Consider the following 56839-nt stretch of genomic DNA (forward strand, 5'->3'; position numbering starts at 1 on the left):
CGTCATGCTGGCACACTTCTCAGTGAGGTTCTGGCGTTGAAATGCTCCGGACTGAGGCCACCACTGCCCGGAACCTAATAAAACGTTAACCATTTTATTATCCTGACTGGTGTTAAACATAGTGCAAAAACTACCGCTTAGCCGGAGTAGGCTAAGCTGGATGCTGCAGCGCTGCACGCTGGTGAGGGATGGATGGCCAACAGTCATAATGCCAAGAGCAGACCATCGCACAATCGATATTGGCGGTGTAACGAGCAGCCTTTTAAATCAGCCATGTGTGGTTGAAGTACGCAAGGAAAATGATTCATTTAATATGATATATAATTTTATTAACTGCTGTTCTATTTGCAACCCTGCAACTCAATTTTTTAAGCTAATGATTATGACTCACCAGTTGCCTAAACGAGGCTAGAAATACCCCCTTGCCCGTAATGTTATTTTTTGTTACATTAACCACATAAGTGGCAAATACAATGAGTATTATGCTGGCGTTATTTGTACAACGATTAGATTGTGGAACTAAATTGAAATATGTATTTGTACTAACATTGAGTATGGTATTGTCAGGCTGTACCGCAAATGATTGGGTGGATGCTGCAAGTGGGATAATGCAAGCTAAAGACACACAAGAAAAAGACGCAAGAAATCAGCGTATAAAATCAGCTAATAAGGCTGCAGGTTACTGATGCATCAATAATTTATACATTCCTCTTCCTATCTTTACAGACAGAAGAGGAATCATATTCCAGTCAAATATCCTTACGCGGAATATAATCACCTAAGAAATCAAAATAATCAAAAAGATATTTCTTGCTTGTCAAATTTCTTATCCAAAATATTATAAGAAGATAATGGGGTAAGTACAATCACCATTACGCAGATGCATTCTGGCTTGATTCTTTACAGACCAGTCAAAAGCGGGCATCTGTTGTTTAAGTTTTTCTTCCAGATGACGTTCGTCGTCGGAGTACAACATTCGCGATCGAACCAGACCACGTCAACATCGCCAGATAAGGAACGATGCCAATCAACATGCAGATGATCCCATACGGCATCCCTGACAATACCCGCGCCAATCCAGCAATCACGAAGTTGCAAATCGCGGACCGCGTAAAGCACCCGCATTCGTGAAGGATCAACCGACAATATTCTCTGCAATGAATTTAGATAGTCCACCATGATTCCCGCTATCAAACAGCACCGCCCCGCATATTAACCGGAGCGGCTTATCTACATCGTTAGTGTGCGCTCAAAACCGCAAGCTGTCGCAGCCAACAATTAAAAACTGTACGTCACCTTCAAACTCCCCGTCGGCGACGTTTTACGATGCACAATCGGGCTATCGCCCGCATCCCCCGTCAGCTGCGTCACACCCGCTGAGGCAAGGACGCTCCAGCGCGAGGTGAGCTTGTGGGTCCAGTCAAGATTCATCGACCAGGCATAAATCCCGGCCCCGGCGTCATGTCGGGCAAATCCCGATGCGCTCGACTGGGCGGCACTGACCCCGTAGTAGGTCTGCATGTACTTGTCGGATCCCCAGCTGCCGGTCAGCGCCAGCGCCACCTCATTTTTGGGTGAGGTATAGAACGGGCTGGAAATGCCGAAATGGACCGCTTCACCGTTGTCTCTTTCAGAAACCGGTACCTCAGCCTGCAGCTGCAGGTGAAGCCAGTCGGTCACCCTGTACTCCAGCCCGGGCACAACGATTGCCGAGCCTTTTATCTCGCCCATTCCCCGCAGCTCGTCGCTGCCGGAGCTGATCGAATCGCTGCTCACGTCTTTATCTTTACGACCAACCCGATAGCTCAGCGCCGCGCTGTAATTCAGGTTGCCGATGTTATTGCCGTAACCGATCCCTCGCGTGGTGCCGATAAAGAAGCCGTTTGCCATGGCGTAATCCACCACCTGAGCCGCACTGACGCGGGTTTTATCGGAACCTGAGTAGCGCGGCGCGACGTCCACGCCGCCCCCCAGGGTTAAGACGTTACCCTGGCTCTGTTCTGCCGCCAGTGCAGGTGTGACCAGTAACGCCAGAACGACGCCCGGCACGAGGTTTTTCAGGCTGCGGCCCGGAAGTAAATGGGGGAACGTATGACGCAGTTCGATGTTTCTCATTAAAGAAGCCCTTTTGGATTCAAATGATGACGATGCATGCGGTTAACCGCCTGAACGCCCATTTTGAATACCGACCCTAAGGTTCTTATGAGCCCAACATGAAGAAACACTGAAGCGCGAGCCGGTGCTGTAAACCGCGCAGGTTTCCTGATACCGTTTTTTTCTTAAGATGTTCTTCATTCACGGTTGATACAGTTACCAGTGTGAAAATTCTACTAATCGAAGACGACCTGGATCTCGGCAACGGCGTACGTATCGCCCTCTCCGATCAAGGATTTGACGTCATATGGGTACGCCGCAAAGAGGATGCGCTGCATCAGCTGGACGTCTGCGTGCCTGAACTTATTTTGCTCGACCTGGGGCTGCCCGACGGTGACGGCATGAGCCTGATGACGCGTTTGCGTCAGCAGCTCAAGGGGATCCCGGTCATCATCCTGACGGCGCGCGGCACGCTGCAGGACCGGCTGTGCGGGCTGGATGCCGGCGCGGACGACTATCTCGTCAAACCCTTTGTTCTCGCCGAACTGCTGGCGCGAGTACGAGCCCTTGCGCGACGCAGCTACGGTTTTGAGAATGAGGCGATAGAAATTCGAGGCTTATCGCTTCATGTTCCGACGCGTCGCGTGAAGGTAAGCGCGCGCCACATAGACCTGACCGCCAGTGAATATGCGCTGCTGGAAACATTGATGCTGCGCGCTGACCGCGTGATAACGCGACGGTTTCTGGAAGAGCGGATATTCGGCAACAAAGAGAACCTCAGCAATGCGCTCGACGTGCATATGGGAAATTTGCGGCGAAAAATCGGCGATGGCTATGTACGAACGGTGCGGGGCGTCGGGTATGTCATTGATACCGTCTCAGTCCAGAAGGTGACCGGTTAATGCGAAACGTCTGGTATCACCTGAGACGACCGACGCTGGTACGGCGAATTATCATCGCCCAGATCGTGCTGCTTACCCTGCTGTGGAGTCTTTTTTTAACCTTCATTCTGTGGGATGACCTGCGCAGCCCTCCCATCCTCACGGGCAATAAGACGTATGAAACCCTTTTTACCCTGGTTGAGAGGATGGACGGACGCCCGCAGGATCGCACCGCCGTGCTGGAAGCCTTCAGCAAGGCGCTGCGTGAGGGCTATGGCGGCGGTGACGATCCCGCGCTGTCGATTAACCTCATCGTTCGCGAGAATAATGCCGTGATATTTTCGTCACAAGGAGCGCCCGCGGGGGTGAAAAACACCCGGCCGGGCGAAATGGAGCACGTACAGAGTGAAGGTCGCGTCTGGACCAGCCGCACCCTCAAATCCCCTCATTCCGACGTGGAGGTTACCCTTTTCACCCCAGCCAGCGGCTGGAACTTCTTTATCTATCTTAACTCGCGCGGGTACTACATCCTGCCGCTGCTGGTTTGCTTCCCTTTTCTGCTGTTTCCCGCGTGGCTCTCAATCCGCATTGCGATGCGTCCGTGGAATAAGGTGGTCAATGAAATTTCGTTACGCACGCCGGACGATCTTTCCCCGTTAAAAGCCGTACCGAAGCACCGGGAGCTTCGCCAGATGGTGGACGCGATCAACGACTTCCTTGCCAGAGTTCGCGAAAGCGCGGAAAGGGAACGGGTTTTCATTGCGGATGCGGCGCACGAGCTGCGTACGCCCCTTGCGGCGATGCGCATCAACGTGGAAGCGCTGCAGTCCTGGGTCTTTAGCGAGAGCCAGCAGGAGCTGCTTGCAGGGGTGATTCGCAGCAACAGCCGGGCAGCGCGTCTCGTCAACCAGCTGCTGCTGATGATGCACAGCGAAGCGCGCATTGATACGGACATGGAAACCGTTCCGCTGACCACGCTCATTCAGGAACGAATGGCCGAACTGGAACCGCTGGCGTCCGCGCGCAGAATTGAGCTGGAATTCTTCGCCGAGGATGACATCTGGATCCCCGGCGTCAGGGAACGCCTGGTATCGCTTATTGACAACCTCATTGAGAACGCCGTGAAGTACAGTCCCGAGGGCGGGCGGATTCAGGTCGATGTCAGCATAGCGGATGGCTTCGCGCGGCTTCGCGTTTCAGATGCAGGGCCCGGTATTCCGGTTGAACTGCGCGAGCGCGTGTTTGACCGGTTTTTCCGCGACCCCAATCAGGTGCAAAGCGGGAGCGGGCTGGGGCTTGCCATCGTCAAAGCGGTGGCGCAGCAACACAACAGCAGCGTAAACCTGAGTACTTCCGCTGAAGGTGGCCTGATGGTGACGGTTGACTTCCCGAACCGCACGTTTTGCTAAATCAGAACAGGGAGTTCGATCGCAAATGCCGCAGATTGCTTCAAAATAATTACCGTATTTGTTATATTGTTGTTTATTGCTTATTCACCTCTGCGGTGCCAAAAAGAACAAGATTCACCGCAACCCAGGACAGAGAAATGTTAGATTACCGCTTCCCGACAGCTTTGCAGATGGTTCTCAGCGTAGCGATGGCGGAGCAATTGGGTGAACGTTCCACGAGTGCGATTCTGGCCTACGGCCTGGAAGCGAACCCGAGCTTCATCAGAAAATTGATGGTTCCGCTCACGCGTGACGGCATTATCGTCTCAACGCTTGGCCGTAACGGCTCAATTCACCTTGGTCGCCCGCCGGAAGAGATCACCCTGCGCGACATCTACCTTTCGGTCATCGAAGATAAAAAGCTGTGGGCGTCGCGCCCTGACGTGCCGGCCCGCTGCGTGGTCAGCGCCAACGCCTGCTGGTACTTCAAATCGATTTCCGAAGAGGCAGAAGAGGCTTCGTTAGCGGTACTGGCCCGCCATACCGTGGCAAGCGCCCTGGAAGCGGTGAAAAACGCCGACAGCAGCGGATGGGATCCCCTCCCGGACCTTATTGCCCAGTATCAAAAAACGTCGTAACGTTTTATCTGATGCGAAAAAAAACCGCCTTCACAATAAAGGCGGTTTTTTATTATCTGCAGCTTTCCTACGCGGGCAGAACGTCCCTTTCCTCTTTTTTCCCGCGCGTCACGAACTTACGCAGCGTCACGTAAAACACCGGCGTCAGGAACAGACCAAACAGCGTCACGCCCAGCATCCCGGAGAACACCGTGATCCCGGTGACGCCGCGCACTTCTGCGCCTGCCCCGTGGCCGAGGATCAGCGGAATAGTCCCGGCAATAAAGGCGATGGAGGTCATCACAATCGGACGTAAACGCAGGCGGCAGGCCTCCAGCGCGGCTTCCATAATGCCTTTGCCCTGAATTTCCAGCTCGCGGGCAAACTCCACGATAAGAATCGCGTTTTTACACGCCAGCCCCATCAGTACCACCAGCCCCACCTGCACGAAGACGTTGTTATCGCCCCCGGTCAGCCAGACGCCAAACAGTGCGGACAGCATGGTCATCGGCACGATGAGGATCACCGCCAGCGGCAGCGTCCAGCTTTCATACAGTGCCGCCAGGACCAGGAACGCCAGCAGCACCGCGACCGGGAAGACGATCAGCGCCGTGTTGCCCTGGGTGGCCTGCTGGAAGCTCAGATCCGTCCATTCAATGTTCATCCCGTTAGGCAGGATCTGCTTAGACATCGCGTCCAGCTGCGTCATCGCCTGTGCGGACGAAAGCACGCGCGGATCGGCATCGCCAATCAGGTCCGCCGCCGGGTAGCCGTTGTAACGGATCACCGGATCCGGCCCGTAGGTGGTCGTGATTTTCACCATACTGCCAATCGGCACCATTTCGCCCTGGCTGTTGCGGGTGCGCAGATTCGCAATATCTTCCACGCTGTCGCGGAACGGCCCGTCGGCCTGCGCCATCACGCGCCAGGTACGTCCGAACTGGTTGAAGTCATTGACGTACGACGAGCCCAGATAGGTTTGCAGCGTCCCGAAAAGATCGGTCAGCGACACGCCCTGCGCTTTCGCCTTATCGCGGTCGACCTGCACGTCCAGCTGCGGCACGTTAGCCTGGTAGGTTGAGATCGGGAAGTGCATTCCCGGCGTCTGCATAATCGCACCGGACATGGTGTTCACCGCGTTTTGCAGCGCGCCATACCCCAGACCGCCGCGATCCTGAATATACAGAGAATAGCCCGACCCCTGCCCCAGCCCTAAAATCGGCGGCGGCAGAATGGAGAAGCCAAAGCCTTCCTGAATTTGCGCGATTTTCGCGTTGATCTCAGCGTTTATTTCCGCCGCAGTATGCTTACGCTGGTCGAACGGTTTCAGGCCGAAGAAGACCGTCCCGGTGTTCGGCGTGTTGGTGAACTGCAGCGCATTCAGCCCCGGGAACGCCACCGCGTAGTCCACGCCTTCGGTATTCATCCCGATTTCGCTCATTTTGCGGATCACCGCGTCGGTGCGCGCCAGCGACGAACCTTCCGGCATTTTCACGCCGCCAATCAGGTACAGCTTGTCCTGCGTCGGAATAAACCCGCCGGGCACCGCTTTAAACATGACGCCTGCGGCACAGAGCAGCAGCAGATACACCACAAATACCGAGCCGCGTCTTCCCAGCGTTTTGCCCACCAGCCCCTGATAGCCGTTCGAGCTGCGGTGGAAAAAGCGGTTAAACGGACGGAAAATCCAGCCGAACAGACGATCGATAAGCCGGGTCGGGAAATCTTTCGGCGCGCCGTGGGGTTTTAACAGCAGTGCCGCCAGCGCCGGAGAGAGCGTCAGCGAGTTAATGGCGGAGATGACCGTGGAAATCGCGATCGTCACCGCAAACTGCTTGTAGAACTGCCCGGTCACGCCTGAGAGGAACGCCATTGGCACAAACACCGCGCACAGCACCAGCGCAATCGCGATAATCGGCCCGGACACTTCGCGCATCGCCTGATGCGCCGCCGCAAGCGGCGCAAGCCCCTCTTCTATGTTTCGCTCGACGTTTTCCACCACCACGATGGCGTCGTCCACCACGATACCGATGGCCAGCACCAGCCCGAACAAACTCAGGGTATTGAGCGAGAAGCCGAGCAGGTAGAGAATGCTGAAGGTACCCACCACCGAAACCGGCACCGCGATCAGCGGAATGATCGACGCGCGCCAGGTTTGCAGGAACAGGATCACCACCAGCACGACCAGCACCACCGCTTCCAACAGCGTTTGCACGACCGCACGGATGGAGTCGCGCACGAAAACGGTCGGATCGTAAGGTGCCGCCCACTTCATGTCCGCCGGGAAGCGCGTGGACAGTTCGTCCATTTTCGCGCGCACCGCGTTAGACAAATCAATGGCGTTCGCCCCCGGCGACTGGAAGATACCAATCCCGACCGCGTCTTTATTGTTCAGCTGGGAACGCAGCGCATAGCTGCCGGACCCCATTTCGATACGCGCCACGTCGCGCAGGCGGACGACCGTACCGTCCTGCGTTGTTTTCAGGACAATATTGCCAAACTCTTCTTCGGTATGCAGGCGGCCCTGAGCGTTAATGGAGATCAGGAAATCGCTCTCATTCGGCAGCGGCTCGGCGCCAAGCTGCCCGGCGGAGACCTGTACGTTTTGCTCCTGCATTGCCGTGACCACGTCCGAAGCGGTCAGCCCGCGGGCCGCCACCTTGTTGGGATCCAGCCAGACGCGCATCGCATATTCACCCGAGCCGAAAATCTGGATCTGCCCGACGCCGGGCAGACGCGCCAGCTCGTCCTTCACCTTCAGCGTGGCGTAGTTACGCATATACAGGGAATCGTACTTACCGTTGGGCGAAAACAGATGCACCACCAGCGTCAGCGTCGGGGACTGTTTCTGGGTAGTAATGCCCAGGCGCCGCACGTCTTCCGGCAGACGCGCTTCGGCCTGCGCGACGCGGTTTTGCACCTGCACCTGTGCCTGGTCCGGATCGGTACCCGGACGGAAGGTGACTGTGGTGACCAGCACGCCGTCGGAGCCCGCAACGGACTTCATGTACATCATGTTCTCAACGCCGTTGATCGCCTCTTCCAGCGGCGTCGCCACCGTCTCGGCAATCACTTTCGGGTTGGCGCCCGGGTACTCCGCGCGCACCTGCACGCTTGGCGGCACGACGTCAGGATATTCGCTCACCGGCAGCAGCGGGATGGCGATTAACCCTGTGATAAAAATCAGAATCGACAGCACCGCGGCAAAAATCGGCCTGTCGATGAAAAAGCGGGAAAAGTCCATGGGTAGGATTCTCAGGTCAAGGGATCAGTTGAGGGCGCTGGTGGCGGTCATGGCAACGGTTTTGGCGTTAACCGGCATACCCGGCATAAACACTTTTTGTAAACCCTCGACGATGACTTTATCGCCAGGATTCAGCCCCTGCCGCACGATGCGTAAACCATCTGCCAGACGACCCGGCGTAATGTCGCGGCGCTGCGCTTTCCCCTCTTTATCCACGATATAGACGTACTTACGATCCTGATCGGTCAGCACCGCCTTGTCGTCGATAAGCGTGGCTTTAAACTCGGCGCTGCCCGGCAGGCGTACGCGGGCAAAAAGTCCCGGCGTGAACTGACGCTGCGCGTTATCCAGCAGCGCGCGCATGCGGATGGTACCGGTACTCGGCGTGAGCTGGTTATCAAGGAAGTCCACTTTGCCCTGATGGGGATAGCCCTCCTCGCCCGTCAGGCCAATCTCAACCGGAAGCGCCGTGTGGTTGCTGGACGCCCCCTGCCCGCTGCGGGCCAGGTTTTGATAGTGAAGGTAGGTTGACTCGTCCACGTCAAAGTAGACGTAAACCGTCTTCTGCGAGACCAGCGTGGTGAGAACGCTGGCTGTGTCGCCCGCTGTCACCAGGTTGCCGCTGGTGATCAGCGCCCGGCTGGCGCGACCGTCGATAGGCGCGGTGACTTTGGTGAAGTCAAGGTTGAGCTGCGCAGCGTCCACTGCCGCCTGCGCGGCACGAATATCGGCCTGGGCCTGAGTGGCGGCCGAACGACGCTGCTCCCACTCTTCACGGGAGACAACGTTGGTATTGACCAGCTTATCGGTACGGTTAGCTTCACTTTGCGCGAGGCTCGCCTGCGTTTTGGCTCTCGCCAGGTTCGCCTGCGCCTGTTCCAGCGCGGCGCGATAGGTTCGGTCATCAATCGTGAACAGCACCTCGCCCTTCTTCACTTCCTGACCGTCGGTGTAATTCACTTTATCAATGTAGCCGGAAACGCGCGGGCGCAACTGAACGCTCTCCACCGCTTCAATCCGGCCGTTAAAGCTATCCCACTGGCTAATGGATTTCACCACCACGTCAGCAGCGCTGACGGCGGGCGCAGGCGGCGCGGCGTTTTGCGCGACGCTGTTGTCGCATCCGACGAGCAGCACGGAGAGCAACATTGCTCCCAGCGCGCTCAGATGAGAATTACCCCAGGTTTTTTGCAGGCTCATTATTTTTATTCCGATAATTGTCGCCGCCGGGCAAGACGCAGCAGGAGGCACCGCGCCACTTCCTTTGTCCGGGGGCTGTCTTAAGGCCATTTGTGTCGTTCATCGCCACAAAACTGTAACAGTTGCGAATACACTATTCGCGGCGATTGTAGGAAGGCGCTTAACTAAGTGCAAGAATAATTGTTGCACTTTATGTGCTATTTGAGCGGATGTGAAAAGACCCGTTTCGCTCAGGGATTTAAATGCAACAATAAAACTTGCAATTAATACAAAAACGCGCCACCTTTAAATGCAACAGACAAAGATACTTTTCCATCCGCTGCGTGGGGGTAACCAGATGAACACTGGCGCATTTATGCATGATTTACTCGACTGGATCGACAACAACCTGGACAGCCGTCTGGACATTGAGTCCGTCGCCAGGCGTTCCGGCTACTCGAAATGGCACCTCCAGCGCCTGTTCAAAGAACATACGGGCTATCCCCTCGCCGGGTATATTCGCGCGCAAAAGCTGCAAAAATCGGTTGAGCGGTTAACCCACAGCGACGAGCCGATTCTGAACGTGGCGATCGCGCTGGGCTTTGACTCCCAGCAGTCCTTCAACCGCAGCTTTAAGCGTCAGTATGGTCAGGCGCCTGGGGCATGGCGGCGCAGTATAGGTGGCCCCGAAATGCAGCAGCTTCGCCAGTAATGCATATTTTGCTGCAACATCGATCTGTTGCTGATATACTGTACATAAACACAGTATAGCGAGGTGCACGATGGCTGTTGAAACAAAATTTGTTGTCGTAAGAAAAGGTGAAGAGAAAATGACATTTGCCAGTAAGAAAGAGGCTGACGCTCACGACAAACTGCTCGATATGGCAGACGCGTTCACCGACTGGCTGTTGCAAAGCGGAATGCAAATGGATGAAACGCAGGCTGAAAATCTTGGCCTGTATCTCGCCGAGCAGAAAGAGACCGTGCAGCATATTCTGCGTACCAGCAAGCTTCCCGATCTCACTGCCCCAGCTGCAGCGGATAAAACTGAATCCGACGCGGCTGATATGAAGAAAATCAGGGCTGTGAAAGCGGCCTGATTTATTCTGCCTGAAAGAGAAAAGCCTCCCAACGGAGGCTTTTAGAGTGATAGTTGACGGGCTATTTCAGCCTTTCTCTCAGTTCGGTATAGACTTCATTCAATTTGGTGATATTGGCTTCATCCATCGAGAGCACTGAGAAGTCCACAAACCAGTTACCATTACCGTGCTTCCTTATGATAAATAGTTTTTTGCCGTTCATAAATTGATACTCAACTTCGTAGCTTTTATGAGTCCACGAGAGATTATCCGGAATATTGAATTTCGTCGTCTGTGTTGGTTTTGTCGGATCCCATTTTAAAAAGTTAGTATACATAGTTATCCAACGTTCGAGGCTGGCCTTGGTGACGTAACCAAAATGACCAGACAAATCCCCACCGTAGTAAACGGTCATTACTGCGTATTCACCTTTATCGTCGAGGCGGAGAATTCCATCAAAACCATCTTTATACTGAGGTTCATTAACCAGCATCACTTCAACACCAGTTTTATATTGTGTCCAGGTATAATAGAACGCCGGCTTCCCTGGTGTTGAACACCCCGCCGTAAGCATTACGAATATAAACCCTAAGATTCTAATCATCATTATCCCTAATTAAATAAAACCAATTTCATTTATAGCAACTAAAAAATGCAATTAACTACTAGATGCTACACTTTATTTGACCATAATATCTGTTGAGCAAATTTCTCATTAACTAAACGGCTATTCCGCAAAAAACTTTAGAGAAATTTTCCAGTTTAAATTAAATCCTTCGATAAATACTGCCATCATTGCTGGTCTATTGTTAGGCAACTGAACAATTATCGCCGTGATATCTGCGGAATGTGTTAGCTATGTTTGCGTCCCACTCATTGCAAACGTAACGTTACTTAGCGCCTCCACGTCAATCCCACAGCCACCAACCATAAAACATGGTAGCTATACAAACACGCCAGACTGTTACGTTAATACCTGTTTAGCCAATAAAAAGGAGATGCGCATGACCCCACACCCGCTACGCCAGATCATTGAATCCTGCGATCGCGCCATCACCACCAAAAACTATGACGCGCTGATGGAGTACTACGCCGACGACGCGGCTCTGGTGGTTAAGCCCGGCATGACGGTTAAAGGCAAAGAGAACATTCGCAGCGCGTTTATTGCCATTTCTGATTATTTTCAGGACCAATTGATTGTGGAACAAGGGGAGATGCATGTGATCGAAGGCGGTGGCAATGCCCTCGTTATCATGGAAACCGTTCTCCGTTTTCCTGATGGTCAGGGTGGAATAACGGAAATGTCGCGCCGCGCTACCTATGTTTTTCGGCTGGAAAGCGACGGACGCTGGCTTTGTACCATCGACAACTCCTACGGTACGTCGCTTCTGGATACCGGGAACTAAGCGCGTTAATCACGGCTTCAAAGGGGCGCTGCCGCCCCTCCACTTTCATAAGGTTACTTTGCGTTTTGCGAGGCGCCTTCCAGAAACCTTCGCCGGGCCCAGACAGAGCACGCCCCACCAAATTTTGCCCCAACCTCCTCCGTGCAACTGGTGTATTGTTCCTAAACAACTCATTCCTCTAAGGGACACCTGCGCAATGATCACCATCCTCGGCAAAACCACCTCCATCAACGTGCGTAAAGTACTCTGGACCTGCGAAGAAGCAGGCATCGAGTATCAACAGGAAGATTACGGCAGCGGTTTTGCCTCAACGGAAACGGATGCCTTTCGCGCCCTGAACCCTAACGCCATGGTGCCGGTGCTGATTGATGGCGATTTCGTGCTGTGGGAGTCCAATTCCATCTGCCGTTATCTGGCGCGCAAGGCCGAACGTCACGATCTGCTGCCCGCAGAACCGCAGGCCTGCGCCAACGTTGAGCGCTGGATGGACTGGCAGGCCACTGAATTTAACAACGCCTGGCGCTATGTCTTCCCGGCGCTGGGGCGTAAAAACCCGGACTTTAACGACCCTGAGCGCATTGCGGCGGGAATAAAAGAGTGGAACCACTGCATCACCATTCTGGAAAACCAGCTGCAGCGCACCGGCGCATTTGCGGCGGGCGAGACGTTTACCCTAGCGGACGTGGTGCTTGGGCTGTCGGTGAATCGCTGGAAAATGACGCCGTTTGATAAACCTGACGTGCCGGCGATTGAGGCCTGGTTTGAACGTCTTAACCAGCGACCGGCGTTTTTGCGCCACGGCAATAACGGCATGATATAAAGTATTTATGCCCCATGTTGAGCAAGGATATTTTATTTAATTACTAAACCCTTAAACGCGTCAGAGGGAATAATAATTAAGCCATATCCTGGACAGCCCGTTGCACCGCTTTGCTAGCCTGACTATTCAGGCAAAGCTCAACCCGGAGGTATTCTTGCTGATTAGACTCAAGAAAGAACGAACGCATAAGGAGGATCGCCGGCTTGCTCTCTGGCTGGCGACCTCGGCAGGTTTGCTGAATGCCATCGCTCTCGGGGCATTTGGTTTTTTCCCCTCACACATGACCGGCAACACCTCACAGTTATCCAGCGAAGTCTCTTCCACCGACCTCAGCGATATTATTTTCTTCGGCTCGATTATTCTCTCCTTTGTCGCAGGCGCCATTCTTGCCCGCACGATAGTGATATGGGGCATTATCCATAACGTCAGGTTGGTTTTTTGTCAGATCCTTTTTGTAGAGGGGATATTACTGACCGGCGTTTCCTTCTACGAAATGTATTTTCATGCGCTCACCAGCAACCGCGAGATTATTCTTTTTCTCTGTTTTCTGATGGGTATTCATAACTCCACCTCCACGCAGCTTTCCGGCGGGCGGGTGAGATCGACGCACATTACCGGCACGCTGACGGACGCGGGAATTTCCCTCGCCTCCGTAATGGTGGCGATGCTGCGCAGGGATTACTCCAAAGATACGGCGGCACAAAAAAGTCAGCTGAAAACCCACTTAACCACCCTGTTTTCGTTTATTACGGGCGGTATCGCGGGGCTGCTGCTGTTCAGGTGGATTGGGTTTAACGCTATGCTGGCGCTCGGGTTGATGCTCGCCGTGGTCGCTATCGTTTCCATTATCACCGTCTCGACGCGGGTTCGACGGGTTCGTGCCTCTCTGTGAAGATAATGTTCGATATTCGATCGTAATAGCCCTTTAGATGTGACACCGTCACATCTAAAAATTCGCTTTAGGACTATTCTGCCTGACCCTCAATCAGCCCTTATGCCATAAGGCCTAACACAAGGTTGTCACTATTTTCATAGGGTTACTGATTTTACCCCTTCGCTGGAACCCTTCCCAAACGCTTGCTATAGGTGAAATACCCCTGCCGAAACATGGCATAACAACAGGCAACCGGTGGTTGCTATAACGCATGCGCACAGGGAGACACACCGCAATGCACTCATTACTCAAACGTTCGCTGCTGTTTGTCGGCGCCATTATCGTGGTTCTCGCCCTCCTCGTCTGGGGCATTGGGCTGGAAACGATCAGGGCGCGCCAGGTTGACCTGGTCTATCTCGGGCAACAGCACATGATTCTGGTTTTCTCATCGATGTTTTTTGCCCTGCTGGTGGGTATTCCAGCCGGTATTCTGCTGAGCCGCCCGGCCGCGCGGGGTATCGCCGAATATGTGATGCAAATCTTCAACGTCGGCAATACGCTGCCGCCGCTGGCCGTTCTGGCGCTGGCGATGGTGGTGATTGGCATTGGCGATACGCCCGCCATCATCGCCCTGTTCCTCGCCTCGCTGCTGCCGATCGTGCGCAATACCTACGCCGGGCTGTGCTCGGTCCCGCCGTCGCTGCTGGAAGCGGCAAACGGCATCGGGATGACCAAATGGCAGCGTCTGCGTCAGGTTGAGCTGCCTGCCGCCTGGCCGGTCATGCTCTCGGGGATCCGCATCGCCACCGCCATTAACGTCGGTACCGCACCGCTGGCGTTCCTGATTGGCGCCAGCAGCTACGGCGAGCTGATTTTCCCCGGCATTTACCTGAACGATTTCCCGACCCTGATCCTCGGCGCGGCGGCCACCGCCCTATTCGCCCTGATCCTCGATACCCTGCTGGCGGCGCTGGGTCGCGTGATGAGTCCCCATCTCGCTCGATAACAATAACAAGGAGCTTTTATGAGACTGATATCCGGCCTGACGGCGATGTGTGCCGCGGCGCTGTTCACCAGCCAGGCGATGGCGGCCCCGCTGATTCTGGCGACCAAGAGTTTTACCGAGCAGCACATTCTCTCGGCGATGACCGTGCAGTACCTGCAGAAGAAAGGATTTCAGGTTCAGCCGCAAACCAATATCGCCACGGTGATTTCCCGTAACGCGATGATCAACAAGCAGATTGATATGACCTGGGAGTACACCGGCACGTCGCTGATCATCTTTAACCACATCAACAAGCGCATGTCGCCAGAGGAGTCGTACGAGACGGTGAAACGCCTGGACGCGAAGCACGGTCTGGTCTGGCTCAAGCCCGCCGATATGAACAACACCTATGCTTTTGCCATGCAGCGCAAGCGCGCCGAGGCGGAACATATCAACACCATGTCGGAGATGGTGGCGAAAATTGAGCAGATCCGTAAAACCAACCCGGACAAAAACTGGCTGCTGGGCCTGGACCTGGAATTTGCCGGGCGCAGCGACGGCATGAAGCCGCTTCAGGCGGCCTACAAGATGGATCTGGACCGCCCGCAAATCCGTCAGATGGACCCCGGTCTGGTCTATAACGCGGTACGCGACGGCTTCGTTGACGCCGGCCTGATTTACACCACCGACGGGCGCGTAAAAGGCTTCGACCTCAAGGTGCTGGAAGACGATAAAGGCTTCTTCCCGAGCTACGCGGTGACGCCGGTGGTGCGTAAGGACACGCTGGAGGCCAATCCCGGTCTGGAAGAGGCGCTCAACACCCTCTCGGCCCAGCTCAACAACGACGTTATCACCGAGCTGAACAAGAAGGTGGATATCGACCATCAGTCACCGCAGCAGGTCGCCCGCGATTTCCTGCGTAGCAAACAGCTGCTGTAGGAGGCGCTATGGAGACGATTCACTACATTCTGGACAACTGGGATTACCTCTTAACCCTCACCCTTCAGCACCTGTGGCTGGTGGCGCTGGCCGTAGGTTTAGCCATCATCATCGGCGTACCGCTGGGCATTCTGATTGTCCGCCACAGGTGGCTGGCAACGCCGGTGCTGGGGATGGCCACCATTGTGCTGACCATTCCGTCCATTGCGCTGTTTGGCCTGATGATCCCGCTGTTTTCGCTGATCGGTCAGGGGATTGGCGCCCTGCCCGCGATCACGGCGGTGTTTCTCTACTCGCTGCTGCCGATTGTGCGTAACACCCATACGGCGCTCGACAGCCTGCCGCCGGGCCTGCGCGAAGCCGGACGCGGCATCGGCATGACCTTCTGGCAGCGTCTGCGCTGGGTCGAGATCCCGATGGCGCTGCCGGTGATTTTCGGCGGGATCCGCACCGCCGTGGTGATGAATATCGGCGTGATGGCGATTGCCGCGGTGATTGGCGCGGGCGGCCTGGGCCTGCTGCTGCTCAACGGCATCGGCGGAAGCGATATTCGCATGTTGATTGCGGGCGCGCTGATGATTTGTCTTTTAGCAATTGTGCTTGACTGGCTGCTGCACCGTCTGCAGGTGGTTCTGACTCCAAAGGGGATTCGATAATGATAAAACTGGAAAACCTCACCAAACAATTTTCACAGAAGCACGGCCAGACCTTTAAGGCCGTCGACAACGTCAACCTGACCGTGCCCGAAGGGGAAATGTGCGTCCTGCTCGGCCCGTCCGGCTGCGGGAAGACCACCACCCTGAAGATGATTAACCGCCTCATTACCCCAAGCAGCGGGACGATCCTGATCAACGGCGAGGACACCAGCGGGATGGACACCGTCACCCTGCGCCGCAACATCGGTTACGTGATCCAGCAGATTGGCCTGTTCCCGAACATGACCATCGAAGAGAACATCACCGTCGTGCCGCGCATGCTGGGCTGGGATAAAGCGCGCTGCAAAACCCGCGCCGAAGAGCTGATGGATATGGTGGCGATGGATCCGCATAAGTTCCTCAACCGCTACCCGCGCGAGATGTCCGGCGGCCAGCAGCAGCGTATCGGCGTGATCCGCGCCCTTGCGGCAGATCCTCCGGTACTGCTGATGGATGAACCCTTCGGCGCGGTGGATCCGATCAACCGCGAGGTGATCCAGAACCAGTTCCTGGAGATGCAGCGCAAGCTGAAAAAAACCGTCATGCTGGTCAGCCACGATATCGACGAAGCCCTGAAGCTCGGCGACCGTATTGCGGTATTCCGTCAGGGGAAAATCGTGCAGTGCGCCAGCCCGGATGAGCTGCTGGCGAAACCAGCGAACGAGTTTGTCGGCTCGTTTGTCGGTCAGGACCGCACCCTGAAGCGTCTGCTGCTGGTATCGGCGGGCGACGTCACCGACCAGCAGCCGACCATCACGGTGCGGGGCTCTACTCCCCTCCCTGAAGCCTTTGCGACCATGGATGATAACGATATTCGCGCGATTACGGTGGTTGACGAGCACGGCAAGCCGCTGGGCTTTGTGAAGCGTCGCGAAGCGCGTAACGCCAGCGGTACCTGCGCCGACATCCTGCATACGTTCCGCATGACCGGCAAGGCGGAAGACAACCTGCGCGTGGTGCTTTCACGTCTGTATGAGAGCAACACCAGCTGGATGCCGATCGTGGATGAGGACGGGCGCTACAACGGCGAGATTTCGCAGGACTATATTGCCGAGTACCTGAGTTCCGGGCGCACGCGCCGGGCGCTGAATATTCACAGCGACAGCTAACCTCTCTGGCCGGGCATCGCCCGGCCTTTTTCGCACGCAGACCTTTTGCTAACCCCGCGATTTCCCGCCACAATATCGTATCGTCCCCGTTAAAACGCGACCCATGCAACGTCTTCATACCTACCCTGACATCCGCGCGATGTTTCGTCGACTGCTGATTGCCACCGTCACCGGCGTGCTGGCCGCGCTGGCCGTGGCGGTGTTTCGACACAGCATGTACCTGATGGAGTGGCTGCTTCTCAGCAACGATAGCGGCAGCCTGGTGAATGCCGCCGCGTCGCTCTCGCCCTGGCGGCGCGCGCTAACGCCCGCGCTGGGCGGGCTGGCTGCCGGGCTGCTGCTCTGGGGATGGCAGCGTCTGACCGCGCAGCGGCCTCATGCCCCTACCGATTACATGGAGGCGCTGGAGACCGGAGACGGCCAGTTTGACTACGGCGCCAGCCTTGTGAAATCCTTTGCCTCGCTGCTGGTCGTTGCCAGCGGAAGCGCCATCGGGCGTGAAGGGGCGATGATCCTGCTTGCCGCCCTCGCCGCCTGCCTTTTCGCCCGGCGCTTTACGCCCAAATCCGAATGGAAATTATGGATTGCCTGCGGTGCCGCTGCCGGGATGGCCAGCGCCTATCACGCCCCCCTTGCCGGAAGCCTGTTCATCGCGGAAATTCTGTTTGGCACGCTGATGCTGGCCTCGCTCGGCCCCGTGGTGATTGCGGCGGTGGTGGCGCTGCTTACGACGCAGCTCCTGGCTCCGGGCGCGGGTACGCTCTACGCGGTCCATCTGAGCGGCATCCTTACCGCGGCCGATTATGCTCTTCTCGTCGCGATGGGGCTGGTGGCGGGCCTCTGCGGACCGCTGCTGATGTGGCTGATGGACGTCAGCCACGGGCTTTTCCTGCGCCTCAAGCTTTCGCCACCGTGGCAGCTGGCGCTGGGCGGTGCGATCGTCGGGCTGCTTTCTCTCCTCACGCCGAAGGTGTGGGGGAATGGCTACAGCGTGGTTCAGGCTTTTCTGCTCGCCCCGCCGCTGCTGTCGGTGATTGCCGGGGTGTTCATCTGTAAGCTGCTGGCGGTGCTGGCGAGCAGCGGATCGGGTGCGCCGGGAGGGGTTTTTACGCCTACGCTGTTTGTCGGTATGGCGACGGGAATGCTGTTCGCGCAGCTTTTCGCACTGTGGCTGCCGGGTTCTGAAACGGCAATTTTGCTGGGGCTGGCGGGGATGGCTACGCTACTTGCCGCGACCACGCATGCGCCCATTATGTCGGCGCTGATGGTCTGTGAAATGACCGGGCAGTATTTTTTACTGCCCGGCCTGCTGGTCGCCTGCGTGGTGGCGTCCGTATTGTCGCGGACGTTACGCCACGACTCGATCTACGGCCAGCACGCCACCGAGGGCAGAGAGATCGATGTACTGCGCTAGCTCGCGCTGCTCGGCGCGTGGCAGATAAGGCAGTTCACCCACCAGCGGTCCGGGGAGTTTGGTGCTCAGCACGTCGATAATCTCCGCGTAGTGCGCCAGGCCCGGGTTGATGCGGTTTGCCACCCAGCCAACCAGCGGCAGGCCGTCATTGGCAATCGCCTGCGCCGTCAGCAGCGCGTGGTTGATGCACCCTTCCTGGATACCCACCACCATTACCACCGGAAGCTGCTCCTGCACGACCCATTCAGACAGCGGGCGCAGGTCATTCATCAGGCTGCGCCAGCCGCCCGTTCCTTCAACCACCACGTGGTCCACCTGTTCGCTCAGGTTCGCAAGGCCGTCGGACAACAGGGGATAATTAATCAGGCCGCTGTGCGCTACGCTGCTCTCCTCTTCGCTTAAGGCAATGGGATTGACCGCGTGATAAGGCAGTTCCAGCGACGAGACGCTTTGCAGCACCAGGGCGTCTTTATTACGCAATCCCTCTGGCGTCTCTTTACTGCCTTTTGCGACCGGTTTGTACCCTGCCACGCGTTTACCGCTTGCTGCCAGCGCCTGCAGCAATGCGCGGGATACGACGGTCTTGCCGACAGAGGTATCTGTACCAGTAACAAAGAAACGCTTAAGCATGACTCACTCCACCTCTTGGGTATGCTTCGAAAATATAAACCAGGTAAATAATTCAGTGGAGGAAGTCTACGGGATGCATGCGCTACCCGGCTTGAGATAGCGCAATTTTTCTTACATCTGCGGAAAAGAGTTAACCCTGCAACAGGCGGATTAGCAGCGAGCCGTTATACATGGCATCTTTGACCAGCGCCGCGCCGGCCATGGTTCCCTGGTTGGAAAACTGGGTACTTTCTACCGCGATATTTTTGCTGTACGCGGGAAGTGACTGCTGCTGAATACAGGCCGTAATCGCCGGAAAAAGGATCTCCGCCGCCTGGCTCAGCGGCGAGCCAATGAGGATTTTTTGCGGGTTGAAGAGGTTCACCATAATGGCCAGAATGCGGCCAACGTTATTCCCCACCCCGGTAATAATGTCCTTCGCCAGCAGATCGCCCTGGCGCGCGGCGGCGCAGAGGGAATCCACCGTTAGGGGTTGTCCGTGCAGCGAGGAGCTCATGGACTGGCTAAGCCGAACCTGCGCCAGCTCCAGCACGCTTTCCACGCTGGCAATGGTCTCCAGACAGCCGTGGTTTCCGCAGTAGCAGCGCTTACCGTACGGGTCGACCTGGGTATGACCGATTTCCACCAGACTGCTGCTTCCGGCGTGGAGAAGACGACCGTCGGTAATCACGCCCGCCCCGACGTTATGGTCGATAACCACCTGAATCACGTCCCGCGCACCGCGCGACGCGCCAAACAGCGCTTCCGCCATCGTCCAGGCGCTGATGTCATGCTGAATATAGACCGGTACGCCGGTATGGTTTTTCAGCACCTCGCCCAGCGGCATCTCTTTGACATCCTCGTAAAACGGCATGCGGTGGACGATGCCATTTTCGGTATCAATAATGCCCGGCATGGTGATGGCAATCGCCGTTAAGCGTTCCAGCCGCTGCTGATGGCGGATAAAGAAGCGATCGATATGCGAGACAATCGCGTCGAGGAGCGGTTCCTCCGCATTGAGCGGCAGTTCAAGCCGGTCCTCTACCACCAGCTTGCTGCTGAGGTCGCGCAGCGCAAGGAAGATCTCGCCCCGGCTGATGCGCAGCGACAGGTAGTGCCACGCTTCCGTCTCCACCACCAGCCCGACTGCCGGACGGCCGCGGCTGCCCGGCTCCTGAATTTCCGTCTCCTGAACCAGGTGCGCTTCCAGCATCTCGCGGACAATCTTGGTGATACTGGCAGGTGCCAGTTGTGCCAGGCGCGAAAGATCGATACGCGAAACCGGACCAAGCTGATCAATCAGGCGATACACTGCGCCAGCGTTGGTCTGCTTAATCTGATCGATATGCCCTGGCTGACTATCAGCAACCACCTCGTACTCCCTTATTTTCGAGCTTCGAAATAAACTGTTGGCTATGGTGAAGCACTTGTATGGCTGCCGTCAAATATTTACTTAGCCATGTGATTTACCGCACATTTTTGCCCTATTTTCACTGAAAATGTCGCCCGGCAGAGGCGCTCATTAGCTGCTGTTTGAAGCGCTGCGCGGCGTTGCTCTGCTCGCGGTGTTTTGACCACACCAGCCACATTTCGGAAACGGCATCCTCTTCGGCGATGGTCACCCAGCGCATTTCGCGCAGTTGTACCCGCTTAAAGGAGGCCGGAAGAATAGACACGCCCAGCCCGGCCGCGACCAGGCCAATAATGGTCATCGCTTCCCCTACCTCCTGAGTTATGACCGGGGCAAGATCGTAGCGGCGCATCAGCCCCAGGATATCGTCATACAGGCCCGTCCCGACCTGCGGGTCAAAAAAGACAAACGGCTCTTTTGCCAGCTCTGCCAGCGAAACCGCCGGACGCGACGCCAGCGGATGATCGTGCGGGATCATAGCCATCAGCGGTTCGCGCAGGATAACCTCCCACGCCAGCGTGTCCGGCAGTTGGGTGTTACGCATCAGGCCCAAATCCAGCGAACCTTCATTCAGCGGCGCAATCTGCTCGCGGGTGTTGATTTCGCGCGTCTGAATGTGAACATCCGGAAAGTGACGACGGAATGACGACAGGGTTTCCGAGACGGCGCTGATAAACGGCGCGGACGAAGTAAACCCGATTCGCAGCTCTCCGGCTTCGCCGAGATAGAGCCGTTCTGCCCGGGCGGCGGCGTCATCGACCATGCTCAGAATTTGTCGGCTGTCGATGAGAAATTGCTTGCCCGCCGCCGTCAGGCTCACGCTGCGGTTGGTGCGGGCCAGAAGGCGCGCCCCGACCTGCTGCTCCAGGATCTGAATCTGCTGGCTTAACGGTGGCTGAGAGATGTTTAGCCGTGCCGCCGCGCGGCCAAAATGCAGCTCTTCGGCGACGGCGACAAAGTAGCGAAGATGGCGCAGCTCGATATTCATATTTTTAAAGTATCATTTGAGATTATTAATATATTAGACAGAATATTTACATTTTCCTACCCTGAACAGGTGGTCATACCCGTCACCAGAAATCACGGGGATGTTTAAGCAAGGAAACTGTGTGAGCCGTACAACGACTATTGATATCGATCCGGCAAGAGATATCAATGATTTACCCGCAGCACCGCAGCCGGTCCAGTTCATTAAACGTGGTACCCCCCAATTTATGCGCGTCACGCTGGCGCTCTTTTCCGCCGGTCTGGCGACCTTCGCCCTGCTCTATTGCGTTCAGCCGATCCTGCCCGTTCTCTCTCATGAGTTTGGCGTATCGCCTGCCAGCAGCAGCGTGTCACTCTCTATTTCTACCGGCATGCTGGCGATTGGCCTGCTCTTTACCGGACCGCTGTCCGACGCCATTGGCCGTAAGCCGGTGATGGTGACCGCGCTGATGCTGGCCTCGGTCTGTACGTTACTCTCGACCATGATGACCAGCTGGCACGGTATTCTGGTGATGCGCGCGCTGATTGGGCTCTCGCTCAGCGGCGTGGCGGCGGTCGGAATGACCTACCTCAGCGAGGAGATCCACCCGAGCTTTGTTGCTTTCTCCATGGGGCTTTACATCAGCGGGAACTCTATTGGCGGAATGAGCGGCCGCCTGCTGAGCGGGGTCTTTACGGATTTCTTTAACTGGCGTATTGCGCTGGCGGTCATCGGGTGTTTTGCGCTGGCATCCGCCCTGATGTTCTGGAAAATTCTGCCGGAATCGCGTCATTTCCGCCCGACATCGCTGCGCCCGAAAACGCTGTTTATCAACTTCCGCCTGCACTGGCGCGACAAAGGGCTTCCGCGCCTGTTTCTGATCGGCTTTCTGCTGATGGGCGCCTTCGTCACGCTGTTTAACTATATTGGGTATCGCCTGATGCTCTCCCCGTGGCATCTGAATCAGGCCGTTGTCGGCTTGCTTTCTGTGGCCTATCTCACCGGCACCTGGAGTTCGCCGAAAGCCGGGGCGATGACCGCACGCTATGGACGCGGGCCGGTACTGCTGGTATTCACGGGCGTGATGTTACTCGGCCTGCTGCTGACGCTCTTTTCCTCGCTGTGGTTTATCTTTGCCGGCATGCTGCTCTTCTCTGCGGGGTTCTTTGCCGCGCACTCGGTCGCCAGCAGCTGGATTGGCCCGCGCGCGCGTCGCGCCAAAGGACAGGCATCGTCGCTGTATCTGTTTAGCTATTACCTGGGTTCCAGCATCGCCGGGACGCTCGGCGGCGTGTTCTGGCATCACTACGGCTGGAACGGCGTGGGCGGGTTTATCGGGCTGATGCTCTGTGCGGCGCTGCTGGTGGGCACCAGTTTGCATAAACGTCTGCATTAACATTCCAGCGCCTTCGTGTTTAAATCAAGCCGATGCTAATTTTTGTCATCGGCTGATTCAGACACGAGGACTTCATGAAAAACAATAACTACCAACAACTCACCCGCACCTTCCAACGTCTCTCCCGCCTCTCCCATCTCTCCTCCATCGCCAGCTGGGATATGTTCACGATGATGCCGCCGGGCGGCAGCGCCGCGCGCGGTGAAGCACTCGCGGAAATGAGCGTCCTGCAACACCAGATCCTGACCGATAAAAAAGTCGGCGACCTGTTAGCGGCGGCGGCAGTTGAGGCTCTGAATGATGTCGAACAGGCCAACCTGCGCGAAATGACGCGCCACTACCAGCAGGCTACCCTGCTGCCGGAATCGCTGGTGGAAGCGAAATCCCTGGCAGGCAGCAAATGTGAACACGCCTGGCGTACTCAGCGACCCGCCAACGACTGGCAGGGTTTTTCCGCCAACCTGAAAGAGGTGGTCAAACTCAGCCGCGAAGAGGCTCGCCTGCGGGCTGAAGCCAAAGGCTGTACGCCGTACGACGCGCTGCTGGACATTTTTGAACCCGACATGACCAGCGCGCGTCTGGACGTTCTGTTCGGCGATATGAAGTCCTGGCTACCGGATCTGCTGGCAAACGTGGTCGAAAAACAGGCTCAACGGTCGTTTATTCCTCCGCAAGGCCCCTTCCCGACGGCAACACAGCGTGAGCTGGGCCTGGAAGCCATGAAGATGCTTGGCTTCGATTTTAACGGCGGTCGCCTGGACGTGAGCGCGCACCCGTTCTGCGGCGGCGTCCCGGAAGACGTGCGTATCACCACGCGCTATGACGAGGATGAGCTGCTCAGCGCGCTGTTTGGCGTGATCCACGAAACAGGACACGCCCGCTACGAACAAAACCTGCCGCGCGCGTGGTCAGGACAACCGATTGCCCTGGCGCGCTCAACCGCAATCCATGAGTCACAGAGCCTGTTCTTTGAAATGCAGCTGGGGCGCAGTGAAGCCTTCCTCAGGCATCTCCTGCCTGCGGTACACGCCCGCTTTGGCAGCCAGGCGGCGTTTAGCGAAGAGAACTTTATTGCCTGGAACCAGCGCGTCAAACCTGGCTATATCCGCGTCGATGCGGACGAAGTGAGCTACCCTGCACACGTGGTGCTGCGCTATGAAATTGAACGGGCGCTGATTAACGGCGAGATCGAGGTGGACGATATTCCTGCCCTGTGGGATGAGAAAATGCAGGCCTGGCTCGGGTTATCCACCAAAGATAACTACCGCAACGGCTGTATGCAGGACATCCACTGGACCGACGGCGGTTTTGGTTACTTCCCGTCATACACGCTTGGCGCCATGTACGCCGCGCAGCTGTTCCATGCCGCCAGAACCGCACTGCCGGGTCTGCAGGCCTCCATCGCTGAGGGCGATTTTTCCGCACTCTTTGAGTGGCTGCGTCAGAACATCTGGCAGCACGGCAGCCGCTTCAGCACGTCGCAATTAATCACCCAGGCGACGGGTGAAGATCTGAATATCCGTTACTTCCGCGAACATCTGACCTCGCGCTATTTGTAATCTGTTTGGCCAGGGGTGAGGGACCTCAGGTAAAGAAGCCGTATATTCCCCCTCACTCCTCTCCCTCAAGGGAGAGGGCCGTCTGTGCAGGACCCCGGCAATGTACATATGGTTACAAGCCGATACCAATCACTCACGGAAACCTCGAATTTACAGGGATATAGTTCTTTCAACGGCCCCGCAGTGGGGTTAAATGAAAAACCAAATTCGAGGGTATGAACATGAAAAAAGTATTAGCTCTGGTTGTTGCCGCTGCTATGGGTCTGTCTTCTGCTGCGTTTGCTGCTGAAACCACTGCTGCACCGGCTGCTGCGGCACCTGCTGCAACGACCACCGCTGCGCCAGCAAAAACCGTACATCACAAGAAACACCATAAAGCGGCTAAACCGGCTGCAGAGCAAAAAGCCCAGGCTGCTAAAAAGCACCACAAAAAAGCAACCAAACCAGCCGTAGAGCAGAAAGCGCAGGCTGCTAAAAAGCACCACAAAAAAGCCGCTAAACCGGCTGTAGAACAGAAAGCTCAGGCTGCTAAAAAGCATCACAAAAAAGCAGTAAAACACGAAGCTGCTAAACCAGCTGCACAGCCAGCTGCGTAAGAGTACAAGCTTAACCGTGCCCTTCGGGGCACGTTGGTAAACCGGCGCTGAACCGGAACAGGTTCCGCGCCGTTTTTTTATTTCCGGAGGGCGTATGCTGCGACGCTATCGGTTTGAGCTGATTCTGATCCTGCTTATTTTATGCGCGCTCATCGCCAGCCATTTTTATCTTTCCTGATTGTAGCACGCTGATTTTACTCCCACTTTAGCGCTGTCCCGTCTATAGTATTTTCATAGGGTTCACTTTTAATAATCATAATTACCCCCACCAGAGTGTGATATGCGTAAATCTGTTGTGTTGTTACTGGGAACGTTTGGTCTTTTTTCTGGATTCTCACATGCGGATGATGGCGGTGATGACACCATTAGCGCAAAAGAGCTAAAGACGCTTTTTTTCGGTCATGACGATCGTACGCGCGTCGCCGATCCCACCCAGACGCCCTGGGATGCTATAGGTCAACTGGAAACCGCCAGCGGTAACTTGTGCACCGCGACGCTGATCACCCCACAGCTTGCCCTGACGGCAGGCCACTGTTTGTTAACGCCGCCAAACGGCAAGCCGGATAAAGCGGTTGCCTTGCGGTTTGTGTCGCAAAAAGGGACCTGGCGCTATGAAATCCACGGCATTGAGGGACGGGTTGATCCGTCTCTCGGCAAACGCCTGAAGCCGGATGGCGACGGCTGGATCGTGCCGCCGGGGGCCGCCTCGTGGGATTTTGGCCTGATCGTTTTACGCTACCCGCCTTCAGGCATTACGCCGCTGCCGTTATTTGACGGCGACAAGGCCGCACTCACCGCCGCGCTGAAGGCCGCCGACCGAAAGGTGACGCAGTCAGGCTATCCTGTCGATCATCTGGATACGCTTTATACGCATACCGACTGTATTGTGACGGGCTGGGCGCAAACCAGCGTACTCTCGCACCAGTGCGATACGTTGCCGGGCGACAGTGGTTCACCGCTGATGCTGAAAACAGATAACGGCTGGCAGTTGATCGGTGTGCAAAGCTCTGCACCGGCGGCGAAAGATCGCTGGCGCGCAGATAACCGGGCCTTGTCCGTGACCGGCTTTCGCGACAAGCTGGAAGCGCTGGCGCAGCAGTAAATCAGCAGCGTCTGACCTTACGTAACGCTCTTATTGACTCAATCGGCATCGGCTGGCTGAACCAAAAACCCTGCAGTTGATCGCAGCCAGCCAGCCGCAGCAGTTTCATCTGCTTCTCGGTTTCCACCCCTTCTGCCACCACCGCCGTACCCAGCGCTTTAAGATTCGCTATCGCCATGCGGGCACGCTCCGGGTTTTCCAGTACATACGACTCCGTAACCTCAAGCTGCAGTCGGTGGGCCGGGAAACGGGTGGTCTCCAGCACGCTGGCCACTTTTTCTTCGAATGCAGGATCGCGAAATTGCGCGGGGGAGATATTCACGGAGAGCTTTAAGTCGCCGTAAGGCTGCAGATCCTGGCAGGCCCGCTGCAACACAAACTGGCCCAGCTTGTAAATCAGACCGCTGGTCTCCGCAATGGTGATAAAAATATCCGGCCCAAGCGGCCCCTCCGGGCGACGCGGCCAGCGGACCAGCGCCTCGACGCTGCTCATTGTCTGGCTGTGGGCGTCAATAATCGGCTGATACCAGACATCAAACTCATCGCGTTCCAGACCGTCACGAATCTGATTTTCAATCGCCAGCTTGCGTTCCCGGACGCTGTTGAGCTCCGCGTCATAGTGGCTGATACGCCCTTTCCCGCTCAATTTGGCGTGATACATGGCAATATCAGCGCGGCGAAACAGTTCTGAGCTGGTGCATTCAATCAGAGTTCCGCTGGCGATACCGATGCTGGCCCCGATATGGATGGTGCGTTCCCCCAGTTGAACCGGGGTGGTGAAAAAATCCAGCACCGAAGCGGCAAAGGCGGTGGCCTGCGCCTCTGCATCATCTCCGCCGATGGTCATGGCAAACTCATCCCCGCCCATGCGCGCGAGCATTCCACCCGTCGGCACGCGTTCACTCAGCGTTTTCGCTATCGCCACGATGAGATCGTCTCCCACGCTGTGGCCGTAGATGTCATTCACATCTTTAAAACCGTCCAGATCGATAAACACCACGCTTTTGACGTCGATATCACCGCGTAAACTCACGTGGTCCAGCGCTTCGATGAGCGCACGCCGGTTTGGCAGATGGCTTAGCCAGTCCGTTCTTGCGACCAGACGCGCCTGGCTTTCACCGCGCGCGAGTTTGTACAGCCCCACGCTGCTCACCAGAATGAAAAGCAGGATCAGCCCCGAGGCCAGCACCACAATCTGCCTGATATCAGACGATGCCGCCCGGGCGGCCTGTGCGCCTGGAAGCCGCGCCTGCCAGTTCAGATATCCGACTAACTCCCCCGCCGCGCTGTGCAGCGGCATGCTGCGATCGTCGATTTTTTCGGGGGTATAGTTGAGGCGATCGATCTGAAAGGTCGCCCCCAGGTCGGATAATATTCTGGCGTTCAGATGGCGGGTAATCACCAGATAGCGGCGCGTTCCGTCGGTAACCTGTAATCTTCCGACCATCGGGCGAATCAACCCAATACCCACAAAGGCGACGCCGCTTCGCGTTTTGCTGATCCCGGCATAGATATTTTTTTCACCCACGAGCGCTCGCCCGTGCCGGTCGATAAGCGCTTTGAGCCCCTTGCCAAAGAAGTCGAGGTTTTTTTCGTTAAAGGGACGGCTTTGAAAGGATCCCCAGAGGACGTTGAAATGTTCATCCAGCACGAAGGTGCCGTCGTAGAGGTTGTTGATTTTAAAACCGGCACCCCAGGTGTTGTACAGCCAGTCGGTATCGAGCGCAGGACGGTAGACCTCCCGCACCGCATCGTCCCAGACGGCGTTATCCAGCACCAGAGAGGAGACGCGGTTAACCGATGTCTGAATGGCCCCCTGCACGGAAAGCACCGTGCGGTGTTCATCAATTTCATTGGTTTTCGTGCTGATAAGATGCAGGGAAAGATAGAGCAGTGCGACGATGGAGATGATTAAGCCGATCCCCGCCATGAAGACCATGGCAAACAACGTTCTCGCATTGGGAATATTGCGCCAGCTTAATGTGCGATACATCAGCCATCCTCTTCATGTTTTGCTTTTCTAAGCGTAATACAGGCAGCGAATTTCGCTGCCTGTAAATCATGGCGAGAGGTCTGTCAGGCGAGTTTTATCATGATCATGCCGGCAAGCAGCAAGATGAGTCCCATCCAGCCCTTGTTGTTTAAGCGCTGGCCGAAGAGTACCCAGCCTGCGGCCAGGGTAGCGGCGATACCAAAACCGCCCCACAGCGCATAGGCCACCGAAAGATCGATCCCTTTTACCGCCTGAGACAGCGCGCTGAACGCTCCCAGAACCGCGGCGATCGACATCAGGCCATAGAGTTTACGGCGAAAACCATCGGAGAATTTCAGCAGAACGTTCGCCAGGATCTCCAGCACGATGGCGAAGCCAAGCCAGGCCGCATGAACCCACTCAAACTGTTGCATGGTTCTGCTCCTTCTGCTGTTTACCCGGTTTACGGGTACCCGATTTAATCAGCACAATACCCGCGACCAGCGTCGTTAACCCGGCGATCTTCATTGTTGTTAATGTTTCGTCAAATATCAGCACGCTGAACAGCGTAATCAACAAAATACCGATCCCTTCCCACAGTGCATACGCGACGCCCAGCGCAATTTTTTTCACCGCAAACGAGAGGAAAATATAAGAAAGCGAAATCATCACCAGCATCAAAATAAAACCGGTGTTGCCATCGCTGACGCTTGCCCATTTCATAGACAGCGTGCCGGTAATTTCAGCGATGATAGCCAGCGCTAATAGGATCCAGTAAAACATGTTTTTCTCCTGCTTGAGAATATAATCCATCGTGGCCCGCTGCGAACAGCAAACCAAAAAATACAAATTGAAATCAGACAGCTAAGCGCTTAGCGCCAGCTCAGGCAGAAGACGTGACTATAGTGCGGTGCGCCAGTGTTGCTCACCAGAAAGCAGGCAAAAAGAAGTGGAGTAGACAGCGGTATTGTTTGAAGAGTACGTCCTGAACATATTGTCCATAAAATTACAATTATCCGCGTTGTTGCTTCTCGTCTTTGCGGATGAAAATTGTCCTCGGTAGTTAAACACACCAGATTTGTACCATAAGCCAGGATTTTACTCAAAGTCTTTGCAATTCTTTACCCATACCGTTTGATTTTGGTTAGTTTATTGCAACGCCTTTCACCTTTATTATAAATATAAAGAAAAATTCGGAGTCACCATGGCTAAACCCATTATTACCCTGAACGGATTAAAAATTGTCATCATGCTGGGCATGCTGGTGATCATACTGACGGGCGTTCGTTTTGCCGCCGACATTATTGTGCCTTTTATTCTGGCCCTGTTTGTTGCGGTGATCCTTAACCCGCTGGTGCAGCGCATGACGCGGCTACGCATCCCGCGCGTGCTGGCGATTACGCTGCTTATCAGCATCATTATTGTGGCGATGGTCTTGCTGGTGGCGTATCTGGGGACCTCGCTCAATGAACTGGCGCGAACGCTGCCGAAATACCGTTCTTCGCTGGCGATACCGCTGCTGCAGCTGGAACCCTGGCTGCAGCGCGCGGGTATCGAAGTCTCGGTTGAGGAACTCCTGAAATATATCGACCCCAACGCGGCCATGACGATCGTCACCAGCCTGCTGGCTCAGCTTTCCAATGCCATGACCTCCATTTTCCTGCTGTTTTTAACGGTGGTGTTTATGCTGCTGGAGGTGCCGCAGCTGCCGGCAAAGCTGCAGCAGATGATGGTCCGTCCGGTTGAAGGAATGGGAGCGATTCAACGCGCGCTGGACAGCGTCTCCCGCTATCTGGTGCTGAAAACGGCGATTAGCCTGGTCACGGGCGGTGTCGTCTGGGCGATGCTTCTGGCGCTGGACGTTCGCTTTGCGTTTGTCTGGGGGTTACTGGCGTTTGCGCTTAACTACATTCCCAACATCGGCTCCGTGCTGGCGGCAATCCCCCCTATCCTTCAGGTGCTGGTTTTCAGCGGGCTTTATGACGCGCTGATCCTGCTGGCCGGATACCTGGTCATCAACCTGGTGTTCGGTAACATTCTTGAGCCACGCATGATGGGACGAGGGCTGGGCCTTTCCACACTGGTGGTCTTTTTATCCCTGATATTCTGGGGTTGGCTGCTCGGCCCCGTTGGCATGCTACTTTCCGTTCCGCTGACCATTATCGTCAAGATTGGCCTGGAACAGACGGCGGGCGGGCAAACCATCGCCGTGCTGCTGAGCGATATGAGCCATAAGTAGCACGAGGCTGAGCAACCCCACTGTTCAGTTAATCGCGCCAGCCCATTGCTGGCGCCACATGCTTGAGGATCGACTCAATAACATGCGCGTTGTAATCCACGCCAAGCTGGTTCGGCACGGTCAGCAAGAGCGTATCGGCTTCGGCAATCGCCTCGTCCTTTTTCAGCTGTTCGATCAGCTTGTCCGGCTCCGCCGCATAGCTGCGCCCGAAGATCGCGCGCGTTTTCTCATCAAGGTAGCCCACGCTGTCGCTGTCGTTGCGGCTGGCACCGAAATACATCCGGTCGCGGTCGTCCATTAGCGCAAAAATGCTGCGGCTGACCGACACCCGCGGCTGACGCGCATGTCCCGCTTCTTTCCAGGCCTGACGGTACGCGCGGATCTGTTTTGCCTGCTGAATATGGAACGGCTCGCCGGTCTCATCGTCCTTCAGGGTTGAGCTTTGCAGGTTCATGCCCAGCTTTGCGGCCCATACGGCCGTCGCATTGGAACCGGCACCCCACCATATGCGCTCGCGCAGCCCTTCAGAATACGGCTCCAGGCGCAGCAGCCCCGGCGGATTCGGGAACATCGGCTGTGGATTCGGTTTGGCAAAGCCTTCCCCGCGCAGCACCTCAAGCAGCACTTCGGTATGACGGCGCGCCATATCCGATTCGTCTTCCCCTTCCTGTGGGACATAGCCGAAATGGCGCCAGCCATCAATGACCTGCTCCGGCGAACCGCGGCTGATGCCAAGCTGCAGGCGACCGCCGGAAATCAAATCCGCCGCGCCCGCATCCTCGGCCATGTACATCGGATTTTCATAGCGCATGTCAATTACGCCCGTGCCGATTTCGATGGTTTTCGTTTTTGCGCCTATTGCCGCCAGCAGAGGGAACGGTGAGCTAAGCTGTCGGGCAAAGTGGTGCACGCGGAAATAGGCGCCGTCTGCCCCCAGCTCTTCAGCCGCGACGGCTAAATCAATGGACTGCAGCAGCGTGTCTGCCGCCGAGCGCGTGCCGGACTGCGGTGAAGGCGTCCAGTGACCAAAGGATAAAAACCCGATCTTTTTCATAACCATGTGTCCTGATAATGCATTGCGTTCTGTCCACTTTACGCATTACCCGGTAAGAATAAATGCCGTTTATTTAACGGAAAGCATCAAATAAATTGACTGAGTAGCGGGGTTCGTCATTCCGCCCCATAATGCGATATAATCTCACCCTCTCTTTTCATGGCAGGTAAAACCGGCAATGGCTTTGATCCCCAAAAACTACGCGCGGCTGGAAAGCGGCTATCGCGAAAAAGCATTAAAAATCTATCCATGGGTGTGTGGACGCTGCTCGCGCGAATTTGTCTATTCCAACCTGCGTGAGCTCACGGTTCACCATATCGATCACGACCATACCAACAACCCGGAAGACGGCAGCAACTGGGAGCTGCTGTGCCTGTTTTGCCACGATCATGAACACTCGAAATACACCGAAGCGGATCAGTACGGCACCACCGTGGTGGCCGGGGAAGACGCGCAAAAAGACGTGGGCGTCGCCACGTTTAACCCGTTTGCCGATTTAAAAGCGATGATGGATAAGAAGAAATAATCCTCTCGTCCCCTCGTGCTCCTCGATTTTAAAATGTCCAGGTGATAGCGGCGGTTGCGGCCCCCTCATTGCGCCGCATCACGATCGGGCTGTTATTCGCACGATCGCCAAGCCAGGTGTAGTCCGCGCTCAGAACCGTTCCCCAGTGGGCATCGAACTGATGGCTCCAGGTCAGGCTGGTGTCGACGCCATAGAATCCTCCCGACGCAGCATAGCGGCGATATCCGTTGCGGCGGCTCTGCTGCTCGCTGACCCCATACCAGGTATTCAGATAACGGCTGTCGCCAAACAGGGCCGCAGACTGAAAGGCGACCGTGTCCTGATTATTTTGTACCGGGATCAGCGTCACTGAAGCCTGATAGCTTCCCCCCTGGCTGTCCGTTAACGGCAGCGTCGCTTTGCCTTCCATACTCAGCCATGGCGCGGCCTGCCAGCCGACGGCAAGGCCGGTATTCAGGGTGGCATCAATGTCCCCCATCCCTTTCAGATTGTTTGCGCCCTCACGCCAGCCAGAATTTTTATCAGCCCTTCCGAAGTCGTAGCCCAGCGTGTGTTCGAAATACCAGCCGCTGTCGTTTTGCAGGTCATATCCCACCCCTTTTTGCGCATCAATAAAGAAAGCGCCTTTACGACCCTGCAGCACCGGAACCACCTGCCACACCTGCTTGTCTGAGCCTGAGTAACGTGGGGCATACTGCCCCCCCAGCCCGACGGTTAAGGAATCGGATGCGGAGCCATCATCCGCCTGCGCGCCTGAACTCACGGCCATCAGAAGCGGGACGGACATATACAGGACTTTTTTTATCGCTATCATACTGCTCTCCATACGGACGCTGGCGCCTCCTGATACGGGGGCGGCCACACAACGTTGGCGCAGTATGATTTGGCTGAATCAATGAATCGTCGGGATAGTGTTAAGAAATGGTCAAGGTGAACGGATGTTGTCCAGAAGAGTGCTGATTATTGAAGATGACGCCGATGCGGCCGGCGTGCTCGAAGCCTATTTACGGCGGGAAAATTACGACGTGACCATTACCGGAGACGGTCATTCCGGGCTGGATATGGCGCAGCGCTGGAAGCCCGACCTCATCCTGCTGGACGTGATGCTGCCGGGGCTTAACGGCACCGAGGTGCTGGCTGGCCTGCGTCGTAAAAGCGATGTGCCGGTGATCATGGTCACGGCCATGGGGGATACCCCCGACCGCATTGGTGCCCTGCGGTACGGTGCCGATGATTACGTTGTGAAGCCTTATCATCCGGGGGAAGTGGTGGCTCGGGTGCAGGCGGTGCTGCGGCGCAGCAGTAAAAAAGAGACGGACGAGGCGATCCTTCGCTGGCAAACGCTTGAGGTGGACGTGGCCGCCATTGTGGCGAGCGTGGATAACGGCGGCGACGCGCCCGTGATGCTCGATCTTACGCCAACGGAATTCTCGCTTCTGGCAACGCTGCTGCGTTCTCCCGCGCACCCGTTCTCCCGTCAGTATTTACTGGAGCACTGTTTGCCGGAAAGCGAAGCGCTGGAGCGCGTGGTGGACACCCATATTTATAACCTGCGTAAAAAACTGGAAGCGGCGGGGATCTCCGGCGTGCTGATCAACGTTCGCGGCGTGGGTTACAGGTTCAGACAGCCATGATTAAAAATCAGCACTCCTCTCTGTGGCGCTGGATTTGCGCGCGCATCCTGGCGCTGGCTATCGGCAGCGTGATCGTCATTGCCACCTGCATGTGGCTGCGCTATGCGGTTCAGAACTACTGGATAATGGGCAAAATGCCAGCGGCGGTCCGGCAGGAGTTTCTGACGCTCAGCCAGAACCCGCAGGCCAATCCGGCCCGCTTCCACTCGATTGTGGACACCTGGTGGGGCCTGAGCTATTCCACGCCGTCTATCGCCTCAGCCGACTGGGCCACGGTGGCCCTGCTGGTGCTGGTGATGATACCGTTTATCGTGGTGATGGGCCTCAAACACGCCCGGCCGCTGGCGCTGCAGTTCAGCCGCCTTCGCGATGCGGCAAAGGATGTCGCCGACGGGCAGTTTGGCCGCCAGGCGGAACTTATCAAGGATGCGCCGGCGGAAATGGTCAGCTTTGCGACCGACTTTAACTCCATGACGGGGCAACTCGCCCGCTATGAAAAAGAGCTCCGCGCCTCGCACGTCGCGATGGCGCACGAGCTGCGCTCGCCCCTGACGGCCGCCATCGGGCGTCTGCAGGGCATGTTAGACGGCGTGTTTGACGCCAGCCCGGCGCAGCTCGGCATGGTGATGAAACAGCTCCAGCACCTCAACCGCCTCACCGATGAGCTTCACCTTCTGTCGCTTGCCGACGCGGGTAACCTCGTGCTGGAGGACCAGCCATTTTGTCTGGATGAGCTGATTCAGGAGCGGGCTGCCTGGATCATGCCCGAGGCTGACGCGCATCATTTCCGGATAACGCTTCGTAACCCGCGCCCCTGCCCCTTCAGAGGCGATGCGTTCCGTCTGGGCCAGGTCGTTACCATCCTCATGGAAAATTCGCTACGTTACGGGCGCGATGGCGGCCACCTTGAGGTGGCGCTGCACTACGCCAGCGGGCACTACATCCTCGAATTTACCGATGACGGGCCGGGCGTGTCGCCCCAGTTCTTACCGGAAATGTTTAAACGCTTTAGCCGCGAGGAGCAGTCCCGCGCGCGGCATTCCGGCGGCAGCGGCCTCGGTTTATCCATCGCCCGGGCGATTTGCGAGGCGCATGGGGGTGAGATTAGCGCGTCATTGCCGGCAACCGGCGGCCTCGCCGTGCGCATTTTATTGCCCTGGCATCCGTCCGGTAATGAAAATCTTCACTCTTGATAAAGCCTTGACAGAACGTCGAATCTTTCTCGACGTAGCCCGCATTTAATAACGCCATTCCCTTTATGGAGCGGCGTTATGTCAGACGAATTCTTTCTCTCTCTGCGCCACTGCCTGCATCATTTGTACGGCGTGGCGCGCACCCTTTCCTGGCTGCATTTTCTTCCCCTGGCCCTGCTTGCGCTGGCGATTTTTCCGCTGACCGGCTGCGGTGATAAACACGAAAATAAGCCCGACCCTGCGCGAGCGGTACGCTACGTCGTCGTTGGCACCGCCCAAACCCTTCCCGCGCTGGAAAGAACCGGTGAGATCCATGCCCACGATGAAACGACCCTGAGCTTTCGGACCGGGGGCCGGATACTGACGCGCAGCGTTGATATTGGCGACCGGGTCACTGCCGGACAGCTGCTGGCCACGCTTGACAATACGACCGGGCAAAACCAGCTCGACAGCGCTGAGGCCGACTTTGAGGGTGCCAAAGCCTCTGCGCAGGTCGCCGCGCTTAACGTCAATCGAATGCAAAAGCTCATGCCAACTGGCGCGATAGCCCGCACGCAGCTCGACAGCGCCCGTGCGGACTGGCTTGTCGCCCGCGCGCGCTTAAAAAGCAGCGAGGCCGCGTGGCGAAATGCCCGCGAAAGCCTCGGCTGGACGCGCCTGATCGCGCCGCAGGCGGGCGTCATCACGGCCGTGAACGCCTCTGCGGGACAGGTTGTCAGCGACGGTCTGTCCGTGCTGACGCTGGCGACCGGAGAAGGTCGCGACGTGGCGTTCGATATTGCCACTCCGGATGCGATCCCGCCTCTGGATAGGGCGGAGTTGCGGGTTTCCCTGCTCAGCGACCCGTCGGTACAGGCGTCTGCCGCGCTACGGGATATCACCCCGCAGGCCGATCCTCAGACCCGCACCTGGCGCGTCAGGGCCACCCTGCAAAACCCGCCGGCGGCCATGGCGCTGGGCGCCAGCGTTACCGTCACGTTGCCATCGTCAGCCCCGCACGGCTACACCCTTCCCGCCTCGGCGCTGACCCGCGTCGGCGACAAACCGGCCGTTTTTGTGATTACCCCGCAGTCGCGGGCGCAGCTGCGCGCGGTGGTGCCCGCGAGCTATACGGCCACCTCCGTCATGATTGCCTCCGGCCTTGAGCCAGGCGACAGGGTGATTACGGCGGGCGTGAGCACATTGCGGTCCGGCGAGCCGGTGGTTGCTGGAGAGGTTCAGCCATGAACACGGGATCGGAAGCGAAATTTAACCTCTCCGCCTGGGCGCTGAAGAACCAGCAGATGGTCAGCTTTTTGATGTTGCTGGTGATTGCGATGGGCGTGTTTTGCTATGAGAAGCTGCCGCGTAATGAAGATCCGGCTTTTACCATTAAAACGGCCGTTGTCTCCGCGCAGTGGCCGGGAGCCTCCGTGGCGGATACCACCCGCCTGCTGACCGATACGCTTGAAAAAAAGCTGCAGGAAACGCCCTGGCTGGACTATCTCGAAAGTGAAACCCGGGCCGGACGCACCGTTATCCACGTCAACCTCCGTGACGATACGCCCCCGCAACGCGTGCCCGATATCTGGTATCAGGTTCGCAAAAAAATGCAGGACATCGCGCCGTCCCTGCCTGAAGGGGTGCAGGGCCCTGCCGTGGACGACGAGTTTGACGACACGTTCGGCACAATTTACGCCTTTATTCCCGAAGGTTTCACCCTGCGGGAGGTGCGGGATCGCGCAGAGACCATACGGCGCGAGCTGATGTCCCTGCCGGATATAGGCAAAACCACCCTGCTGGGCGAACAGCTGGAGCAGTGGGTTCTCGCCTTTTCTCCGGCGCGCCTGGCCGGGATGGGGCTCGATATTCAGGAAGTTGCCGACGCCCTCCGGGCGCAAAATGCGGTTGTCCCGGCTGGCGTTATGCGTACCGGACAGGAGAACATGGCGATAAAGGTCAGCGGTGCGCTCACGACCGAAGAGAGCTTACGCGCCGTCACGCTGCACGTTAACAATCGCTATATTCCGCTGACCGACATTGCCACCGTCACCCGCGAAATCGCCGAGCCACCGGCCCCGGCCTACCGGGTGAACGGCCAGCCGGCTATCGGGCTGGCGGTGTCGATGGCGCCAACGGGCAACATGCTGCGTTTCGGCGGCGCGCTGAATGACAGAATGGCGGCCCTCAGCGCCGGGCTGCCGCACGGTATCGAGATGGTGAAAGTCGCCGATCAGTCAGCGGTGGTCAGTGACGCGGTAAGCGGGTTTATCCGGGTGCTTATCGAAGCCGTTGTTATCGTGCTGGCGGTTTCATTTGTCTCGCTGGGGTTACGGGCCGGACTGGTGGTGGCGACGGCCATTCCGCTGGTGCTCGCCATGACGTTTGCCGGCATGATGCTCGCAGGTATTGGCCTTCAGCGTATCTCGCTCGGGGCACTGATCATTGCCCTGGGCCTGCTGGTGGATGACGCGATGATCGCCGTCGAAACGATGGTCTCCCGGCTGGAAGCGGGGGATTCCCGTCGGCACGCGGCCACCCATGCATTCAAAACGACGGCCTTCCCGATGCTCACCGGGACTCTGGTGATGATTGCCGGCTTTATTCCCGTTGGTTTTGCGGCCTCCAGCGCCGGTGAATACTGCTTTTCCCTGTTTGCGGTGGTGCTCATTTCCCTGCTCTGCTCCTGGGCCGTTGCGATCCTGTTTTCGCCGCTGACGGGCACGTGGCTGCTGCCGGAAAAAGTCAGACATCACGCGGCAGGCCCCGGCAGGATCGCGCGCGGGTACGGACGACTTTTACGCCTGGCACTGCGTCACCGAGTGGCTACCGTGCTGATTGCGCTTGCCGCGCTGGGGCTGTCAGCGTACGGCACGACGTTTATGCAGGGCGAGTTTTTCCCCGCTTCGGACCGGCCCGAGCTGCTGGTCAGCCTGACGCTTCCGGCCAACGCGTCGCAGCCGGAAACGCTAAGAGAGGTGGAAAAGCTGGAAAAAGCGCTGGCCGGAAACAGCAATATCAATCGCTATTCGACGTACGTCGGGTCCGGCGCCATCCGTTTTTACCTGCCGATGGACGTGCTGCTGGAAAATGAAAACATCGCCCAGATGGTTGTGGTGGCGAAGGATCTTGAAGCGCGGGATCGTCTGCATGCTCAGCTCAACAGGATCCTGGCGACGCAGTTTAGCGACATCATCACGCGCGTGTCGCCCCTTGAGCTGGGGCCGCCCGTCGGCTGGCCCATCAAATACCGGGTGAGCGGGCCTGATTATCTGCAGGTCCGGGCGTTGGCGAACCGCCTCACGGACGCGATTGGCCGGTCTCCGCTCTCACGCGACGTTAACCAGACGGCCGGAGAGCCGGAGAGGGTCATTACCTTAAAGGTAAATCAGACGGCGGCCAGGGCGGCGGGAATATCGTCAGAAAGCCTCGCCCGCACGCTGAACACCGTCTGGTCCGGCAGCGTTGTCACCTCCATCAGGGATAATGACCGCCTTGTCGACGTGGTGCTGCGGGCCACGGACGATGCACGTCACAGCACCGCCACCCTCTCCTCGCTCACGATTCAGGGGAATGACGGTAAAAAAATTCCGCTCAGCGCCGTCGCGACGCCGGTCTGGGGCGTGGACGATCCGGTCGTCTGGCGTCGGCAGCGCGTGCCCTTCATCACGGTGCAAACGGATCTTACCCCGGGGATGAAGGCTGAAGCGGTATCCGCGGCGCTGCGTCCGGTGGTCGACAAGCTGCGCACGAGCCTGCCGGCAGGTTACAGCATTGAAGAAGGCGGCGCGGTTGCCGAATCGGATAAGGGGAACAGCTCCGTCTTTACCGTTCTTCCGGTAACGCTGGTCATCATGCTGTTGCTGCTGATGCTCCAGCTGCGGCGTTATTCCCGGATGCTGCTGGCCCTCCTGATGGCCCCGTTTGGCTTGCCGGGGATCGTGCTGGCTATGCTGCCCGGCGGCACGCCGATGGGGTTTGTCGCGCTGCTGGGCGTCATCGCCCTGGCGGGAATGATCGTGCGCAACGCGGTGATACTGATTAGCGAGGTTGACGGTAATCTTGCTCAGGGGATGGCAAACGATGCCGCGATTATGGCGGCCGCGGAGCACCGGGCCAGACCCATCTGCCTGACCGCCTGCGCCGCCATCCTGGGCATGATCCCAATCTCTCATCAGGTCTTCTGGGGGCCAATGGCCTATGCGATTATCGGCGGGCTGCTGGTCGCGACGCTGGTGACGCTGACCGTGTTACCCGCGTCGTTTAGCCTGCTGTTACGGTGGGGCGCTCAGCGCAAAGCCGCAGAAGACGGACTGCGCTGAGGCTCCACCGTTTCCCGGCAGATTACGCGGCGGTCAGCGCAAAACGGTCTTTCAGGACATGGAGGATTTCATCCTCCGCCAGTTTCCGCGTTTCAGTGCCGTTCGCCGTGATGGTTTTCAGCACATCGCCCAGCAAAATCTGGCGTCCCTCCGGGCTGTGCTGCACCACTACCCGCTTCTGCACAAAGATGGCATCCGGCTGCGTGGAGTTAAGGTAGTTGGCCGGGACGAAATCAATCCATTCCTGAGGGGTGAGATCAAAGCCGTACTGCCGGGCCCACTCTCCCTCAACCTTCGCCTCAAGCAGATATTCGCCCTCCGCGCTGCGGCTTAGTCGAAACGTGTCGAAATCCTGCGTGATATCCACATCAAGCGTGTCCAGCGCCATCGGCGCGCGAATGCCGTAGCTGCCGAACCCGAGGTCGCAAAGCCACTGTCGGCTATCTACCTCAGCGACGATCGCCATGTGGGTTTTCGGCCGCCGCACGGGGTAGAACATCGGGCGCGCCGCCACGAAGCGGTAAGGTATCCCTAACGCCGCCAGCGCCATGGCAAAAAGCCCGTTTACCTCATAGCAGTAGCCGCCGCGCCCCTGCGTTAACACCTTATCGGCAATGTCGTCCGGCGCCAGCGAGACAATTTTACCCGCCTGCACGTCCAGATTCTCAAAGGGAACGGAAAAGAGCTGATGGCGCATCAGCGCATGCAGTGTGGCCGTATCGGCAGCCGCCGGTCCGGTGTATTTTATGCGTTTGAAATAGGTGGAAATGTTGAAGTTATCGCTGTGCATAATGCCTCCTTGTCCTGAACATGCCGGACACTATAGATGGCGCGCATCATTGGCTGTATAGTCAGTTTTATCGAAAATTAGCCTGAACAGTTATCCATGTCTGCCCCGTCCCAGTCCTCTCCTCACTATCGCCGTATTGCGGATATGCTGCGTCTTACCATTACGTCCGGCGCGCTGCGCGCCGGTGACAGGATGATCTCCGCGCGCAAACTGGCCGAACGCGAGCGCGTTAGCCTTCCGACGGCGCTGGAGGCCCTTCGCTGCCTGGAGGCTGAGGGGCTGATCGTTGCGCGCCCGCGGTCAGGCTATTACATCCGTCAGACCAGCCAGCCTGCGCGTGCGGAGCCCGCGCGCTCCACGCCGGGCCCGGTCCCCGTCACCATGTCCGCCGTGGCCCGGTCGCTGTTCAGCAGTGCAGAAGCCCGGCTGATCCCGCTGGGCGCCGCCCTGCCCGATCCCGCGTGGCTGCCGGGAGATGCGCTGCAGCGGGCGTTGCACTCTGCGGGCCGTCGTCTGGACGCGCATGGACAGAGCTACAGCCTGCCCCCGGGAAGGCGGGATCTGCGAAGCAAGATTGCCGCGCGCTCTGCCCAGTGGGGAGCCCGGTTCGGCGCGGACGATCTCATTATTACCGCAGGCGCAACGCAGGCGCTGCGCCTGGCCCTTCGGGCCGTGTGCCAGCCGGGTGACGTCGTGGCGATTGAGCAGCCAGCCTACTTTGGCACGCTCCTGCTGCTGGAGGATTTAGGCCTGAAGGCCTTAGCGATCCCCACCGACCCTGTGGAAGGCCTGCTGCTGGAACCGCTGGCGGACGCCATTCGCTGCCACCGCCCTGCGGCCGTTCTGGCCTCGCCCACCGTGCAAAACCCGCTTGGTGCCAGCATGCCCGTCGCGCGCAAGCAGGAACTGGTTGCCCTGCTGGAAGAGGCAGGTATTCCCTTGATTGAGGACGATGTTTACGGTGACCTGGTCGGCGAGGGGCAACGCCCTCCGGCCTGCAAGGCGTTCGACCAGAGCGGGAATGTGATCTACTGCAGTTCCCTGTCTAAAACGCTTGCGCCCGGATGGCGAATCGGCTGGATCGCCGCCGGACGCTACTCCCCGCAGGTCTTACAGGCGCGCATGGCCGGAGAATGGGCTGGCGCCCCGCTGCTGGAAGCGGCGACGAGCGAGGTTCTGGCGAGCGGCGACTACGATCGCCATCTGCGGCGGCTGAAGCGCCGGATCGCAGAGGGCGTTCACGCCGTCGTGGAGCAGGTCAAGGCGAGCTTTCCGCCCGGTACGCGCGTTAACGTACCCGCTGCCGGTTTCCTGCTGTGGGTTGAACTGCCTCAGCGGGTCAACGCGCTGGAGGTGCACCGTCGCGCGCTGGCGCTGGGCATTGGCGTCAGCCCTGGCCTCCTGTTTTCACCTGCCGCAGAACTCACGCACTTTCTGCGGCTGAACTGCGCAAACGAACCTACGCCCCGCCTGCTGAACGCCGTGGAACAGATTGGCGCGCTGTGTCACGAGCTGGCTGTTTTCACACCAGACTTTCCAGCCACTCGGTAAAGACCCGCACCTTGCGGGAGAGGTGGCGGTGTGGATAGAGCAGTGACAGCTTGCGGTCCGGCGAGCGATAGTCCGGCAGGACTTCAACCAGAAGACCACGGTCTATGTAAGGCTGGAGAAAGAGATTCATCCCCTGCATTAACCCCAGCCCGGCAAGGCCTGCCGCGATGTAGGCCTCGGAGTTATCCACGACAAGCTTACCGGGCAAGGTAATTTCCGCGATGCCTTCTGGCGTGGTAAACGTCCACGGATGAATTTGTCTGCTGCTGTTATTAATCCAGTTGATGGCCTGATGTTTGCGTAAATCATCCGGCGTTTCTGGCGCACCGTGTTTTGCCAGCCAGGCCGGGCTGGCGCAGGTCGTGATTTTGATGTTCCCGATTTTGCGCGCGATGTAGCCCTGGTGGGAGCGAAGCTGCAAAATGTGACATGTTAAAAAAATTGAAGTTTAACCCATCAAAACAATCAGATTGATGCTCAAAAGGATCTCAAGAGGATCCTTTTGATTTTACTGACCGTTATGCCCTACCAGTTGCCATACGGATAGATTTTCCCTTTGATGAAATCGGGTGTCTTTCCGTAATAAATATACCCGTTAGGATGTTTCGTTACCCCTTTGCATATCAGCATATCCTCCCCTGTCAGAGTGAGTTGCCGCGCAGGATGCTGAAGCACAACAGGATCGCCGTTATTCTCCAGCCAGACCCGCACCGTTCCACCCGGTGCCAGTCCGATAATCATATTATCCCGGTAATACGTCTTTCCCGGCTTATAGGTATCAGGATAGGCTGTGAGCATCTGCTGCCATGTCTCCCGACTGAACCAGATCTCCGTTTCGTACGCCTTTTTATCGATAACCGAGTCCCAGCACACCGTCATCCTGACAGGCAGCGCCTTGCCGATATTAAAATTGGCTGAAAAACCACCCACGCGCTGGCTCCATGTCCCCACGCTGCTCTGGCTCGGTTCCGTGGGGTCCAGTCGCCGGAAAATACTTTCCCGGATATCCCCATCCTCCAGATATACCATGGTCACCAGTGCCGGCAGGTTGACGGGATAGAAAAAATTAAACTGCCAGTGATCGTAAGGCAGTTTCTGCCCCCACTGTTCTACACCATCCCCTGACAATGACTTCACACACTCCCGGCGATCGTGGCAACCGGCGAGCAATACGACACCCAACATGACCGCTACCAGCGGTAATCGTTTCATCCCTGCCTCCTCAGAAAAGTCCGTCCAGCGCGTCCGCATTCGCCCGCGCCCTGTCTTCCCACTGCTGCTGGTCGTCCATCCGCCATACCGTCCGCACCCACCCTTTGCCAGGAGCCATCGGCCACACGAACGAGCGCTCGTCCGTTGGCGCATAGTGGTTTCTCAGAAAAACTTCTCCTGAGGACGGACTCACCCACAGGCTCAGATCCGAATCGATGTTCCAGTTCGCCGAACAGTGCAGGTAACGCCCGATAGTCCGCATCTCATCTGCCGTGAAGCTCTCCTGCTCCGTACCGCGTCGGACTGCGCGCCCCTGCGCTATCGCTTTGTCACACAGGGAAACAAGCTCAGCGGGAAGAGCCATGTCAGTATTTTGCGGATCAATATCACCGAATATCACCCCGGCATCCTGTGCCGCATCGAGCATCACCCGCATACTCACCTTTTCCCAGTCGTTCGGCACCGCCCGGCGAGTCATAAATACCGCCGCGCCGGCTTTCTTCTCCAAAATAAACGCCCGTGCCTTATCCCGGTTAACCAGTGGCCACGAAATCATTTTCGTCTCTACCTCACCGTGCGGCATCAGGTATTTCAGCGCCGGCAGCGAATATAGCGTCTGACGCATCTTCTCCGCCTTACGATATACTGCCGTCTGCATTTCATCCGAGCTTTCCGGTATCACTTCAAAGTCCGGCATCGTCAGCAGGGATATTTCATCCTCTCCCGCGTTGTAGCCTCCGCCGATATTCGAGTGCGCACCCGGCAGCGCCAGCTCCGGCCACATCCCCGCTATGCTGTTCAGGCTGAAGTTATATCTGCACTCGTGCATTGCGCTTATCTGAAACACCTTCTGCGCCACCGAGGGACGCAGTTCGAGGTTGACGCCGGGGTTGCTGCGCCCGTTGATGCCGTAGAAGTTCAGCAGACTCCCGATGGCCGCCACCGTGTCAAACAGCCCCAGAAAGCGTACCTCTCCCGCCGCTTTTCCATGGTGCCCTGTCAGGTCTAATCCTTTGTCTATCGCCACCGCTATCTCCGCGTCCTGGTTCATCACCCGGTTGGCGAAGTGCCGCGCTGCCGCTGCCCCGCGGCTAAAACCGAACACATCAAACTGCACCTTCGCTATCGCCACTTTGTCACGGTTAAGTTTGATAAAGCGGCTCAGCTCTGCGCTGATTTTGTCAAGCGCCTCGTCTGTCTTCGTCACCACCCCTTCAAACTGCCGGATAAGGCTGCTGCCCAGCGCCGCTCCCAGCATAGAATCGCTTTCACCGTCCGCCGTCCCGATGCCGCTGACGTAGATTTTTACCTGCGCCTCTGTCTCACTGTCGTTGAGTTCATCACTAGACTGATAAAGGTCAAACAGTCGCGAAATATTAGTGATGCCGCCCTGCCAGCTGGCGTTCCCTAACGCTGCTCTGGCATGCTTTTCATACTTCTCGCACGCCCTGGCACGATCCTCGCCAACCAGATTAGCGCAGTGGGCATATGCCAGCCGCAGATCGTCTGAATTCGCCCGGTTATTCCCAGTGCCGTCAAAGAACACACCTACGGTCAGCGCGATCCCCCTGACTGGCACCCGCCGGCACTGAACGGTTTTTACAGTCCCGACAGCGCTGGTTCGCAGAGTGCAGTCCCCGATAACTTCATACCGATAATAACCGGTATCTTCCGGTGTGGTCTTTTCGTTTGTGCTCATGGAAAATCCTTTTAGTTTTGAGGGTTAATAAATATCCCATCATACCTTAACCAAAATCACCGCTCTATCTTCAGTAGATGATGCACATGCTCAAATGTATCGAGGGGATTGTATCCGCCTGTTCCTGCATACCCGGTAAAGAGCCATTTTTACTCAGTTCCAGTTCAAAAAAAGCCAGATGTCGCATTTTGCAGCTTCGCTCCCACTAGGCCATATAGTCGCCGTCGCCCAGTTCGCCCACCCACAGCACACAGTCAAGGCAGCACCAGAACATATCCCGGCAGTGTTCAGAGCTGCTCGGAATGATATCGATTTCAGGATGCTGACGATAAAAATCAGGCATGCCGGGCATCACCCGCAATGCCGCAAAAGAGCTAGGAATATCCGCAGCGTGAAAAGCGTGGCCGAGGTTGTGAATGCGTTAACGGTTGAGTAAGCACCCGAGGTCCTGGCCTGCACCAGGACGCCCAGGCTCATCAGGGAATAATCCGCGCGGCTCTCAGCTGCGCGAACAGGCGGAAAAACATCTCATCGGTGGCCTGCATTTGCGTGAAGCCCGCCCTGCGCAGCTTGCTCCCGTCACCAAACATGTCGTAATTCCAGCCAAAGACAAAATCGGCAAAATGCCCGTCGCTCAGCTGCAAAATATCCGCTTCCGCCAGCCCCTCTTCGGCAAGCTCGCGCCATACGCCGCGATAGTCGTTAAACAGCTGATGAAATGACAGCCTCACCGGCGGCGCAGAGTCCAGTTCAAACCAGCGTGCGATGCGCGGCCACAGCTCGCTCCAGCGCCAGATATCGCCATTGTTCACGTTGAACGCCTGATTCTGTGCCGCCGGTGACGCGGCGGCCCATACCGTGGCCTCGGCCAGCAGCCCGGCGTCGGTATGGTCAACGATGCTGTGCCAGGCCTGTTCCGAACCGGGAAAACGCAGCGGTAAACCCTGCGCCCTGCACAGGGAGGCGTACAGGGCGATACTCAGCGCAAGGTTCATGGCATTGCCCGGTACCGCGCTCCCCACCACGCCCGGCCTGACGGCATTCCAGTGCCAGCCTTTCCCCCGCTGAAACTGGCTGAGCCACGCGAGCTGCGCGGCGTTAAATTCAGCCCCCGGCACGCCGGGATCGCTTTCCCGCGCCGGGGTTTTAAACGGCCCCAGATGCGCACCATAGACTTTGTACCCCTGCATCAGGCTTACCGTCTGCAAAGGTGCCGTTTTTTCGAGGGTGCTGACCAGATTACGCAGCATGGTGACGTTCGGCTCAACCATGTCCGTCCAGTTCGCCGCGTTCGCCCAGGCGCTGTAAAAAATGTGGGTGACACCGTCCAGGGCGTCCAACGCCCGCGCGGTATCCTGCGCATCCAGTAAATCGACGTTCACCATGGGAATGCCGTCCGGGTGGGTTACCTCGCGGCGACTGAGGCCGATCACCTCCCACTGATGGTGCAGGAGCGTGTTGACCATCTGTCTGCCAACAATGCCGCTGGCGCCCGCGACCAGGGCGACGTTGTGTTGCTGCATCTTATTCATGGTGTTTCTCCGGAAGGGGTGACAGACGCAGTGTGATCTATTATTTTTTCTGGAGATACCCCCTGAAATCGATGGAACTTATAAGCAGAATCATTAAATGAATAATAAGCTCACCGCCATTTCTACCTTTCTACGCGTCGCTGAAGCGGGCTCGTTTTCGGCGGCCGCCCGGCAGACCGGTATTAAGCAGTCCGCCGTCAGTCAGCAGATCGCAGCACTTGAGGATGAGCTTGGCGTGGTGCTGCTGCACCGTACGACGCGTACGATGAAGCTGACCGAACAGGGTGAACGTTACCGGCGTGATATGCAGCTTGTGCTGGACGCTATGGGGGAAGCGGAGAGGCGTTTGCATCCTGCCGATCATCGCGTTCAGGGGCGCGTCCATGTCCAGTTACCGAGCGGCCTGGGGCAGATCATTTTGCCGCATCTGCTGGCGCTACAGCGTCTGCATCCCGAACTGCAGCTGATGATTTCCCTGGATGACCGCCTTGCCGATCTGGTGACGGAGGGCGTGGATGTCGCGATACGGCTGAGCAGTGAGCCTCCGCAGGCGCACGCGGCTCGCGTACTGGGGCGGATTGAAGCCGCGCTGTTTGCCGCTCCCGGTTTTCAGGCGGTACACGCCGTCAGCGAACTGACCACGCTGCCACACGTACGGTTCAGCGGTATTCCGCTGGATGCCCCCCTGCGCCTGATTTCTGACGAGGAAACGGTCGAGGTCAACGTGAATACCGTTTTCCGTGCCAACACCAGCGACGCGCTGCTGCAGGCGCTGGAATCCGGCATGGGTATCGGCGGCATGCAGCGACCGCTCGTGGCCGGGGCGCTGCAGGCGGGCACGCTGGTACCGGTGCTGCCCGACTGGCGGTTACCCGATCGCTTCCTCTATGCCGTCTATCCTGACGCCCGCTTTATTCCGCAGCGCGTCAGAAAGGTCGTCAGCGTAATAGAGCAGTTACTGCCTGAAATACTCAAGAAAAACTGATTGCTCCCCCTGAAATCACGTGCATTTTTTAACCGCCAGGAATAGAGTGTTTTTACCGTATCCTCCTCTTTCTGGAGCACTTATGCCGGATTACCGTTTTTTCCAAAAAGGCCCGAACCTGATTGCGATCGAGAGCGCAAACATCGATGCGGCCGCTCAGCTCATCGCTCAGGGGTTTGAAAAACAGTTTGAGGAGATTGGCGCCGCGGATGAAAAAGAGGCGCTTACCCGCCTTGCCGATATCCGTAAAAATAACGAGATCGATCGCCACAACTTCCTGGCCGGTGCGGGCCAAATGCCGTGGATCGGCGTGCTGACGGCTGCGGCAACCTGGTTGACGCAAAAGAAATAACGCAACCATCTTCTACTTCGCCACCGGCAAATCGGCGTACCGCGTCGTATAGGCCGGTGACAGCATCTCACGCTTCATCGCCCAGGATTTCTCAATACCCTGCCCGGCAAACCATATCTTCCCTTTGCCGGAATGATTTACGCTGTCCATCATCTCCATCAGCGCCGCGCTGTTGGCGCGCAGACGATTATCGTCAAACAAATTAAGCTGGGCGACGCCGCTGCTGAAAAAGTCCGCCAGCATGACCCCGGCTTTCATATAGCGATATCCGTCAAGCCATATACGCCCCAGCGCCTCCGTGGCGGCGCGGATGATATCCCGCGAATCATTGGTGGGCGTCATCAGGGTGACGGAAGCCTGATTGCCGTAATAAATTTCGTTGTCCGCGTGCGGGCTGGTGCGCACAAATACGCTGATAAAACGACAGTATTGATGCTCGCCGCGCAGTTTTTCCGCAGCGCGTTCCGCGTAGGCGCAAATGGCCTGGTGCATCTCCTCGTACTGCGTAATACGGTGTCCAAACGAACGACTACAGATGATTTGCTGCTTCGTGGGGGTGAACTCCTCCAGATCAAGGCAGGGCTCACCGCGCAGCTCGCGGGCCGTACGTTCCAGCACTACGTTGAAATGTTTGCGGATGACCCAGGATGAGGCTTCTGCCAGCTCCAGCGCCGTGGTGATGCCCATAGCGTTGAGCTTTTTCGTGATGCGCCGCCCTACTCCCCACACCTCCTCTACCGGAACCTTTTCCAGCAGCTTACGCTGCCGCTCGCGGCCTGAGAGATCGACCACGCCGCCTGTGCTGGCCCAGCGTTTCGCCGCATAGTTGGCCAGCTTCGCCAGCGTTTTGGTCGGGGCAATACCGACGCCAACGGTTAGGCCCGTATTTTTAAAGACCTGCGTGCGCATCTGGTGACCGAACGCTTCCAGCGACAGGCAGTGGCTGACCCCTGAAACGTTCACGAACGCCTCATCGATGGAGTAAATCTCTATTGCCGGGGCGAGATCGGTCAGCGTCTGCATCACCCGGCTGCTGAGGTCGGCATACAGCGCATAGTTCGAGCTAAAGACGTAAACTTTTGACGAGTATAGCTTTTCTTTGAATTTAAAATACGGCTCACCCATTTTTATGCCGAACTGCTTTGCCTCCCGCGACAGCGAAATAATGCAGCCGTCGTTATTGGACACCACCACGATGGGCTTCCCCTCCAGATCGGGGCGGAATACCCGCTCGCAGGAGGCGTAAAAGCTATTCACATCAACCAACGCGAACATGTTTATGCGTTTTGAGCGTGTGGGTGACGACGCCGAAGATCTGCAGCTCCTCTTCGGACTGAAAGGTAATCGGCTGATAGCGGGCATTATGCGGCAGAAGTCTCAGAACCGGACGGGTCTGTAGCTCTTTCACCGTAAACTCACCGGCGACCGACGCCACGACGATATCCCCATGGTCGGCATTTACCGAACGATCGACCACCAGCAGATCGCCGTCGCCGATCCCCGCCCCAATCATGGAGTCTCCACTCACCTTGATAAAATAGGTCGCACTGGGGTGTCTTACTGCCAGCCGGTTAAGATCGAGACGATCTTCCACATAATCCTGCGCCGGGCTGGGGAAACCACAGGCAACACGCTCTAAAAACAAAGGTAATTCAATGACTTGCTTTGGGTGATAAGAAAAGAGAGTGTCCATAATGCCTTTCTCGCCAAATACTGTATATAAATACAGTATTACGAATTATGGCCAGGGATCAAGGTCATTTCCGAAGGCGAACCCAAACGCCTTGAAGTGTCAGAAGATTTAAAACGCGCAAAGCCCGGAAGCACACTTACGGCTTTGCGCCTGTGACGATCAGTCCATCAACGTATTCAATGTTTCCAGCGCGTCAGGCGGCAGCTGCAGCTCCCCCGCCGCGAGGTTTTGCCGCAGATGCGCCACGGAAGAGGTGCCAGGGATCAGCAGGATATTCGGTGAACGCTGCAGCAGCCATGCCAGCGCGACCTGCATTGGCGTTGCGCCCAGTGAATCCGCGACGGCCTGCAGCCCGGAAGATTGCAGTGGCGTAAAGCCTCCCAGTGGGAAGAACGGCACATACGCGATCCCCTGCTGCGCCAGCAGATCCACCAGCGCGTCATCCCCCCGGTTCACAATATTGTACATGTTCTGCACGCACACCACCGGGACCATCTTCTGGGCTTCCGCAACCTGGGTGGCCGTGACGTTGCTCAGGCCAATATGACGCACCAGCCCCTGCTGCTGTAATTCGGCCAGGGTGGAGAGTGGTTCAGCAATCGACCCTTCCGCCGGCCCGTGTGCGCTGAACATGATCCTGAGATTCACCACGTCCAGCACGTCCAGCTGTAGATTACGCAGGTTGTCATGCACCGCCTGCGTCAGTTCCTGCGCGGAAAAGGCCGGTAGCCAGGCGCCTTTGTCGTTGCGACGGGCGCCAATCTTGGTGACGATCGTCAGATCGTCCCGGTAAGGGTGAAGCGCCTCGCGGATCAGCTGGTTAGTGACATGAGGACCATAAAAATCACTGGTATCAATGTGGTTCACCCCCGCCGCCACCGCTTCGCGCAGCACGTCCAGCGCGGCCTGTTTATCCTTCGGTGGGCCAAAAACGCCCGGTCCGGCGAGCTGCATCGCACCGTAGCCCAGTCGTTTAACCGTCCGCGTCCCGAGCGCGTACGTCCCGCTTTTATCAATGCTGCTCATGTTAACCTTCCTCATAAAAATGATCCGGATTTACAACAGGTTCCTCACCGGAGCCCTTAGTTAAGCGCGAGTTAAATTAAAGTTTAAATTCTATACGACGATAGTATTGGTGTACCTCTGCATCCTTTCTAACGGACGACCGCTATGCTGAAAAATTTGCACGTGATTACCGGTATTATCTTTGCCCTCACCATATTCTGTCTGCTGCAAGTTGTCACGGGAGGGTTGTTCTACTCTGCCGTCAGCAACGATCGCCATAACTTCCAGAATTCCGGCGTGCTCAATGCCCAGCAGGAAAGCCTGAGCGACAGCGTAAACACGCTGGTGAAAACGCGCGTCACCGTCACCCGCGTGGCGATCCGCTATCTGAAAAACCAGCGTGACCCGGCTTCCCTTGCGGCGATCAACAAACTGCTTGGCACCGCGGGCGACTCGCTGGCAAAAGCCGAAGCCTATAACAAAGAGTGGCAGAAACTGCCGCAGGTTAACGGCCAGCAGGCGGCATTGACCGACGAGATGCAGAAATCCTGGAACCAGATGCACGAAGTGATGCGCTTATCGATTGAGTATCTGCGCGCCGACAACTACCAGGCCTATGGCGATCTGGACGCGCAGCAGGCGCAGGACGATATGGAAGCGGTCTATAACCGCTGGCGCGCCGAAAACAACACCCTGCTGAAGGCCGCAACCGAAGAGAACCAGAGCAGCTTCACGCAGATGCAGTGGACGCTGGCGGCTATTCTGCTGGCCGTTATCGCGGTTCTGGTGGTCATCTGGCAGGGTTTACAGCACCTGCTGTTAAAACCACTCCACTCCATTATGAACCATATTCGCGCTATTGCAGGGGGCGACCTGACGCAGGAGATCGCTATCTCCGGTCGCAATGAGATGGGTCAGTTGGCCGCCGGTCTGCATGAGATGCAGCAGTCGCTGGTGACCACCGTCAGCGCCGTACGTGGAAGTACCGATTCCATCTACACCGGCGCAGGCGAAATTGCCGCGGGGAGCAACGATCTTTCCGCCCGCACCGAGCAGCAGGCCGCCTCGCTCGAAGAGACCGCCGCCAGCATGGAAGAGCTGACCGCGACGGTTAAACAGAACTCCGATAACGCCCGTCAGGCCACGCTGCTGGCGAAAAACGCCTCTGAAACGGCCGCGCGCGGCGGTCACGTCGTGGATAACGTGGTTCGCACCATGAACGAAATCGCCGACAGTTCGCAGCAAATTGCGCATATTACCGGCGTGATCGACAGCATTGCGTTCCAGACCAACATTCTGGCGCTTAACGCCGCGGTGGAAGCGGCACGCGCCGGGGAACAGGGCCGTGGTTTTGCGGTTGTTGCAGGCGAAGTCCGTACGCTGGCGAGCCGCAGCGCGCAGGCGGCGAAAGAGATCAAAGGGCTTATCGAGAACTCTGTCAGCCGCGTGAATACAGGCTCTGAGCAGGTCAGCGAGGCTGGCACCACCATGAAGGAAATTGTCGCCGCCGTCACCCGCGTGACCGATATCATGGGTGAGATTTCATCTGCCTCTGACGAGCAGAGCCGTGGTATTGAGCAGGTGAGCCTGGCCGTTTCGCAGATGGACAGCGTGACGCAGCAAAACGCCGCGCTGGTGCAGGAGTCCGCCACGGCGGCTGCGGCACTGGAAGATCAGTCCGAGCAGCTGCGCCAGGCGGTAGCGGCGTTTCGCCTGAACGGCAAAGAAAAAGCGGTCGCCCCACGCCAGGTCAATCTGAAAACGCCACAGCTGCTGCGCCCGGCGACGACTACCGCCTCTACCGACAGCAACTGGGAAACGTTCTGATTCACCGGCGGGCGAGGATATCGCCCGCTAGCGGCTGCGCTTGGCGTGCCGCTCCCAGTTTTCCTGTTTTGCTTCATCCGATTTTCGCAGTGAAACATAACATGCCCCGCTGCCGCCGTGATGCGGCAGCGCCACGCAGAAGGCTTGCACTTCCTCAAACTCGGTTAACCAGCGCGCCAGATAGCTGCGCACCACATTGGGATGCGAGTTCTGCTCGCGCCCTTTCCCGTGAATGATAATCAGATTGCGTAACCCGTCGCGTCCGGCCTGACGAATAAAAGAATAGAGCATCTGACGGCAGCGTTCGGCGGGCTGGCGCAGGAGGTTTAAGCTGGCCTGGCGGGCATATTTACCCGCGCGCAGCTTATCAATAACGCCCTGCTGTACCCCTTCGCGCTGGAACGCCAGCGGTTCTTCCAGGGGAAGCACGTCAAGAAAATCCAGCGTCAGGAAGTTATCCAGCTGTTCGCTATCCACCTCCTCGCGCGCCCGCGTATTGCGGCTGGGCTGCCAGTGAATATCCGCGCAGCGCTTCAGGGGCTGGACATCTTCCATGGCGTCAAGAAAAAATGATTTGTCGTCAGGGTTCATGGACATCCTCCGGCTACATCTGAGGACTGTACTATACCTGCGCCAGAGACCGGCCTCAATCACCGTTACAGGGCGATACGTGGCAATAATATTAACCTGATGAATATATATAGTCATTATTAAAGAAAGTTAAACCAGACTTAACTAAAATTTCAGTAAAGTTAAAATACGTGATTTATGTTAAAAATTCATTAAATCAATCACTCGCCTGCCTTTCATTTTTCGGAAAAGGTGTTATACCTAAATATACCTGCCTCATGGATATAATACTCAGGATTGGCGAAAGGACGCACTGCTGTGTGTACTATAGGGTCTGTTTGATGTCGGACAGATCCTGTTTTTTTATATGCATTTCAGGCGATGACTATTTTCCTCACCTCCCTTCTGAACTGCGTAATTAATGACTCAGCAAGGGGAGTCTGACGTGAATCACGGCGCTGAATTAAATAATAGGTTGCTTTAGGAAGCGATTCGACAACCGGCAGCATGACCAGCCGGTGCGCCAGCAGCGGGTCACACCCTAGCTCCTGCGGCAATATGCTTAAAAAATCACTTTGCGCAACCAGGCTAATACAGGAAGAAAATGTTTCGCAAACCACACCAATTCGCGGTATTTGCGAACGATCGCTAAATACCTCCTCTAATTGCTTATAATAACTTCCCCGCGGCGTCGGCATTGTCCAGTTATAATGCAGGAGTTCATTAATTGACGTTGCTCCCATTGCCGGGTGACCTTCACGACAAAATACCGCAAACGGTTTTTCGAAGAGCTTTTCAAACGTAAACTCCTGGTCGTAAGGCCCCTGATAATAGGTGTTGATGGTGAAGTCCAGCTCGCCCTGGCGTAATTCATTGATCATCGACACCAGCTGCCCCTCCATAATCCGCACCTTGACCTGCGGATGCTGCGCATGGAAGCGGGTGATAACGGCGGGCATAAGCGTGCGTGAAACGCTGGCCCCCATCCCGATGTTGATCTGCCCGGCCAGCTCCCCCTGCCGCTGACGGATATCATCCTGCGCCGCGCGCAGCTCTTCCAGAATCAACCTGGCGCGCTGGTAAAAGCCCTCACCGCATTCGGTCAACGCGACGCCCTTACTCCTGCGCACGAAAAGCTGCGCCGCCATGCCCTCCTCCAGCTCTTTAATGGATTTGGTCAGCGCCGGCTGCGAAAGATTCAGCGTCCTGCTGGCACCGCGAATGCTGCCCTGACGCGCAACCTCAACAAACGCCCGGATTTGATGAAATTTAATCTGGAATGTCATAGCCCGACCGATAACCGTTGTTTATCAGAGTAAAGAAACTGTCATCTACTTTAATGGAAAGGGATGTGCGAGGGTAATTCCTGAACGGTTAAAACTGTGAAAAATCGGTTAGTGATAAGTAAAAACTATCACAGCGTGAAGCAGTTCACATATTTTAATGATGACAGGAACAGATATGGACACACTGGCGCAGTACATCCAGACGTTATCCCCGCAGCTGAGCGCATGGCGTCGCGATTTTCACCATTTCGCGGAATCCGGCTGGGTAGAGTTTCGAACGGCCGCGAAAGTCGCGGAAATCCTCGACTCGCTGGGTTATGAACTGGCGATGGGTCGCGACGTCGTGGATGCCGAAAGCCGAATGGGGCTGCCCGATGCCGCTACTCTGGCGCAAGAGTTTGCCCGCGCGCGGGCGCAGGGCGCGCCAGAGAAATGGCTGGCGCCGTTTGAAGGCGGGTTTACCGGCATTGTGGCGACCCTCAATACCGGCCGCCCTGGACCGACGCTGGCGTTTCGCGTCGACATGGATGCCCTTGATTTAAGCGAAGCGCTGGATGAAAGCCATCGCCCGTTCCGCGACGGGTTTGCTTCCTGCAATCCGGGAATGATGCACGCCTGCGCGCACGACGGCCACACCGCTATTGGCCTGGGGCTGGCGCAGGTGCTTAAGCAGAATGACGCCCAGCTCAGCGGCACTATCAAGCTGATCTTCCAGCCTGCAGAAGAAGGCACCCGCGGCGCGCGCGCCATGGTTGCCGCCGGGGCGCTGGACGACGTGGACTATTTCACGGCCATTCATATTGGTACCGGCGTGCCTGCCGGGACGGTCATTTGCGGCAGCGATAACTTTATGGCCACCACCAAGTTTGACGTGAGCTTTACCGGCGTGGCCGCACACGCGGGCGGTAAACCCGAGGACGGGCGTAACGCCCTGCTCGCCGCCGCGCAGGCCGCCCTCGCCCTGCACAGCATCGCCCCCCACAGCGACGGCGCATCCCGGGTGAACGTCGGGGTGATGCAGGCGGGCTGCGGACGCAACGTGGTGCCCGCGAATGCCCTGATAAAGGTTGAAACGCGCGGCGAAAGCGAAGCGATTAATCAGTACGTCTTTGAACGCGCGCAGGCGGTGATAACCGGCGCAGCGGCGCTCTACGGCGTGCGCGCCGAGATGCGCCTGATGGGTGCAGCCACCTCCAGCGCGCCGACGCCGGCCTGGGTTGATTACCTGCGCGAACAGGCGAGCCAGGTTTCCGGGGTTATTCACGCCATCGATAAGGTGAAAGCGCCAGCAGGCTCCGAAGACGCCACGCTGATGATGGCCCGCGTGCAGGAGAACGGCGGCATGGCGTCCTATATGGTGTTCGGCACGGATTTGAGCGCCGGACATCACAATGAAAAATTCGACTTCGATGAGCAGGTTATGGCCATCGCCATTGAAACGCTGGCGCGAACTGCGCTCAACTTCCCGTGGACGCGAGGTGTGTAATGCAGGAGAACTACGCTTTTATTGCCGATGCGATCGACACGCGATGTCGGACGTTAACCGATATTGCCGACGCGATCTGGGATCGTCCTGAAACCCGCTTTGAAGAGTTCTGGTCCGCCGAACGGCTGGCCAGCGAGCTGGAGGCCGAGGGCTTTACGCTGACGCGCGAGGCCGGCGGTATTCCAAATGCCTTTATTGCCAGCTTCGGCAGCGGGAAACCGGTCATCGCCCTGCTGGGCGAATACGACGCGCTGGCCGGGCTAAGCCAGCAGGCGCACTGCGCGACGGCGCAATCCGCCACGCCGGGAGCCAACGGCCACGGCTGCGGGCATAACCTCTTAGGCACCGCGGCGCTTGCGGGCGCGGTGGCGGTGAAAAGCTGGCTGGAGCAGCACGGCGGCAGCGGAACGGTGCGTTTTTATGGCTGTCCCGGCGAGGAAGGTGGCTCCGGGAAAACCTTTATGGTGCGCGAAGGCCTGTTTGATGACGTTGATGCCGCCGTCACCTGGCACCCGGAAGCCTTCGCCGGGATGTTTAACGTCAGCACGCTGGCGAATATTCAGGCCGCCTGGCGTTTTCACGGCGTGGCGGCACACGCGGCCAACTCCCCCCATCTGGGGCGCAGCGCGCTCGACGCCGTGACGCTGATGACCACCGGCACCAACTTCCTCAACGAACACATCATTGAGAAAGCGCGTGTCCATTACGCCATCACCGATACCGGCGGGATTTCACCCAACGTGGTGCAGGCGCAGGCGGAGGTGCTGTACCTTATCCGCGCCCCGGAGATGGCCGATGCGCAGCAGATCTACGAGCGCATCGAAAAAATCGCCCAGGGCGCGGCGATGATGACCGAAACCACCGTCGAGTGCCGCTTTGATAAAGCCTGCTCAAGCTACCTGCCGAACCGCACGCTTGAAGCGGCGATGTATCGCGCGTTGCGACACTACGGCACGCCAGAATGGACCGCCGAGGAACTCGACTTTGCCCGCGAGATCCGCGCCACCCTGACGCCCAACGATCTGCAAAACAGCCTGAAAAATATTGCCGCGACGGGGGGCGACGCGGGTAAAGCCTTTGCCCGTCGTCATCAGGCGACGCTGCTGGTAGATGAAGTCGCGCCCTATGCCGTCACCGACAACGTGCTGGCGGGTTCAACCGACGTGGGCGACGTCAGTTGGAAAATGCCGGTCGCCCAGTGCTTCAGCCCCTGCTTTACCGTCGGCACGCCGCTGCATACCTGGCAACTGGTGGCGCAGGGGCGTACCTCCATTGCTCACAAAGGCATGCTGCTGGCCGGGAAAGTGATGGGCGCGACCGCGCTCAATCTTCTGCAGGACGCGGCGCTGCTGAAAAAATGCCGTGAAGAGTTCGAACAACAATTACAAGAAAAACCGTACGTGTGTCCGATCCCGCAAGACGTGACACCGTCACCTTTAAAATAAAAAACACAACACAACAACACAACACTCCCGAGGAACGCCCATGAGTATGTCATCCATACCTTCGCATTCCCCATCCGGTAAGCTCTATGGCTGGGTTGAAAGGATCGGCAATAAAGTGCCGCA

At 57.2% G+C, this 56839-nt stretch carries 53 protein-coding genes and 2 pseudogenes (1 of these 55 only partly in view); 31 read left to right on the forward strand and 24 right to left on the reverse strand.

Annotated elements, in window-relative coordinates:
- Window positions 1-473 precede the first annotated feature (473 nt).
- Window positions 474-686 (forward strand): hypothetical protein, encoded by a 213-nt coding sequence (locus tag NUX24_RS06255; protein WP_214576004.1) that lies wholly within the window; start codon window positions 474-476, stop codon window positions 684-686.
- 152 nt (window positions 687-838) lie between these two features.
- On the opposite strand, the pseudogene NUX24_RS06260 reads toward NUX24_RS06255, so the two are convergent.
- Together NUX24_RS06260 and NUX24_RS06265 are read right to left on the reverse strand one after the other, a co-directional pair.
- Window positions 839-1179 (reverse strand): annotated as a pseudogene (locus NUX24_RS06260) (nucleotidyltransferase family protein).
- Between the two features lie 99 nt (window positions 1180-1278).
- Window positions 1279-2115 carry a MipA/OmpV family protein gene (locus NUX24_RS06265; protein ID WP_214575668.1) on the reverse strand — a complete coding sequence of 279 codons (837 nt, stop codon included), beginning with the start codon at window positions 2113-2115 and terminating at the stop codon, window positions 1279-1281.
- Between the two features lie 203 nt (window positions 2116-2318).
- Here NUX24_RS06265 and NUX24_RS06270 point away from each other — a divergent pair, with 203 nt between their 5' ends.
- The 3 genes from NUX24_RS06270 to NUX24_RS06280 all read left to right on the forward strand — a co-directional run bounded on the left by NUX24_RS06270 (window position 2319) and on the right by NUX24_RS06280 (window position 5001).
- On the forward strand, window positions 2319-2996 hold the full coding sequence (locus NUX24_RS06270) for a response regulator transcription factor (RefSeq protein WP_257830268.1): 678 nt from the start codon (window positions 2319-2321) through the stop codon (window positions 2994-2996).
- A complete protein-coding gene (locus NUX24_RS06275; protein ID WP_257830269.1) occupies window positions 2996-4384 on the forward strand; it encodes a HAMP domain-containing sensor histidine kinase in 1389 nt (462 codons plus the stop codon). Before NUX24_RS06270 ends, NUX24_RS06275 begins: the two co-directional genes overlap by 1 nt.
- Window positions 4385-4521: 137 nt before the next feature.
- Entirely contained in the window at window positions 4522-5001 is a 480-nt protein-coding gene (locus NUX24_RS06280) for an Rrf2 family transcriptional regulator (RefSeq protein WP_029739386.1), read from the forward strand.
- Between the two features lie 67 nt (window positions 5002-5068).
- Here the strand turns inward: NUX24_RS06280 and oqxB are convergent, their stop codons facing one another.
- Window positions 5069-8224 carry a multidrug efflux RND transporter permease subunit OqxB gene (oqxB, locus tag NUX24_RS06285; protein ID WP_257830270.1) on the reverse strand — a complete coding sequence of 1052 codons (3156 nt, stop codon included), beginning with the start codon at window positions 8222-8224 and terminating at the stop codon, window positions 5069-5071.
- A gap of 24 nt (window positions 8225-8248) precedes the next feature.
- Window positions 8249-9424 (reverse strand): efflux RND transporter periplasmic adaptor subunit, encoded by a 1176-nt coding sequence (locus tag NUX24_RS06290; protein ID WP_126328418.1) that lies wholly within the window; start codon window positions 9422-9424, stop codon window positions 8249-8251.
- Window positions 9425-9761: 337 nt separating this feature from the next.
- On the opposite strand from NUX24_RS06290, the gene NUX24_RS06295 reads away from it, so the two are divergent.
- Both NUX24_RS06295 and NUX24_RS06300 read left to right on the forward strand, forming a co-directional pair.
- On the forward strand, window positions 9762-10115 hold the full coding sequence (locus tag NUX24_RS06295) for a helix-turn-helix domain-containing protein (protein WP_047651343.1): 354 nt from the start codon (window positions 9762-9764) through the stop codon (window positions 10113-10115).
- A gap of 70 nt (window positions 10116-10185) precedes the next feature.
- Entirely contained in the window at window positions 10186-10503 is a 318-nt protein-coding gene (locus NUX24_RS06300) for a YebG family protein (protein ID WP_047651342.1), read from the forward strand.
- 61 nt (window positions 10504-10564) lie between these two features.
- Here NUX24_RS06300 and NUX24_RS06305 read toward each other — a convergent pair whose 3' ends face one another.
- Complete coding sequence (locus NUX24_RS06305) at window positions 10565-11056, reverse strand: hypothetical protein (protein ID WP_257830272.1); 492 nt, start codon at window positions 11054-11056, stop codon at window positions 10565-10567.
- Window positions 11057-11486: 430 nt separating this feature from the next.
- On the opposite strand from NUX24_RS06305, the gene NUX24_RS06310 reads away from it, so the two are divergent.
- From NUX24_RS06310 to clcB, 8 genes are all read left to right on the forward strand, one after another.
- On the forward strand, window positions 11487-11888 hold the full coding sequence (locus tag NUX24_RS06310) for an SgcJ/EcaC family oxidoreductase (RefSeq protein ID WP_214575664.1): 402 nt from the start codon (window positions 11487-11489) through the stop codon (window positions 11886-11888).
- 196 nt (window positions 11889-12084) lie between these two features.
- A complete protein-coding gene (locus NUX24_RS06315; protein ID WP_257830276.1) occupies window positions 12085-12708 on the forward strand; it encodes a glutathione S-transferase family protein in 624 nt (207 codons plus the stop codon).
- A gap of 154 nt (window positions 12709-12862) precedes the next feature.
- Window positions 12863-13600 carry a YoaK family protein gene (locus tag NUX24_RS06320; RefSeq protein WP_149323758.1) on the forward strand — a complete coding sequence of 246 codons (738 nt, stop codon included), beginning with the start codon at window positions 12863-12865 and terminating at the stop codon, window positions 13598-13600.
- 277 nt (window positions 13601-13877) lie between these two features.
- Complete coding sequence (gene osmY / locus NUX24_RS06325; protein WP_257830280.1) at window positions 13878-14588, forward strand: osmoprotectant ABC transporter permease OsmY; 711 nt, start codon at window positions 13878-13880, stop codon at window positions 14586-14588.
- A gap of 18 nt (window positions 14589-14606) precedes the next feature.
- Window positions 14607-15506: an osmoprotectant ABC transporter substrate-binding protein OsmX gene (gene osmX / locus NUX24_RS06330; RefSeq protein WP_257830283.1), complete on the forward strand. Its 900-nt coding sequence runs from the start codon at window positions 14607-14609 to the stop codon at window positions 15504-15506.
- 8 nt (window positions 15507-15514) lie between these two features.
- Window positions 15515-16162 carry an osmoprotectant ABC transporter permease OsmW gene (osmW, locus tag NUX24_RS06335; protein ID WP_214575661.1) on the forward strand — a complete coding sequence of 216 codons (648 nt, stop codon included), beginning with the start codon at window positions 15515-15517 and terminating at the stop codon, window positions 16160-16162.
- Window positions 16162-17310, forward strand: a complete 1149-nt coding sequence (osmV, locus tag NUX24_RS06340; protein ID WP_047651336.1) for an osmoprotectant ABC transporter ATP-binding protein OsmV — start codon at window positions 16162-16164, stop codon at window positions 17308-17310. The genes osmW and osmV overlap by 1 nt, the downstream gene beginning before the upstream one ends.
- Before the next feature lie 103 nt (window positions 17311-17413).
- Window positions 17414-18724 carry a voltage-gated ClC-type chloride channel ClcB gene (clcB, locus tag NUX24_RS06345; RefSeq protein ID WP_214575660.1) on the forward strand — a complete coding sequence of 437 codons (1311 nt, stop codon included), beginning with the start codon at window positions 17414-17416 and terminating at the stop codon, window positions 18722-18724.
- Here clcB and bioD read toward each other — a convergent pair.
- The 3 genes from bioD to NUX24_RS06360 all read right to left on the reverse strand — a co-directional run bounded on the left by bioD (window position 18659) and on the right by NUX24_RS06360 (window position 21732).
- Entirely contained in the window at window positions 18659-19354 is a 696-nt protein-coding gene (gene bioD, locus NUX24_RS06350) for a dethiobiotin synthase (protein ID WP_126328409.1), read from the reverse strand. The genes clcB and bioD overlap by 66 nt on opposite strands.
- A 130-nt stretch (window positions 19355-19484) precedes the next feature.
- Window positions 19485-20705 carry a sugar metabolism global transcriptional regulator Mlc gene (mlc, locus tag NUX24_RS06355; protein ID WP_214575659.1) on the reverse strand — a complete coding sequence of 407 codons (1221 nt, stop codon included), beginning with the start codon at window positions 20703-20705 and terminating at the stop codon, window positions 19485-19487.
- Window positions 20706-20823: 118 nt separating this feature from the next.
- On the reverse strand, window positions 20824-21732 hold the full coding sequence (locus NUX24_RS06360) for a LysR family transcriptional regulator (RefSeq protein ID WP_214575658.1): 909 nt from the start codon (window positions 21730-21732) through the stop codon (window positions 20824-20826).
- Between the two features lie 121 nt (window positions 21733-21853).
- Here NUX24_RS06360 and NUX24_RS06365 point away from each other — a divergent pair, with 121 nt between their 5' ends.
- The 4 genes from NUX24_RS06365 to NUX24_RS06380 all read left to right on the forward strand — a co-directional run bounded on the left by NUX24_RS06365 (window position 21854) and on the right by NUX24_RS06380 (window position 26364).
- Window positions 21854-23107: an MFS transporter gene (locus NUX24_RS06365; RefSeq protein WP_257830294.1), complete on the forward strand. Its 1254-nt coding sequence runs from the start codon at window positions 21854-21856 to the stop codon at window positions 23105-23107.
- A gap of 74 nt (window positions 23108-23181) precedes the next feature.
- Window positions 23182-24666 carry a carboxypeptidase M32 gene (locus NUX24_RS06370; RefSeq protein WP_257830296.1) on the forward strand — a complete coding sequence of 495 codons (1485 nt, stop codon included), beginning with the start codon at window positions 23182-23184 and terminating at the stop codon, window positions 24664-24666.
- Between the two features lie 221 nt (window positions 24667-24887).
- A complete protein-coding gene (gene asr, locus NUX24_RS06375) occupies window positions 24888-25262 on the forward strand; it encodes an acid resistance repetitive basic protein Asr (protein WP_047651389.1) in 375 nt (124 codons plus the stop codon).
- Window positions 25263-25542: 280 nt separating this feature from the next.
- On the forward strand, window positions 25543-26364 hold the full coding sequence (locus NUX24_RS06380; RefSeq protein WP_257830299.1) for a serine protease: 822 nt from the start codon (window positions 25543-25545) through the stop codon (window positions 26362-26364).
- Between the two features lies 1 nt (window position 26365).
- On the opposite strand, the gene NUX24_RS06385 is transcribed toward NUX24_RS06380, so the two are convergent.
- From NUX24_RS06385 to mdtJ, 3 genes are all read right to left on the reverse strand, one after another.
- Window positions 26366-28357, reverse strand: coding sequence for an EAL domain-containing protein (locus NUX24_RS06385; protein WP_257830301.1), 1992 nt, complete (start codon window positions 28355-28357; stop codon window positions 26366-26368).
- Window positions 28358-28440: 83 nt separating this feature from the next.
- Window positions 28441-28770 (reverse strand): multidrug/spermidine efflux SMR transporter subunit MdtI, encoded by a 330-nt coding sequence (gene mdtI / locus NUX24_RS06390; RefSeq protein ID WP_008502462.1) that lies wholly within the window; start codon window positions 28768-28770, stop codon window positions 28441-28443.
- On the reverse strand, window positions 28757-29119 hold the full coding sequence (gene mdtJ / locus NUX24_RS06395) for a multidrug/spermidine efflux SMR transporter subunit MdtJ (RefSeq protein ID WP_047651327.1): 363 nt from the start codon (window positions 29117-29119) through the stop codon (window positions 28757-28759). The genes mdtI and mdtJ overlap by 14 nt, the downstream gene beginning before the upstream one ends.
- A gap of 421 nt (window positions 29120-29540) precedes the next feature.
- Here mdtJ and NUX24_RS06400 point away from each other — a divergent pair, with 421 nt between their 5' ends.
- Entirely contained in the window at window positions 29541-30575 is a 1035-nt protein-coding gene (locus NUX24_RS06400; RefSeq protein WP_047651326.1) for an AI-2E family transporter, read from the forward strand.
- Window positions 30576-30603: 28 nt separating this feature from the next.
- Here NUX24_RS06400 and NUX24_RS06405 read toward each other — a convergent pair whose 3' ends face one another.
- Complete coding sequence (locus NUX24_RS06405; RefSeq protein ID WP_257830306.1) at window positions 30604-31629, reverse strand: LLM class flavin-dependent oxidoreductase; 1026 nt, start codon at window positions 31627-31629, stop codon at window positions 30604-30606.
- Window positions 31630-31807: 178 nt separating this feature from the next.
- On the opposite strand from NUX24_RS06405, the gene yajD reads away from it, so the two are divergent.
- Window positions 31808-32155, forward strand: coding sequence for an HNH nuclease YajD (gene yajD / locus NUX24_RS06410; protein ID WP_003857471.1), 348 nt, complete (start codon window positions 31808-31810; stop codon window positions 32153-32155).
- A 28-nt stretch (window positions 32156-32183) separates the two neighbouring features.
- On the opposite strand, the gene NUX24_RS06415 is transcribed toward yajD, so the two are convergent.
- Window positions 32184-32969: a MipA/OmpV family protein gene (locus tag NUX24_RS06415; protein WP_257830309.1), complete on the reverse strand. Its 786-nt coding sequence runs from the start codon at window positions 32967-32969 to the stop codon at window positions 32184-32186.
- Window positions 32970-33093: 124 nt separating this feature from the next.
- Here NUX24_RS06415 and NUX24_RS06420 point away from each other — a divergent pair, with 124 nt between their 5' ends.
- The 4 genes from NUX24_RS06420 to NUX24_RS06435 all read left to right on the forward strand — a co-directional run bounded on the left by NUX24_RS06420 (window position 33094) and on the right by NUX24_RS06435 (window position 39283).
- Entirely contained in the window at window positions 33094-33789 is a 696-nt protein-coding gene (locus NUX24_RS06420; RefSeq protein ID WP_029739347.1) for a response regulator, read from the forward strand.
- Entirely contained in the window at window positions 33786-34982 is a 1197-nt protein-coding gene (locus NUX24_RS06425) for a cell wall metabolism sensor histidine kinase WalK (RefSeq protein ID WP_257830314.1), read from the forward strand. Before NUX24_RS06420 ends, NUX24_RS06425 begins: the two co-directional genes overlap by 4 nt.
- A gap of 78 nt (window positions 34983-35060) precedes the next feature.
- The gene (locus NUX24_RS06430) at window positions 35061-36209 is read left to right on the forward strand and encodes an efflux RND transporter periplasmic adaptor subunit (protein ID WP_257830316.1); all 1149 of its coding nucleotides are present in this window, start codon (window positions 35061-35063) and stop codon (window positions 36207-36209) included.
- Window positions 36206-39283, forward strand: coding sequence for an efflux RND transporter permease subunit (locus NUX24_RS06435; protein ID WP_257830318.1), 3078 nt, complete (start codon window positions 36206-36208; stop codon window positions 39281-39283). The genes NUX24_RS06430 and NUX24_RS06435 overlap by 4 nt, the downstream gene beginning before the upstream one ends.
- A gap of 22 nt (window positions 39284-39305) precedes the next feature.
- Here the strand turns inward: NUX24_RS06435 and NUX24_RS06440 are convergent, their stop codons facing one another.
- Complete coding sequence (locus NUX24_RS06440; protein WP_257830321.1) at window positions 39306-40073, reverse strand: arylamine N-acetyltransferase; 768 nt, start codon at window positions 40071-40073, stop codon at window positions 39306-39308.
- Window positions 40074-40169: 96 nt separating this feature from the next.
- On the opposite strand from NUX24_RS06440, the gene NUX24_RS06445 reads away from it, so the two are divergent.
- Window positions 40170-41624, forward strand: a complete 1455-nt coding sequence (locus tag NUX24_RS06445; RefSeq protein ID WP_257830323.1) for a PLP-dependent aminotransferase family protein — start codon at window positions 40170-40172, stop codon at window positions 41622-41624.
- Here NUX24_RS06445 and NUX24_RS06450 read toward each other — a convergent pair.
- The 5 genes and pseudogenes from NUX24_RS06450 to NUX24_RS06470 form a co-directional block, all read right to left on the reverse strand.
- Window positions 41596-42021, reverse strand: a pseudogene (locus NUX24_RS06450) (LysR substrate-binding domain-containing protein); the annotation flags it as partial. The gene NUX24_RS06445 and the pseudogene NUX24_RS06450 overlap by 29 nt on opposite strands.
- Window positions 42022-42149: 128 nt before the next feature.
- Window positions 42150-42836 carry a DUF2931 family protein gene (locus NUX24_RS06455; protein WP_257830327.1) on the reverse strand — a complete coding sequence of 229 codons (687 nt, stop codon included), beginning with the start codon at window positions 42834-42836 and terminating at the stop codon, window positions 42150-42152.
- A 10-nt stretch (window positions 42837-42846) separates the two neighbouring features.
- On the reverse strand, window positions 42847-44535 hold the full coding sequence (locus tag NUX24_RS06460) for a DUF2235 domain-containing protein (RefSeq protein ID WP_257830332.1): 1689 nt from the start codon (window positions 44533-44535) through the stop codon (window positions 42847-42849).
- A gap of 205 nt (window positions 44536-44740) precedes the next feature.
- Complete coding sequence (locus tag NUX24_RS06465) at window positions 44741-44878, reverse strand: hypothetical protein (RefSeq protein WP_257830334.1); 138 nt, start codon at window positions 44876-44878, stop codon at window positions 44741-44743.
- 133 nt (window positions 44879-45011) lie between these two features.
- Window positions 45012-46067 (reverse strand): SDR family oxidoreductase, encoded by a 1056-nt coding sequence (locus NUX24_RS06470; RefSeq protein ID WP_257830336.1) that lies wholly within the window; start codon window positions 46065-46067, stop codon window positions 45012-45014.
- Between the two features lie 97 nt (window positions 46068-46164).
- Here NUX24_RS06470 and NUX24_RS06475 point away from each other — a divergent pair, with 97 nt between their 5' ends.
- Together NUX24_RS06475 and NUX24_RS06480 are read left to right on the forward strand one after the other, a co-directional pair.
- Entirely contained in the window at window positions 46165-47052 is an 888-nt protein-coding gene (locus tag NUX24_RS06475; RefSeq protein WP_047652182.1) for a LysR family transcriptional regulator, read from the forward strand.
- Window positions 47053-47134: 82 nt separating this feature from the next.
- The gene (locus NUX24_RS06480) at window positions 47135-47404 is read left to right on the forward strand and encodes a hypothetical protein (protein ID WP_126328389.1); all 270 of its coding nucleotides are present in this window, start codon (window positions 47135-47137) and stop codon (window positions 47402-47404) included.
- A 12-nt stretch (window positions 47405-47416) separates the two neighbouring features.
- Here the strand turns inward: NUX24_RS06480 and umuC are convergent, their stop codons facing one another.
- The 3 genes from umuC to NUX24_RS06495 form a co-directional block, all read right to left on the reverse strand.
- Window positions 47417-48679, reverse strand: coding sequence for a translesion error-prone DNA polymerase V subunit UmuC (gene umuC / locus NUX24_RS06485; RefSeq protein WP_257830345.1), 1263 nt, complete (start codon window positions 48677-48679; stop codon window positions 47417-47419).
- Window positions 48663-49097, reverse strand: a complete 435-nt coding sequence (gene umuD / locus NUX24_RS06490) for a translesion error-prone DNA polymerase V autoproteolytic subunit (protein ID WP_257830347.1) — start codon at window positions 49095-49097, stop codon at window positions 48663-48665. Before umuD ends, umuC begins: the two co-directional genes overlap by 17 nt.
- A gap of 159 nt (window positions 49098-49256) precedes the next feature.
- Window positions 49257-50123, reverse strand: a complete 867-nt coding sequence (locus tag NUX24_RS06495) for an aldo/keto reductase family oxidoreductase (RefSeq protein ID WP_257830349.1) — start codon at window positions 50121-50123, stop codon at window positions 49257-49259.
- 144 nt (window positions 50124-50267) lie between these two features.
- On the opposite strand from NUX24_RS06495, the gene NUX24_RS06500 reads away from it, so the two are divergent.
- Window positions 50268-51929, forward strand: a complete 1662-nt coding sequence (locus tag NUX24_RS06500) for a methyl-accepting chemotaxis protein (protein ID WP_257830351.1) — start codon at window positions 50268-50270, stop codon at window positions 51927-51929.
- Between the two features lie 27 nt (window positions 51930-51956).
- On the opposite strand, the gene smrA is transcribed toward NUX24_RS06500, so the two are convergent.
- Both smrA and NUX24_RS06510 read right to left on the reverse strand, forming a co-directional pair.
- Window positions 51957-52520 (reverse strand): DNA endonuclease SmrA, encoded by a 564-nt coding sequence (smrA, locus tag NUX24_RS06505; protein WP_032640096.1) that lies wholly within the window; start codon window positions 52518-52520, stop codon window positions 51957-51959.
- A gap of 353 nt (window positions 52521-52873) precedes the next feature.
- Window positions 52874-53785 (reverse strand): LysR family transcriptional regulator, encoded by a 912-nt coding sequence (locus NUX24_RS06510; RefSeq protein WP_136194753.1) that lies wholly within the window; start codon window positions 53783-53785, stop codon window positions 52874-52876.
- A 175-nt stretch (window positions 53786-53960) separates the two neighbouring features.
- Between NUX24_RS06510 and NUX24_RS06515 the strand changes: the two genes are divergently transcribed.
- The 3 genes in view from NUX24_RS06515 to abgT are tightly spaced (at most 40 nt apart) and all read left to right on the forward strand, a layout consistent with a single transcriptional unit that may run on beyond the window.
- A complete protein-coding gene (locus NUX24_RS06515) occupies window positions 53961-55271 on the forward strand; it encodes a M20 family metallo-hydrolase (protein ID WP_257830358.1) in 1311 nt (436 codons plus the stop codon).
- Complete coding sequence (locus NUX24_RS06520) at window positions 55271-56716, forward strand: M20 family metallopeptidase (RefSeq protein ID WP_257830362.1); 1446 nt, start codon at window positions 55271-55273, stop codon at window positions 56714-56716. The genes NUX24_RS06515 and NUX24_RS06520 overlap by 1 nt, the downstream gene beginning before the upstream one ends.
- A 40-nt stretch (window positions 56717-56756) precedes the next feature.
- On the forward strand, window positions 56757-56839 hold the 5' end (the start) of the coding sequence (gene abgT / locus NUX24_RS06525; RefSeq protein WP_029740288.1) for a p-aminobenzoyl-glutamate transporter. 1444 nt of this gene lie beyond the right edge of the window; the window shows 83 of its 1527 coding nt (coding positions 1-83); it begins with the start codon at window positions 56757-56759; its stop codon lies beyond the right edge, outside the window.

The sequence above is a fragment of the Enterobacter sp. HG048 genome, from assembly GCF_024702055.1.
In the GTDB taxonomy this organism is placed as follows: domain Bacteria; phylum Pseudomonadota; class Gammaproteobacteria; order Enterobacterales; family Enterobacteriaceae; genus Enterobacter; species Enterobacter dykesii.

What these genes read in the sequence shown, in the direction of transcription:
- NUX24_RS06295 (WP_047651343.1), top strand. Translation starts at nt 9,762, where the DNA reads ATGAACACTGGCGCATTTATGCATGATTTACTCGACTGGATCGACAAC.
- NUX24_RS06380 (WP_257830299.1), top strand. Translation starts at nt 25,543, where the DNA reads ATGCGTAAATCTGTTGTGTTGTTACTGGGAACGTTTGGTCTTTTTTCT.
- NUX24_RS06370 (WP_257830296.1), top strand. Translation starts at nt 23,182, where the DNA reads ATGAAAAACAATAACTACCAACAACTCACCCGCACCTTCCAACGTCTC.
- osmW (WP_214575661.1), top strand. Translation starts at nt 15,515, where the DNA reads ATGGAGACGATTCACTACATTCTGGACAACTGGGATTACCTCTTAACC.
- NUX24_RS06465 (WP_257830334.1), bottom strand. Translation starts at nt 44,878, where the DNA reads ATGCCTGATTTTTATCGTCAGCATCCTGAAATCGATATCATTCCGAGC.
- NUX24_RS06315 (WP_257830276.1), top strand. Translation starts at nt 12,085, where the DNA reads ATGATCACCATCCTCGGCAAAACCACCTCCATCAACGTGCGTAAAGTA.
- NUX24_RS06455 (WP_257830327.1), bottom strand. Translation starts at nt 42,836, where the DNA reads ATGAAACGATTACCGCTGGTAGCGGTCATGTTGGGTGTCGTATTGCTC.
- oqxB (WP_257830270.1), bottom strand. Translation starts at nt 8,224, where the DNA reads ATGGACTTTTCCCGCTTTTTCATCGACAGGCCGATTTTTGCCGCGGTG.
- osmY (WP_257830280.1), top strand. Translation starts at nt 13,878, where the DNA reads ATGCACTCATTACTCAAACGTTCGCTGCTGTTTGTCGGCGCCATTATC.
- NUX24_RS06445 (WP_257830323.1), top strand. Translation starts at nt 40,170, where the DNA reads ATGTCTGCCCCGTCCCAGTCCTCTCCTCACTATCGCCGTATTGCGGAT.
- NUX24_RS06255 (WP_214576004.1), top strand. Translation starts at nt 474, where the DNA reads ATGAGTATTATGCTGGCGTTATTTGTACAACGATTAGATTGTGGAACT.
- NUX24_RS06405 (WP_257830306.1), bottom strand. Translation starts at nt 31,629, where the DNA reads ATGAAAAAGATCGGGTTTTTATCCTTTGGTCACTGGACGCCTTCACCG.
- bioD (WP_126328409.1), bottom strand. Translation starts at nt 19,354, where the DNA reads ATGCTTAAGCGTTTCTTTGTTACTGGTACAGATACCTCTGTCGGCAAG.
- NUX24_RS06440 (WP_257830321.1), bottom strand. Translation starts at nt 40,073, where the DNA reads ATGCACAGCGATAACTTCAACATTTCCACCTATTTCAAACGCATAAAA.
- NUX24_RS06310 (WP_214575664.1), top strand. Translation starts at nt 11,487, where the DNA reads ATGACCCCACACCCGCTACGCCAGATCATTGAATCCTGCGATCGCGCC.
- smrA (WP_032640096.1), bottom strand. Translation starts at nt 52,520, where the DNA reads ATGAACCCTGACGACAAATCATTTTTTCTTGACGCCATGGAAGATGTC.
- NUX24_RS06280 (WP_029739386.1), top strand. Translation starts at nt 4,522, where the DNA reads ATGTTAGATTACCGCTTCCCGACAGCTTTGCAGATGGTTCTCAGCGTA.
- umuD (WP_257830347.1), bottom strand. Translation starts at nt 49,097, where the DNA reads ATGGACACTCTCTTTTCTTATCACCCAAAGCAAGTCATTGAATTACCT.
- asr (WP_047651389.1), top strand. Translation starts at nt 24,888, where the DNA reads ATGAAAAAAGTATTAGCTCTGGTTGTTGCCGCTGCTATGGGTCTGTCT.
- mdtI (WP_008502462.1), bottom strand. Translation starts at nt 28,770, where the DNA reads ATGCAACAGTTTGAGTGGGTTCATGCGGCCTGGCTTGGCTTCGCCATC.
- NUX24_RS06360 (WP_214575658.1), bottom strand. Translation starts at nt 21,732, where the DNA reads ATGAATATCGAGCTGCGCCATCTTCGCTACTTTGTCGCCGTCGCCGAA.
- NUX24_RS06415 (WP_257830309.1), bottom strand. Translation starts at nt 32,969, where the DNA reads ATGATAGCGATAAAAAAAGTCCTGTATATGTCCGTCCCGCTTCTGATG.
- NUX24_RS06495 (WP_257830349.1), bottom strand. Translation starts at nt 50,123, where the DNA reads ATGAGCAGCATTGATAAAAGCGGGACGTACGCGCTCGGGACGCGGACG.
- NUX24_RS06475 (WP_047652182.1), top strand. Translation starts at nt 46,165, where the DNA reads ATGAATAATAAGCTCACCGCCATTTCTACCTTTCTACGCGTCGCTGAA.
- NUX24_RS06265 (WP_214575668.1), bottom strand. Translation starts at nt 2,115, where the DNA reads ATGAGAAACATCGAACTGCGTCATACGTTCCCCCATTTACTTCCGGGC.
- NUX24_RS06305 (WP_257830272.1), bottom strand. Translation starts at nt 11,056, where the DNA reads ATGCTTACGGCGGGGTGTTCAACACCAGGGAAGCCGGCGTTCTATTAT.
- NUX24_RS06420 (WP_029739347.1), top strand. Translation starts at nt 33,094, where the DNA reads ATGTTGTCCAGAAGAGTGCTGATTATTGAAGATGACGCCGATGCGGCC.
- NUX24_RS06460 (WP_257830332.1), bottom strand. Translation starts at nt 44,535, where the DNA reads ATGAGCACAAACGAAAAGACCACACCGGAAGATACCGGTTATTATCGG.
- NUX24_RS06500 (WP_257830351.1), top strand. Translation starts at nt 50,268, where the DNA reads ATGCTGAAAAATTTGCACGTGATTACCGGTATTATCTTTGCCCTCACC.
- NUX24_RS06385 (WP_257830301.1), bottom strand. Translation starts at nt 28,357, where the DNA reads ATGTATCGCACATTAAGCTGGCGCAATATTCCCAATGCGAGAACGTTG.
- NUX24_RS06435 (WP_257830318.1), top strand. Translation starts at nt 36,206, where the DNA reads ATGAACACGGGATCGGAAGCGAAATTTAACCTCTCCGCCTGGGCGCTG.
- NUX24_RS06275 (WP_257830269.1), top strand. Translation starts at nt 2,996, where the DNA reads ATGCGAAACGTCTGGTATCACCTGAGACGACCGACGCTGGTACGGCGA.
- NUX24_RS06430 (WP_257830316.1), top strand. Translation starts at nt 35,061, where the DNA reads ATGTCAGACGAATTCTTTCTCTCTCTGCGCCACTGCCTGCATCATTTG.
- yajD (WP_003857471.1), top strand. Translation starts at nt 31,808, where the DNA reads ATGGCTTTGATCCCCAAAAACTACGCGCGGCTGGAAAGCGGCTATCGC.
- clcB (WP_214575660.1), top strand. Translation starts at nt 17,414, where the DNA reads ATGCAACGTCTTCATACCTACCCTGACATCCGCGCGATGTTTCGTCGA.
- NUX24_RS06520 (WP_257830362.1), top strand. Translation starts at nt 55,271, where the DNA reads ATGCAGGAGAACTACGCTTTTATTGCCGATGCGATCGACACGCGATGT.
- NUX24_RS06425 (WP_257830314.1), top strand. Translation starts at nt 33,786, where the DNA reads ATGATTAAAAATCAGCACTCCTCTCTGTGGCGCTGGATTTGCGCGCGC.
- osmX (WP_257830283.1), top strand. Translation starts at nt 14,607, where the DNA reads ATGAGACTGATATCCGGCCTGACGGCGATGTGTGCCGCGGCGCTGTTC.
- osmV (WP_047651336.1), top strand. Translation starts at nt 16,162, where the DNA reads ATGATAAAACTGGAAAACCTCACCAAACAATTTTCACAGAAGCACGGC.
- NUX24_RS06290 (WP_126328418.1), bottom strand. Translation starts at nt 9,424, where the DNA reads ATGAGCCTGCAAAAAACCTGGGGTAATTCTCATCTGAGCGCGCTGGGA.
- mdtJ (WP_047651327.1), bottom strand. Translation starts at nt 29,119, where the DNA reads ATGTTTTACTGGATCCTATTAGCGCTGGCTATCATCGCTGAAATTACC.
- NUX24_RS06480 (WP_126328389.1), top strand. Translation starts at nt 47,135, where the DNA reads ATGCCGGATTACCGTTTTTTCCAAAAAGGCCCGAACCTGATTGCGATC.
- NUX24_RS06515 (WP_257830358.1), top strand. Translation starts at nt 53,961, where the DNA reads ATGGACACACTGGCGCAGTACATCCAGACGTTATCCCCGCAGCTGAGC.
- umuC (WP_257830345.1), bottom strand. Translation starts at nt 48,679, where the DNA reads ATGTTCGCGTTGGTTGATGTGAATAGCTTTTACGCCTCCTGCGAGCGG.
- NUX24_RS06400 (WP_047651326.1), top strand. Translation starts at nt 29,541, where the DNA reads ATGGCTAAACCCATTATTACCCTGAACGGATTAAAAATTGTCATCATG.
- NUX24_RS06470 (WP_257830336.1), bottom strand. Translation starts at nt 46,067, where the DNA reads ATGAATAAGATGCAGCAACACAACGTCGCCCTGGTCGCGGGCGCCAGC.
- NUX24_RS06510 (WP_136194753.1), bottom strand. Translation starts at nt 53,785, where the DNA reads ATGACATTCCAGATTAAATTTCATCAAATCCGGGCGTTTGTTGAGGTT.
- NUX24_RS06300 (WP_047651342.1), top strand. Translation starts at nt 10,186, where the DNA reads ATGGCTGTTGAAACAAAATTTGTTGTCGTAAGAAAAGGTGAAGAGAAA.